The following is a 44604-nucleotide window of genomic DNA, read 5'->3' on the forward strand; positions in this document are numbered from 1 at the left end:
GCTTGGCGAACTGCGGCATCGCCGCGTGCTCGCCCGACCGCTGGGTCATCGCCCGGCGGGTGACGCCCACGCCGGCGGAGACCGCGGCCAGGTAGTCGTCCAGGAGGGCCTGGGCATCGGGGACGGTGGCGTCCATCTGCGTGAGCAGGACGATCTCCGACCGGTCGGGGTTGGCACGCTGGTTCAGCTTCAGCAGGCCGAAGAGTGAGTTGTACTTGGAGTCCGGCGCGCTGTTCCGCTCGTGCCAGGTGCCCCAGTTCTGCAGGAGACGGGTGAAGGACGCCTCGGTCATGTCCTTCCAGGGGAAGGCCGTGGCGTGCACGAAGACCTCGGACGGAGGCTTCGGCAGAAGTTTCGAGGGGTCGGTGCCGGTGGCGCCGGGCGAGCGCAGCCAGTAGCGGGTGATCAGGCCGAAGTTGCCGCCACCGCCGCCGGTGTGGGCCCACCACAGGTCCCTGAGCGCGGCGTCGGTGGAGTCGCGGGTGGCGACGACGGCCTTGGCCGTGCCGTTCTTGTCCACCGTGACGACCTCGACGCCGTAGAGGTGGTCGACGGTCAGGCCGTGCAGGCGGGAGAGCAGGCCGTAACCGCCGCCGGATATGTGGCCGCCGGCGCCGACGGAGGCGCAGGAGCCCGCCGGGAGCGTGACGCCGTACAGCTTGTAGAGCGCCTCGTAGATCTGGAGGTTTGAGGCACCGCCCTCGACCGCGAAGGCGTTCTTGGTGCTGTCGTAGTAGACCTGCGTCATCCCGGACATGTCGATGACGACCTGGACGTCCTTGTTGAAGACGAAGTCCTCGTAGCAGTGGCCACCGCTGCGGACGGTCAGCCGCTTGCCGGCGGCGACCGCGTCCTGGACGGCCCGTACGGCCTGGGCGGTCGTGGTGACCAGGCGGACGTAGTCGGGCTTGGCGACCCAGCGCTGGTTGGTGCCGCGCACCAGGTCGGGGAAGCGGGCGTCGCCCGGGGTGACGGTGATGTAGTCGGGCGTACCGGCTGCGGCCCGCGGGCCGGTGGCGACGGTGGTCGCGGCTGCCGCGCCGGAACGTGCGGGGGCCTCGGCGGCCGCGGGCGGGGCGGTGGTCAGGGCCGCTCCGCCGGCGACCGCGGCGGCGCCGGTGAGGAGGGATCTTCGCCCCAGCCGCCTGCCCTGGTTCGCCGCGTCCGACTCGGTTGTCTCATTTGTCCTTCTCATGGTCACACTCCACCAACGGGTCTGTTCGCAAAGGAAGTTGAAGATGCATCGAACGATGATCGATCACGACAGTAGCCCAGCGAGACAGGGGTGACGCAATAGCTTCAATGAGAAAACTGTCCGAACTGCCGGTCAAACTACGGTTGATTGCAGCATGTGCAACTATGTGCGGTCGAGTGACGGCTCGACCACTCTCCGCAGGCCGCTCAATCGGCCCCGGTCGCCGCATGGCCTCGTGCCGCGCTGCCGGCCGCTCGCACGCGGGTGGCGACTTCGGTGGCTCCGAGCGTGACGAACCGATCGTCGCCGGCCGCGGCCAGGAAGGCTCGGACCACCTCGCGTTGCTGTCGTCGGGCGCCGTTCGTCGGGGCGCAGCGAGTCGAGGACCGTGAGGAGCGCGAGGCCGACGGAGTCCGCGTCGGCGTGTGATCCGAGCACGCGGTGGGCAACGTCCCGGAGGCGCTCGCGGTGGGACTCGAAGGCATCGACGATCGGGTCCGACCGCCTCAAAAACAAGGACACGGACAACACCGATGTCTGGACCGCGATCCAGCACCTCCACAAGGCGATCGTCGCCGGGGGCGTCGACCCGAGGCTGCGCGGCACTGGCGCCGGCCGAGGGCGCCACCCGGCTGCAGGACGGCGCGGAGGGAGTCACCGACGAGATCTGGGAAGAGGCGCGCAGGCGAGGACGGGCCTGCCCGGCGGGTACTTGTCGCGGGCCTCAGTAGCCGATCGTGAAGCGGCGCTGGACGAAGCGCGGCAGCTCCGCTTCGTCGATCAGGGCGACAGCGGCGTCCTCCGCCGAAATGCGGCTGCGGCCGTCGGCGTCCAGGACGGCCTGGTCACCGCCGATCCGGAAGCGACCGGTGCGCTCGCCGGGGAAGATGTCCTCGGCCGGGCTGAAGTACGTCCACAGCCGGTTGGAGGCGCGCAGAACGTTCAGGGCGTCGCGATGGCCGCGTACTGCTGCCGCGTACTCGCGGGGCAGCCCTACTTGGTCGAGGACGGCGTGCAGAAGTTCGTCGGAGTCGGCGCGCACCACCCCCGGTTCGAGTTCCAGGCTGCCGGCACCGCCGATCACGATGAGCCGGGTTCTCGGGTGGCTCTCCATCGCCTTCAGCAGGGCCCGCGCCGCGGTGGCGTAGACGGTGGGATCGGCGATCGAGCGCTGCACGGTGTCCGCGATGTCCCTTGCGGCGTTGCCGGGCTGGAACCCGCTGATCAGCACGTCGAGCCCCGGCAGGACGGCCGCGATGCCCGCCGGGTCCAGGACGTCGACGCTCGCCCAGCGGACGTCGTCCCGGCGCTCGTCGCCCTCGATCCGCGAGGCATCGCGGCTGAACGCCGTGACGAGGTGGCCGCGGCCGAGGGCCTCGGCGACCACCCGGCTGCCGATGGTCCCGGTGGCTCCGATGACTCCGATGTGCATGGCTCTCCCCTGTGTTCCGCGCTTCTTGTGGCTGTGGACACGCGTCCATCCACGACCGACCACCCGACAGGCGACGACTATACGGTGTGAAGTTTCTATACGGCTACCAATTAACATGACGCTGTAGAGTGTGCGCGTGACAAGTACAGTCGGCAGGGGTAGACGCGAGCGGCTGCGTGCCGAGACGACGGCCGAGATCAAGCGCGTGGCATTGGAACTGATGGCCTCAGGTGGACCCGACGCCATCACGCTGCGGGCGATCGCCCGCGAGATGGGCATGACCGCCAACGCCATCTACGGCTACTTCGCCACCCGCGACGACCTGGTCACCACGCTCGTCAACGACGTGTACACCGCCCTGGCCGACGCCGTGGACACCGCCTGGGAGGCGTCACCCGCCACGGACCCCGCCACTCGGATCCACGCATGGGCGTACGCCTTCCGGCACTGGGCCCTGGCCAACCCCCAGGGCTTCCGGCTCATCTACGGTGACCCCGTTCCCGGCTACCGCGCTCCCGAGCAGGGCGCCGCCCCGGATGCCGCACGGCGGGTCTGCACCGGACTCACCGCACTCGCAGCGGCCGCCTGGCCCCACGCCGAGAAGTTCTACGACGCCAGCGCGTTCGAATGGTCGGACTTCGATGCCGGGCTTCTCGACAAGGTGCGCCCGGCATTCCCGGAACTGCCACCCGCAGCCGTCGCTCTCGCCTTGCGGATCTGGGGCCACCTGCACGGTCTGGTGTCCCTGGAGGTATACGGCCACATGCGCAACCAGACCAGCAGCCCGGAAAAACTCTTCCACGAGGAACTGGCACAGCTCGTACGGACACTGGACCTCCCCCGCGAAGCGTGAACGCCCCCGCGGGAAGCCCGGCGTACCGCAGTGGCACGCGGCGCTACGATCCATCGCCGCCGGTGACTTCGCAGGCGTGCGCCGCCGTGCCGTCGGTCTTCCGCCCTCCTGTCAGGAACAGGGCAACCATTCGAGGCAGGTAGGGGTCTACCGACCGAGCACACTCACGAGGAGACCATCATCACCGCCATACGCAAGACCCTGACCGCCACCGCAGTCGTCACCGCGGTCCTCGCCGGTTCCGCCGCCTGCGGCACCGTGGAGCAGCTGTCCGCCGGCCAGAAGCTCGACCAGGCCTTCGAGAACCTGGACCAGGAGAAGTCATTCTCCTTCGAATTCTCCCTGGACACCGACGCCGCGTCACTCAAGGCACTGGACGAGTCCTCGGCCGCGGAGTCCGGCGAGGGAATGCCGGACGAGACCGCTCAGCTGCTCAGCGACGCGAAGATCAGCGTCACCGTGCAGTCGAAGAAGCCGTTCGGCGAGTCCGGTGACAAGGACTTCGACCGCATGGCCATGAAGGTCAGTGGCCCGGACGGGCGCCTGGTCGAGTACCGGATCATCGGCGACCACACCTATCTCCGCACCGACGTGGAGACGCTCGGCAAGGCCATGGGCACCCCCATGCCGAAGGCGGCGGACCTGCCCCCGCAGGCCGGCGCCCTCAAGAAGGTCTTCGAGGGCAAGTGGGTGAAGATCGACACCAAGCAGATGGAACAGCTCACCGGCGAGAACGGCGAAGAGCCGGGGGCCAAGCCCTCCCCGGAGCCCACCCTCGACGCCGCGACGCAGAAGAAGCTCATGAAGGCCGTGCGCGAGGTCGTCGCCCGTGAGGTCGACCTGAAGTCGGCCGGGGGCGAGGACGGGACCGAGCGCATCACCGCCACCGCTCCCTTCCGCACCCTGGCCACCGAACTGGTCGGCGAGCTCCGCCCGCTGGCGAAGAAGCTGCCGCCCGGTATGGAACTGCCGACGGAGAAGGATCTGAAGGACGCCCCGGACGCCAAGGTGAGGGCGGACATCACACTGAAGAACGGGGAGCTGAAGGAGGTCCGCCTCGACCTCGCCAAGCTCGCCGAGAACACCAAGGTCAAAAAGCTCGGCCTGGTCATACGGATGACCGGCGGCATCAAGCCGACCGTCCCGGCCGGCGCCACCGAGCTGGACGTCAAGGAGCTGATGGAGGGAATGTTCGCCGGGATCGGCGCGGGAGACCTGGCCGGCGCCGCCGACGGCGAGTGACCGGAGGGCGCTTCCCCAAGGACGGGCGGACCGGCCTCGGGGAAGCCGCGTAAGTGTGTGCGCGTGCGCTGTGGTCGGCTTCGCCTCGGAGGACGGACGCTGTGGCCGCCGTCGCGGTCCGGACGTCATCGGCCGGCCGCGCGGCCGGCCCGCGTCCGGCACCGGCGGCCTGCCGGACAGTGGATCATGACTACACCATTTGTTTTGCTTGCAGGGAGAACTTGATGCCGAGCATCACCGGTCCGCTCGTTCGGCGTGCCCGAAGATCGACGACAACTATTGTGGCCGTGGCTGTCGCGTTCAGCGCAGCGGCCGGGTGCGGCTCCATTGGCGACGACGCGAGGGAGAACCGCACAGCGGGCAGCCCGAAACGGCCGGCCGCCGGCGCCCCCGCGTCATCGGGCTCCGAGCCGAGCGGGGCCCGAGCCGCCAAGCTCATCGGCAAGGCGATCGACGTGACCCTCGATGAGGACTATCTCCGGTCGACCCGGCGGATGAGGACCGAGGGCACCACCGTCATACACAGCGCGGTGCGCGGTGACACGACGGAATGCGAGACACATGCCCGGAAGGGCGCCGCGAGCCTGGACTGGGTCCTCACGCCGTCGGCGCTCTACACACGAGGCAGCAAGGAAGCCATCATGCTGTCGCCCGAAGCCAAGAAGGACCCGGTACACGCGGAGGTGGTGGCTGACCGGTGGGTGAAACGTAACACCGGCATCTACGAGGTCATGCGTGACATGTGTGCGTCGAAGACCCGGCGGAGCTGGCTGGAGGAGCGACTGCCTTCCCTGGACGAGCTCGGAGAGATGACCCCGACGCTGCGGCCGGCGACGGTGCGGGGACAGCCCATGACCAGGATCACGTACAAGCGGCAGGGAGGACCCGTGGAGTTCCACATCGCTGCCGAAGGCACCCCGTTCCTCCTGCGGGTCACCAATCCGGCCAAGGACCTCGATGAGTCGTTCAGCGACTTCGGCAAGCGCTTCAAGGTGGCCGCTCCGCCGGGAGCGGTCACTGACTACGAGATGGCGGAAGAGGTTCTCGCGGCTCAGTGACCCGACGGCGCATGCCGGTTTCCGCCCCCGCCCCAGCTGGTCGGTCGCCCATGGTGGCCTCAGAGTTCGGTCAGCCAGTCGTGGGTGGCGAGTGCCGTCGTCCGGGCGTGTTCCTCCAGTACGGTGAAGTGGTCGCCCGGCACGGTGACTTCGGCGTGTGCCAGGGCCCAGGGCGGGGCGGGTTCCGCGCCGGGCAGCGGGTCCCGAGCCCGTAGGTACAGGGTCGGGGCGGCGAGCCGCGCGGGCTTCCAGTCGGCGAAGAGTTCGAAGTAGCCGGCCATGGCGGTGAGCCGGTGGGGGTCGGCCGAAGAGGACCTCGCGGCTCGTCGCAGCATGTCCGACGTCATCGCGGAGAGCGACTGCCCGACGTCGTCCGCATCGTGTGGATAGGTGTCCACCAGTACGAGGGCGGCCGGGGCGGCGCCGTCGGCCTCCAGCCGCTCGGCCACGGCCTGGGCCACCCAGCCACCGGCCGACCGGCCGAGCAGCACCGGCCGGGCCTGCCCCGCGACGGCGCGGACCGCCGCGACGTGGGCGGTGACCAGGGCGTCCAGCGCGGCCGGCAGCGCCTCGCCGGGCCCGAAGCCCGGGTGCCGCACCGCCGAGACCGGGCGGAACCCCTGGAGCACGGCGCCGAGTTGCCCGTACTCGTGGGGACCGGAGAGCGCGCTGAGGGACGGGAAGCAGATCAGCGGGGCACCCGCGCCGCCCGATGTGAGGGTGACGGGTTCGAGCGCCGCACGGGCGGCCGCGGCGACGTCGAAGACCGGTCGCAGGCGTGCCGCGATGGTGAGCAGCGCCATGCTGTCCCAGGTGCGGCCCCGGAGACAGGCGCTGCGGAAGAGCGCGCTCAGCGAATCCGGCGCGTTCCCGGCGTCCGGTACGTCTCCCGCGCGTGTCGCGGCTTCCTGGTCGCCGGGTGGACTGTCGGAAACGCCGTCCCTTGCGTACCGCTCCGCCAGTTCGACGGCGACCGCCTGTGCCGTGGGGAAGTCGAACAGCAACGTGGACGGGAGTGTCAGCCCCGTCGACCGCGAGAGCTGGTTGCGCAGTTCCACCGCGGCCAGGGAGTCGAGTCCCAGGTCCGCCAACCGGTCGCTCGCGTCGATCGCGCCAGCCCCCTCGGGGTGGCCGAGGACGGCGGCTGCCTGCGACCGCACCTCGGTGAGCAGCAGCTCTGTCCGCTCGCTCGGGGAAGCGGCCGCCCATCGCCCGGCGAACCCGACTTTCACGGCGCCCGGCACGGGTGTCCGGTGGCCGCCCGTATCCGGCGGGGCATCGCCGAAGGCGGCCCGGGTGATGCGGGCGGCGACCACTTCGGGGTCGTCACCGGCCACGGCGGCGTCGAAGAGGGCCAGGCCCTCCTCCCGGCCGAGCGGGACGAATCCGGAGCGGGCCATCCTGTGCAGATCCACTTCGGTGAGGTGCGCCGTCATGCCGTCACTCTGCTGCCACGGCCCCCAGGCGATGGAGGTACCGGGCAGGCCAAGTCCTCTCCGGTGCCGCGCGAGCGCGTCCAGGACGTGGTTGGCCGCCGCGTAGTTGGCCTGTCCCGCGGAGCCGAAGACACCCGCCACGGAGGAGAACAGCGCGAACATCGCCAGGTCGTGCCCCTGGGTCAGCTCGTGGAGAGCGAGGGCCGTGGCGGCCTTGGGCCTCAGTACGCGTTCCAGGCGGTCGGGGGTGAGCGTGGCAACGATGCCGTCGTCCAGCACGGCCGCGCTGTGGACGACACCGGTCAGCGGATGGGCCGCCGGTACGGAGCCGAGCAGGGCGGCGAGCTGCGCCCGGTCCGTGAGGTCGCACGCCCGCACCCTCACTTCGGCCCCGGTCGCGGTGAGTTCGGCGACGAGTTCCTCCACGCCCGGCGCCCGCGGTCCGCGTCGGCCTGCGAGAAGCAGATGCCGTACGCCATGGGCGGTGACCAGGTGCCGAGCGACCAGCATGCCGAGCGAACCGGTGCCGCCGGTGACCAGTACGGTGCCCTCGGGATCGAGTCGCCGCCGCGGATGTTCCTCGCGGTGGTCCAGGCGTACCAGCTCGGGTACGAACGCTTTCCCGTTCCGTACGGCCGTCTCCGGTGCCGGTGCGGCCAGGAGGGTGGGCAGGAGCTGCCAGGAGTCGGGGTGATCGTCCACGTCGAGCAGGGCCAGACGGCCCGGATGCTCGCGGAGGGCCGAGCGGACCAGACCCCACACCGCGGCGCCGTCGACCGAGGAGCCGACCGCGTCGCCGTCGACCGGGGAGACGGCGCCGGAGGTGACGAGGACGAGGCAGGAGTTGGCCGGCCGTGGCTCGGCGAGCCAGTCCTGGATGAGCCGCAGGGCCCGGCTCGCCGTCTCCAGCATCTGTGCCGCCGGGTCCAGCGCGCCGAGCGGCGTCTGCGACGGCGACGGCGACGGACATGAGGCGACGATGACAGCCGGTGAACCGTCGCCGGCCGATGCCGGATCGGGGTGGACCGGAACGCCGGAGCCGCGGGGAGCGAGGACATCGACCAGTCGTGTGCCGACCGATCCCAGTACGCCCCATGAGGGCACGGTCGCGGATACGGGCGGCTGGGGCAGGGGCACCCAGTCCATCCGGTGGAGAAGCCCGGTGTCCGGGTCCGCCGTACTCCGCCCGGTTTCCGGTAGCGGCCGCAGCGTCAGCGCACGCACCGTCGCCACCAGAGCCTCTCCCCCGTCGGTCAGCTCCACCCGGGCCCGGCCGTTCGGCCCGGGAGAGATCCGCACCCGCAGCCGTTGCCCGCCGACGGGGGCCGCGTGCAGCGTCACTCCTTCGAAGGCGAACGGCAGGCACACCCCGTTGCCGCCGGTCCCGCCCGCCCCGGCACCATCCGGCAAGCGGCCGTCGAGAGCGAGGACGTGCAGGGCCGCGTCCAGCAGCGCGGGGTGCAGCAGGAAGTCCGAACCACTTTCCCGTGTGAGCGGGACCTGCGCGCCTTCGGTCAACGCGCCGTCGGGCAGTGCGACTTCGGCGTAAAGCTCCTCCCCGTGCCGCCAGGCGCCACGCAGGCCCCGGAAGCAGGGGCCGTAGTCCAACCCGGTCCCGGCCAACGCCTCGTACGGGTCACTGACCGCCCCGTCGGCGTGCAGCGGGACGGCGCCCGACGGCGGCCAGGCACCGGTGCCGACCGCGGCGCGGTGCTCCGACTGCTGTTCCGGTACGAGTGTCCCGGAGGCGTGCAGGCTCCAGGGATGGTGGTCGTCCGACGTATGCGGCCGGCCGTGGAAGAGGATGGTTCGGCGTCCCGCGGCGTCCGGGCCCGACACCGTCACCTGGAGGTCGACGGTGCCGTCCGGGGGCAGCACCAGCGGCGTGGTCAGGGTGAGTTCGTCCAGGCCGGGCGTGCCGACCGACGCGCCGGCATGCAAGGCCATCTCCACGAAGGCCGTTCCCGGCAGCAGCACCGCCCCTGCCACCGTGTGGTCGGCCAGCCAGGGGTGGTCATGCGTGGAGAGCGGCCCGGCCAGCAGCAGCCCGCCGTCGGCCGTGGCGGTGCGGTGGGTCAGGAACGGATGGGCCGGCTTGTCGGGTGCGGGCGCGGGCCGGTGCCGTACTGAGGCGTCGAGCCAGTACCGGCGGCGCTCGAAGGCGTACGTGGGCAGGGGGACGCGCCGAGGGTGGTGACCGGCGAAGACGGCTTTCCAGTCGACGGGCACCCCATGGCTGTGCAGGGCCGCCACGGTCTCGGTCAGTGCGTCCGCTTCCGGCCGGGCTCTGCGCAGTGTCGGCAGGATCAGCGTCGCCGGAGGCCGCTCGGGCTCGGGGTTGGACTCGGTTCCAGGCCGGAGTCCGGCGAGGCAATCCCGTACCAGGCCGGACAGCACCCCGTCAGGACCCACCTCTACGAAGTGCGCCGCGCCACGGTCCCGCAGGTGGGTCACCGTATCGGCGAAGAGGACCGGGCGGCGGACGTGTTCCACCCAGAACTCCGGTGAGCACAGCTCCTCCTCGGTGGCCGCTCGTCCCGAAACGGCGGTGACCAGGGGAAGCCGCGGCGCGGCGAAGGCCAGGGGGCGCACCGCCTCCGCGAAGTCGGCCAGCATGGATTCCATCCGTACGGAGTGGAAGGCGTGGCTCACCCGCAGAGGTGTCGCGGACCGGCCCTGCTCACGGAATTCCGTGACGATCTGCGACACGGCCGCCTCGTCCCCGGAGACGACCACCGAGGAGGGCCCGTTGACGGCGGCGATCTCCACGGCGTGCCTCTTCCCGGCGAAATCCGTCCCGGTGAAGTCCGTCCCGGCGAAATCCGTGCGGGCGAGGTGGCTCATCACGTCCTGCTCACTCGCGTCCAGGGATGCCATCGCACCGCCCGGAGGCAGCGCGTCCATGAGCCGGCCCCGGGCCGCGACCAGCGCGCAGGCGTCCTTGAGGGACAGCACTCCGGCGACGTGCGCCGCGGTCACCTCGCCGAGCGAGTGCCCGGCCACCAGATCGGGGCGCACACCCCACTCCGCCAACAGCCGGAACAGGGCCGTCTCCAGGGCGAAGAGCGCGGGCTGCGCGAACCGGGCCGTCGCGAGGAGCGCGCCCGTCTCCGTGCCGGGAGCGGCGAACACGACGTCCCGCAGGGGCACCGGCAGCCAAGGATCGAGCAGGGAGCACGTCTCGTCGAAGGACCGGGCGAAGCCCGGGTACAGCTCCCGTGACGCGTACAACTCCCGTCCCGTTCCGAGGTGTTGGCTGCCCTGGCCGGTGAAGAGAAAGGCCAGTGGGCCTCGGCTGCGGGACGTGCCCGTCCGCACTCCGGGTGGGCTTGCCCCTTCGGCCACCCCCTGGAGGGAGGTCAGCAGTTGGTCGCGGTCGCGGGCCACCACCACGGCCCGGTGCTCGAAGGCGGTCCGGGTGGTGGCGAGCGCGTACCCGATGTCCAGTGGGGTGGCGTCCGGGTCGGCGGCCACCCGCGCGTACAGCCGCCGTGCCTGGGCCCGCAGCTCGGACATGCTCCTCGCCGACACGGGGACGGCGAAGGGCGCCGCTACCGTCACGGGGATCGACAAGGGTGCGTCCGCGTCCGCCGGTGCCTCCTCGATCACCACATGGGCGTTGGTCCCGCTGATGCCGAAGGAGGACACTCCGGCCCGGCGCGGGCGGTCCGTCCTCGGCCACGGCACCGAACGGGTCAGGAGCGCCACCCGCCCCGACGACCAGTCGACCCGGTCGGTCGGTACGTCGGCGTGCAGCGTGCGCGGCAGCAGACCGTGCGCCATGGCCTGCACCGTCTTGATCACTCCCGCCACTCCCGCGGCGGCCTGGGTGTGACCGATGTTCGACTTCACCGAGCCCAGCCGGAGCGGACGTTCCCGCGGCTCGCGCCCGTACGTCGCCAGGAACGCCTCTGCCTCGATGACGTCACCGAGCCGGGTGCCGGTGCCGTGCGCCTCCACCGCGTCGATGTCTGCGGGCGTCAGCCGCGCCTGCGCGAGGGCCTGCCGGATCACCCGCTGCTGCGCCGGTCCGTGGGGTGCCGTCAGTCCGTTGCTCGCTCCGTCCTGGTTGACCGCCGAGCCGCGCACCACGGCCAGCACGGGAAGCCCGGCGCGGCGCGCCCCGGACAGCCGGGTCAGCAGCAGCATGCCGGCGCCCTCGGCCCACCCGGTGCCGTCGGCGTCGGCCCCGAACGCCTTGCAGCGGCCGTCCGGGGCCAGCGCCCGCTGCCGGCTGAACTCCACGAACGACGACGGTCCGGACATCACCGTGACACCGCCGGCCAGCGCGAACGAGCACTCCCCGCGGTCCAGCGCCTGGGCCGCCAGGTGCAGGGCCACCAGGGACGACGAGCATGCCGTGTCCACGGTGAGAGCCGGCCCCTCCAGACCGAGGGTGTAGGCGATACGGCCCGAGGCGACGCTGCCCGCGTTGCCCAGGCTGAGGTAGCCCTCGATGTGCTCGGGCGTCTCGGCGAGACGGTTCGCGTAGTCGCTGTACATCATCCCGACGTACACCCCGGTCGACGAGCCGCGCAGGGCGCGGGGTACGAGCCCGGCGTGCTCGAAGGCCTCCCAGGCCACTTCGAGCAGCAGCCGGTGCTGCGGGTCCATGGCGACGGCCTCGCGGGGCGATATGCCGAAGAAGCCGGGATCGAAGCGGTCGACGCCGGCGAGGAAACCGCCCTCACGCACGTACGTCCGGCCGGGCCGCCCGGGGTCCGGGTCGTACAGGGCCCGCGTGTCCCAGCCGCGGTCGGTGGGGAACGGGCCGATGGCGTCCCTTCCCTCGGCCACCAGCTTCCACAGCTCTTCGGGGGAGGTCACGCCTCCGGGGTAGCGGCAGGCCATCCCTACGATCACCACGGGGTCGTCGTCCGGCCGGGCCGCGCCCACGCCCACGCCCGAGTGCGCGGTGCCGGTGGCGCGCTGAGCGGCGGCGCCGCGCGAGCGGAGGTGGGCGGCCAGCGCCGCGGCCGTGGGGAAGTCGAAGGCGACGGCCTCGGAGAGGGGAAGACCGGTGGCCGTCGACAGGCGCTCCCTGAGTGCCGTTGCCGTCAGCGAGTCCATGCCCAGGTCCCGGAGGGCGGTCTCGGGCTCCACCTCCTCCACCGCACAGCCGACCAGAGCCGCCGTCTCGCTGCGCACCAGGGCCAGCAGGTCATCCGTGGGGCCGGTCTCCGTCCCGGCACGCAGCGCCCGCGCGCTCAGGCCCGCCAGGGCGTACCGCTGGACCTTCCCGGAGGCGGTACGGGGGATGTGGTCCACCTCGTACAGATCGGCGGGCACCTTGTGGGCGGACAGTTCCGCGCGACACGCGGTCAGCAGAGCGCCTGCGTCCAGAGCGCCTCCATCCAGAGCACCACCGTCGGCCTCGGGAACCACGTAACCGACCGGCACCTCGCCGAAGACGGGGTGCGGGCGTCCGCCCACGGCGGCGTCCGCGACGCCCGGCAGCCGCCGCAGCACCGCCTCCACCTCCGAGGGATGGATGTTCGTACCGCCCCGGATGATCAGGTCGCTCGCCCGGCCGGTGATCACGAGCTCGCCGGACTGCTCGATCCGCGCCAGGTCGCCGGTACGGAACCAGCCGTCGCGCAGCACCTCGGCGGTGGCCTCCGGCGCGCCGTGATAGCCGGCCATGACACCGGGCCCGCTCACCCACAACTCGCCCTCACCGGCGTCCTGTCCGTCCACGCCGCCACCGACCCGGATGCGGGTGCCCGGCAGCGCACGGCCGCAGGACTCGCCCGCCGACGCCTCGCCGGGTGCCGTCATGGTGACCGGGCCGGCCTCGGTGCTGCCGTAGTGCTCCAGGTAGGGGACGCGGCAGACCGCCTCGAAGGACCTGCGGAACTCGGGTCCGGCGGAGGCGCCCCCGCTGACGCAGCCGCGCAGCGCGGGTGCGCCGAGAGCGCTGTCGCCGCGCTCGCCGTCCCTCCCCTGTACGTCGTCGAGGCCCCGTACGTCGCCGAGGCCCCGCATCTCGTCGAGCAAGGCCGAGTACGTGGTCGGTACCCCGCCGAGGAGTGTGCAGGGAGCGTCCTCGCGGCGCAGTTCACCGAGGACCTCCCGTACCGAGAACCGGGGCAGCAGCATGGCGCTCGCCCCGGTCACGGTCACCCCGAGGACGCAGACCACCTGGCTCATGGCGTGGTGCAGCGGCAGCGGCCACAGCAGCCGGTCCCGTTCCGACAGGCCGAGCACACCGACGAGGCCCGTCTCGACGGGCGCCAGGCGGTTGCGCTGCGTGGACAGCACGCCCTTGGGGGCACCGGAGGAGCCGGAGGTGTACAGCATCCACGCCACCTCATCCAGCCCCAGATCGTCCCGGGCGGGCGTCACCGCCTCCTTGCCCGCCAGATCCTCGTACCGCAGGACGCCGCCCCGCGCACCGCCGCCCTCGGCCACCACCAGAGTCAGCCCGGGGCGGGAGCGCAGCCCCGGCTGACGGTTCAGCCGTGCCTCATCGGTGACGAGCACACGCGCACCGCAGTCGTCCAAGAGACGGTCGAGTTCCGCTTCCGGGACACCTGGGTCCAGCGGTACGCCCACCGCGCTCGCCCGGACCGCGGCCAGCAGGCTCTCGACCGCCTCGACGCGGTTGCCGAGCAGGACGGCGACCCGCTCGCCCCGCGCGAGGCCGAGCCCGGCCAGGTGACCGGCCAGCCGTCCGGTCCGCCGCTCCAGGTCCCGGTAGGTCCTGCGCACTCGGCGGTCCTGGAAGGCGACCTTCTCCCCACGGCGCGAGACATGGTCCCGAAGGATCTCCGCGATCGGCCTGATGACGTCCTCGCCTGTACTCACTGGATCGAACTCTTCTCTCTCTACGCCTCGTTGAGGGCGGTGGCGCGGCGCGCGGTACGTCCAGTATCAACAACCTGTCCCCGCGGCCTTCAGCCGCCACCGGCACTGATCTCGGCGCCGACCGCGGCCAGTGCCGTGGTGACGGGCTGGAAGAATGTCTCGCCGCCCGCGGTGCAGTCGCCGCTGCCGCCCGAAGTGAGGCCGATCGCGCTCCCGTCGCGGGTGAACAGCGAACCCCCGCTGTCTCCCGGTTCGGCACAGACATCGGTCTGGATGAGCCCGGTGACCGTGCCCTCCGGGTAGTTCACTGTGGCGTCGAGCCCGGTGACGACTCCGTCCCGGAGCCCAGTGGTACTGCCCATGCGGGACACTTCAAGGCCGACCGCCGCGTCGGCGGCGCGAACGATCTGTGTGGCCTGGCCGTTGCCCGTATCGACCTCGCCCGGCGCGGCCACTGCCGGATCGTCGTACGCCACCAGCGCGAAGTCACCGTCTCCCGGGAACGTCGCCGCCTGGACGGTACCGATCGGCGCGCCGTTCGGGTCCTGCGACCACTGCTGGGCGGCGACCCCGCAGTGCCCCGCGGTGAGGAATCCGGGGCGCCCGTCCTGGGCCGTCACATTGAACCCGAGCGAACAGCGCGCGCCGCCCCCGAAGATCGCGTCACCGCCCGAGGCGAAGAGCTTGAACTCCCCCGCGGACTTCTGGATCCGGGCCATTCCCGTGCCGAGCGACGCGACGGCCGCCTCCAGCCTGTCCCATCGTTTCCCGGTGACCGTGCGGTCGGCCGTGACCAGGATCTGATTGGTCCTCGGGTCCGTGGCCCACGCGGTTCCGGACATGTCGGCCCGATGGGACAGCGTCCGCGCGGCGGTCCCCAGTGCGCCCGCACTGTTACGGACGCTGCGCGCCACCGCCCCGGCCTTCTTCACCCGCACGTTCACGTTCTTGTCGTTGCCCACGACGTTGACGACGAGCTGCTGTTCGTCCTCGTCGTAGAACGCTCCGCCGTAGGCATCGCCGAGCTGCGCGGCCAGCCGCTCGGCGACCCTCGTCGCCGATGCCGCGCCGACCTGTCGGGCCTCGGGCCCCGACCCGGGCTGCGCCCCGGACCGCCCGGACTGCGCGGCACCGGCATGCTGCAACAGGACACCCGCTGTGGCTATGCCCATCGCCGCGGCTCCGGCCAGAACGGCCTTCCGCTTGGGGATTCGTTTGTGCCTCAACTCGTCGCCTCCTGTGGGATACCGAGTTCGATCACCGGCTGGGCCGGGAACACGTTCGGCTCCTGGATACGGACGGGACGAGAGTTGTGTTCAGCCGGCACTCGCCTTACCAGATGTTGATGGCGGCGGCAACGGCAGGCGTGGGTGCGGTTGTGCATGCCTCGGGGACGGCGGATTCTGTAGGGAATGAACGGGGCTGGTGTGGCGTCATGACTGCATGGAACGCGGAGCGGAGTGCTGACTTTCGTGGTCCCCTCGACATCGCCAGGGCGGCCACCGCGGTCGTCGACGCGCAGGACATGGTCATCGGGTGGAGCCCCGGGGCGGAGCGGCTCCTCGGGTATCAGCCGCGGGAGATCGTCGGCCGCCCCCTCGCCACGTTTCTGTTGTCACCCGGTCCCGGCCCCGGTCCGGAGCGCTCTGCTCCTCCGCTCTCTCCTGAGTTCCGGGGGAACGAGATCCGTGTCGCCCGGCACCGGGACGGGCGTGAGCTGGTCGTCGCCACCGCGGTGTGTCCCCTGGCCGGCGCCGGGCCCGGGGCCGGGGCCGCGGCGCGCGTCCTCGTCGCCACGGAGCTGCGGGACCTGCGGCTGTGGGAGTCCCGGCTGGCCCTGTTGCACGGACTGGCCACCCAGTCACCCGTCGGCCTCGCCATCTACGACACCGACCTGCGCCTGATCTGGTGCAACGCGGCGTACGAAGGGGAGATGGGACGCCCGTTCGCCGAGTTCCGCGGCTCTCGGGCCGACGAGCTGTACTCCGAGGGAAGATTCGTGAGCAAAGGGCACCCGCCCACTCTCGACGCGGTCATGCGTCACGTACTGGATACCGGAGAACCCTTCCTCGACCTGCACTTTCAAGGTCGGCCTCCCACCGACCCGGAGACCGACCACCTCTGGTCCTGTGCCTACTACCGGCTCCAGGACGCCGTCGGACACGTGTTCGGGGTGTGCGAGGACGCGTTCGACATCTCCGATCGCCACAAGGCCCAGCGACGGCTGGCCCTGCTCGTCGAGGCGGGCCGCGGGATCGGGACCGCCCTCGATGTGACGGCCACCGCCGAGAAGATCACCGAGGTGGCGGTACCGGAGTTCGCCACCACGGTGACGGTCGACCTCGCGAGGGCGGTGCTGGAAGGCGAGGTGCCTGCCACCAGCGGCTCGGCGGCGATGTCTCTGGTACGGGTCGCCCGATGCTCGGCGGAGGAGGGCGGGGACGCCGACCGGAAGAAGCCGGAGCAGCAGCCTCCGCCCGTGAGGTACCCGCCCGGTTCGCCGCAGGATCGCAGCCTCTCCTCGGGCGGCCTCGTGTTCGACGACATGGCGCTGGTCGTGCCGTTGCGGGCCGGGAACAGCATCCTGGGGCTCGTCACCTTCATGCGCGACATCGGTTCGGCCACCTTCGACAGCGGTGAGGTGGCGCTGGCCGACGAGTTGGTCGCCCGTACGGCCGTGTCCATCGACAACGCCCGCCGGTTCACCCGTGAGCGCACCGCCTCCCTCGCCCTCCAACGCCAGTTGCTGCCGCGCCAGGTGCCGGAGCAGTCAGCGGTCGACCTGGCCTACCGCTATCTGCCCACGGACGATGTGACAGGGGTCGGCGGTGACTGGTTCGACGTCATCCCGCTGTCCGGGACCCGGGTCGGCCTCGTGGTCGGGGACGTGGTCGGCCACGGTCTGCAGGCGGCCGCCACCATGGGGCGGCTGCGTACGACCGTACGCGCGTTCGCCCAGATGGACATGGATCCCGTCGAGCTGCTGTCGCGGCTCGACGATCTGGTGGCGCAGTCGGCGGACGAGCAGTGGGGCGAGCCGGGGACGTCCGGCGGCGCCTACGCCGACGTGACCACCGGGGCGACCTGTCTCTACGCGGTCTACGACCCGGTCTCGCGGCGCTGCGTCATGGCCAGAGCCGGGCACCTGCCGCCCGCGGTCGTCGACCCGGACGGCCGGCTGTCCTTCCCGGAGCTGCCCGCCGGCCCGCCCCTGGGCCTCGGCGGCCTGCCGTTCGAGTCCCTGGAGATCGAGCTGCCGGTGGGCAGCCTGCTGGCTCTCTTCACCGACGGCCTGGTAGAGGCACGCGACCGCGACATCGATCACGGACTCGACGCCCTGGGACGGGTACTCAGCGACCAGCACGCCTCGCTCGAAGAACTGTGCGACCGCGCCGTGGCGGAACTTCTGCCGGACGGCTCGACGGCCGACGACACGGCCCTGCTGCTCGTCCGTACGCGCGAACTCGACACCGCGCAGGTCACCGAGTGGGAGCTGCCCGCGGAACCGGTCGCTCCCGGCCGCGCCCGGGACCTGACCACCCAACAGCTGCACCACTGGGGCCTCGGGGAGCTGTCCTTCGCGACCGAACTCGTCGTCAGCGAGCTGGTGACCAACGCGGTCAGATACGCCGAAGGGCCGATCCAAGTACGCCTCATCCGTGACCGCACCCTCCTGTGCGAAGTCGCCGACAGGGGCCACACCTCACCCCACCTGCGCCACAGCGGCGAGGACGACGAAGGCGGGCGGGGCCTGTTCATCGTCGCGCAACTCGTGCAGAGGTGGGGGACGCGCTATACCCACTCCGGCAAAACCATCTGGACCGAGCAGGCCTTTCCCCAGGTTCCTTGAGGTCAGGAGTCCTTGCCGCGTCCCGAGAGGGCGTCCCTGACGCGGTCCACCATGCCCGCGCCGGGAGCCAGCAGCTTGTTGCCCGGCGGGGTGTCGGGGGCCGAGGGGTGCGGGCGGGTCGGCGCCGTCTTCTTCGCCCGGCGGACCTTGTCACCCAGCTCCGACAGGGTGTCGCCGGTGGCGGCCTCCCGTAGCCGGGGGAAGAGGTTGCTCTCCTCGTCGCGGATGTGCGAGCGGATCTCCGTCATCAACTCGCCCATGAGCCGGTCGAACTCAGGATCGTCGGCTTCGACGCTCTCCAGGCCCTTCATGGTCTGTTCGGCCTCGGCGTGGTCCTTGAGCTCCTTGTCGGCGGTGGCGTCACCGCCGGGCACCAGTTCGCGCACGGCCGGGTAGAGGTACTCCTCCTCGGCGACCGAGTGCCGCACCAGCTCGATGACGGCCTGTTCGGCGTAGACCTTGCGCTGCTTGTCGCCCGGGGGCAACGCCTCGATCTTCCCGAAGAGCTCCTCGACCTCCCGGTGGTCGGTGGTCAGTTCCGCGATGACGTCTCCGCCGTGACCCATGATGTGTCCTGCCCCTTCCATGGTCCGGTTCGGTCCTGTCCGGTCCTGTCCGGTCCGGTCCGATGCGCCTCTCGTGCCAAGTGCCATGACCGTGTATCCCTGGCCGCTCACGCGCAAACGGGACGCCTCGGCATTCGGCGCAACATGCCAGGGGACTTCTCTTGACGCGGCGGGGTGAAGGGACCGCGCCACCCGAGGTATGACGTCGATTCACGGGAAGGTGGACCGCATGCGTGCTCTCGTGATCAATTGCACCCTCAAACCGTCTCCGCGGCCGTCGAACACCGAGGCCTTGGCCGACACGGTCGTCGCGGCACTGAAAGGCCACGGTGTCGAGGTGGACACCGTGCGCGCCGTCGACCTGGACCTGAAGCCGGGCGTACAGACCGACATGGGCGAAGGCGACGACTGGCCGCAGGTCCACGACAAGGTTCTGTCGGCCCAGATCCTGGTGATCGCCTCGCCGACCTGGCTGGGCCGCCCGTCCTCGGTCGCTCAGCGCGTGCTGGAGCGGATGGACGCCATGCTCAGCGAGACCGACGATCAGAAGCGCCCCGTCGCCTACAACCGCGTGGCCGGTGTGATCGTGACCGGCAACGAGGACGGCGCCCACCATGTCATCAGCGAGATCAACGGCGCGCTCGGCGACATCGGGTTCACCGTTCCCGGGCAGGCGTGGACGTACTGGCATCTCGGCCCGGGCCCCGGGCCCGACTACCTCGACGACAGCCGGGGCCACGAATGGTCGACCTCGACCGGCCGGGCGATGGCCTCCAATCTCGTCCACACGGCGCGTGCGCTGGCCCAGTCGCCACTGCCGGCCCCGCCTTCCTGAACACCGATCTTTTCCGTCTCCCGAGAACTCCTTCCTGAGCGGGCCGCTCCACAGGTTGCGGCCTGTGGACCGGCCCCCTCAGGCCTGGCCGTGGGCCAACAGAGCCGCGTGGGGCAGCGCGATCGCGCCGTCCGCGTCGGCGAACTCCGCGCACAGCGACTCGAAGCGGTCCTTGATCTCCGCGATGACCGCCGGAGGCTGACTCGTCACGATCCGGCCGATCGTCGCCACTCCGGCGGCCGGCCCGCTCCACCACTCCTCGGGAGTGGTCCGATGGTCCCAGGCGAGGGCGGCGCAGCCGGCATTCCTCAAGCCCGCCCGGCCCAGCAACGCGGCGAGGCCCTCCTCATCGCGCGGGAAGTCCTCCTCGGGATCGAGAGCCGGCAGGTCAGCGGGGCGGGTCACGCCCGCCGCCTGGACGGCCCTGCCCAGCACGGCCTGCCCGGGGGCGGAGGGCGCCGCCCAGATGGTGACGGCTGTCCGCCCGCCCGGACGCGTCACCCGCCGAAGCTCCGTGAGGGCCTTTCGGGGCTGTCCGACGTGGTTGAGGACGAAGTTGGCGACCACGGCGTCGAACTCGTCGTCGGCGAACGGGAGATGAGGCAGGGCGGCCGACCGCACGTCGGCTTCCGGGGCCGTCCGTGCCGCTCGGGCCAGCATGCCTGGTTCGGCGTCCACCGCGGTCACCTTCGCTCCGCGTTCACACGCGCCGGCGGCAGCGGTGCCCGTGCCCGTCCCCACATCGAGGAGCCGTACTCCCTCGCGGACCTCGGCGGCGTCGAGGAGCCAGGGCACCGGATACGCGCAGAGTCCGGCGAAACCGCCGGCATAGGCGTCGGCCTGCCCCGCCCACGCCCGAAGCGTGACCTCCACCGAGCCGTCGTCGTACTAGATGTCGAGGAAGCGGACGTCTTTGGCGTTGCGCTGGATGAAGTGGCGGCGGGCTTCGACGTCCTCGCCCATCAGGACGGAGAACAGGTCGTCGGCGACGGCTGCGTCGTCGAGGGTGACCTCGCCAAGGACCCGGTGGTCGGGGTCCATGGTGGTCACGACGGTTTCCAGAATACCGAAGGCGCCTCCCGGCTTCGGGCGAGAAGACGCCTGTGCGCCGCTGTGACCCTCTTTCACCCTGCCAAACGATCCCCCTGCGCCACACTCATCAAAAGGCGCCGCAGAGGCGCATAGCGGCGTTCCTGGCGCGTTGCCGCGCGGAGTCGCAGACACTTTCCTCGGAGTGACTCTGCCGTCCGAGTGGGCAAAGACGAGGAGGTGAGCGTGTGACCGCCGCGGGTTCCGCGAGCAGTGGGGTGCCGGCGCCGCCGCCCGCTGAGATCAAGTACTCCGGTGAGTACAGCGTCAATCCGTTGGGCGAGGCGTCGTTCGGCGCGCTCTGTCTGCGGTTGCCCGCCGTACTGCGGCGGATCGCGCGCATGGCGTGGGCCGCCGACCGCGCGGCCGTCTTGCTGCTGCTGGGCTGCCAGGCCGTCACCGGTGTGTCCGCCGCCGTGCTGCTGACGGCGACCGCCCGCGCCATGCACCGGCTGCTGGGTGCGGGGTCCGTGTCCGGTCGTCTGCACGAGGCCCTGCCCGCCCTCCTCGTCGTCGCGGCGGCGGCCGGACTCGGGCGGCTGTGCACCGGGGTGGCCACCTACGCCGAGCGGCGCCTGACCCCGCCGGTCATCACCAAGGCCGACACGGGACTCGTCGAAGCCGTCTGCCGGGTCGAGGCCGCCGCCCATGCCGCGGAGGGCTTCGCCGACCGGCAGGAGGCCGCCGAGATGGGGGTGACCCGCACGCATGTGATGATCACCGACTCCCAGCGGTTCATGTCCGCGCTGATCAAGATGGTCACCGCGTGCGGGGTACTGTCCTGCCTCCACCCGCTGATGCTGCCCCTGCTGGTGCTCGCGGTCCTGCCGGCCGGCGTCGGTGCGGTCATGACGGCCCGTGTCGACTACGAGGTCCACTACGCCAACGTCAGCGACCGCAACGTCCGGCACATGACGCGCTGGTGGGCCACCACGCCCAAGTACGCCGACGAGGTCCGCGCCAACGGCATGACCTCCTACCTGCTGTTCTGGTACCGCTCCCTGTCCGAACGGATCGACCGGCGCACCCTGGCCGCCGCTCCCCGCAACCTGCGCATCGCGCTCACCAGCGCGCTCCTCGGCGGCGTCTTCCTCGCCGGTACCTGGGCGGGTCTCGCGTGGCTGGCGGTGACCGGCCGCGTCCCGCTCGCCATCGCCGCCACCGCCATCGTCGCCGTACAGACCGCGCTCGCCGCCCTCTCCCAGGTCGTCATCAACGGAGCCGCGGTCTTCCACACCAGTCTGTACCTCACCGACATGCAGACCTTCCTGGACGATGCCGCCGCACGCGCCCCCAAGCGCGGCGGACGGGAAGTCGCCGCGCCGGTCGAGGAGATCCGCCTCGACGAGGTGACCTACCGGTACCCCGGCAAGGACCGCCCGGCGGTCGACGGCGTCTCCCTGACCCTGCGGCGCGGAGAGGTGCTCGCCGTCGTCGGGGAGAACGGCTCCGGGAAGTCGACCCTCACGCGGCTGATCACCGGCATCTACCTGGCGGACAAGGGACGTGTCCTGTGGAACGGCATGGACCTCGCCTCGGTCGATCCGGATTCCGTGTGGAGCTGCACCGGCCTCGTCCCGCAGATCTTCGCCCAGTGGCCGCTGCGCGTCCGGGAGAACGTCACTCTCGGGCAGCCCCGTACCGTCGACGACGGACCTGTCTGGGACGCCGTCGACGCCGTCGGGATGCGCGACGCGGTGGAGGAACTGCCGGGCGGCCTCGACACGCTGCTCGCCCGTGAGGTGTGGGGCGGTGCCGAGCTGTCCGGCGGGCAGTGGCAGCGTCTGGCGTGCTCACGGGCGCTCTACCGTCGCCCGCCGCTGCTGATCCTGGACGAGCCGACTTCACAGATGGACGCCCGGGGCGAGCGCGACATCTTCACCCGGATCAAGAGCATCGCCGCGGACCGGATCACCATCGTGGTCACCCACCAGCTGGAGAACACGAGGGTGGCGGACCGCATCCTCGTCATGGAGCACGGGCGCATCACCGAGCAGGGCCGTTACGACGAACTCGCCCAGGGCGGCGGGCTCTTCGCGGAACTTCTCGCTCTGTCCAGGGACAGGTAGCCCGGTAGCCCGCCGCCCTGTCAGCGGCGGGTCCGGGTCTCCCCCGGCCTAGGACACCCCGTCGAGCGGCCGCAGGAAGCGGCGTTCATACCGCTTGACGCAGCGCGTGCGACGAGCCAGTTCGAACGCGTCCTGGCACTCCGGATCGGACACGCTGTCCGTGCGGTACTGCTCGTACGCGGCGAGACTGGGGAACGAGAAGAGGGCGTAGGCGATATCGCTGTCGCCCTCGCTCGGCAGGAAGTAGCCGTGGTGCGTCCCGCCGAAACGGTTGACGAGTCCGACCCAGCGGCGGCCGTACTCCTCGAAGTCCTCGAGCTTGTCGGTGTCGATCTCGTACTTCAGATGAATGGTGATCATGCCTACATGATGCCGTCGCGGCGCGGATCGGGCAGGTGGTGTGTCGCGAAGGGCCTGCTGGTGGTGAACTCCCGGAACTTCAGGGCCGCTTCCGACAGGTAGGTGTCGCGGTTCCACACCAGGGTGAGTACGCGGTGGCAGTCGGGCGCGTCCACATGCACCCAGGCGACCGGGACGCGCATGTGCGAACGGACCTGGCGGGACACCGCCGGGATGAGGCCGATGCCGAGGCCCGCGCTGATCATGTCCTGGCTGGCGGCCGGTTCGTCGCCCTCGCAGGTCAGCAGCGGGGTCAGCCCTTCGGACGCGAACAGGCGGTCCAAAAGGGCGCGTTGCCAGTGGCCGGTCCGCGTGGTGACGAAGGGCTCGTCGGCGATCTCCGGGATCGTCACGCGCTCCCGCCCGTCGAGCCAGTGCCCCAGCGGGACCGCGAGCAGCACCTCCTCCCGGCTCAGCTCGACCGATTCGAGGTTCGCCCCGGTCAACGGCTGTGACGCCACGCAGAAGTCGACCTCCCTGGCGCGCAGCCGGCGGTCCATGTCCTCCGCGTTCGACTGGAAGAGCCGCACGTCGGCGCGGGGGTATGCGGCCCGGAAGCTGGCCAGGAGCGGCGTGATCGTCAGGAGCGTCTCGGAGGCGACGCTGACCCTGCCGAGCCCCGTGTCGCGCCCCTCACGCACGGCCCTGCGGCCGTCGTCCAGCTCGCTCAGGGCGCGGTCGACATGGCGCAGGAAGATCGCTCCGTACTGGTTGAGCCGGATACGGCGGCCCTGCCGGTCGAAGAGCGTGGAGCCCAGATCGGCCTCCAGGCGCGCGATGGCACGGCTGAGCGAGGGCTGGGCGACCCGCAGCTCCTCGGCGGCGCGGCTGATGTGCTCGTAACGGGCCACGGCCTGGAAGTAGCGCAGCTGGAGAAGATCCATGGTCCACCTTCACTTATGCCTTCTGGGTCATCTGCACATGACGAAACCGGTCTTGGAACGCATAAGCGATTCTCCCTACGGTCGTTTCCAGCGGGGCCACCGGCCCCGGCCCCGACCGCCCGCCCGTCCCTCCCTCCCTCACCGAAGAAGGTCGCATCATGAGCGCTGCGGATCTGGCCCGACTCCAGTTCGCGGCCACGACCGGCATCCACTGGCTGTTCGTGATCCTCACCATGGGGCTCGTCCCTCTCGTGGCGATCATGCACACCCGGGCCGCGTACACCCGTGACCCCGTCAAGAGAGCCGTCCGGGAGCGCATGACCCGCTTCTGGGGGCAGCTGTACGTCATCAACTACGCGGTCGGCATCGTCACCGGCCTGGTCATGGAGTTCCAGTTCGGGCTCAGCTGGAGCGGCCTGAGCAAGTTCGCGGGCAACGTCTTCGGCGCCCCGCTGGCGCTCGAAACCCTCATCGCCTTCTTCGCGGAGTCCACCTTCCTCGGCATGTGGATCTTCGGCTGGGGTCGTCTGCGCAGAGGTGTGCACATCACGCTCATCTGGCTGGTGGCCCTGACCGCGTACGCCTCCGGGTACTGGATCATGGTCGCCAACGGCTTCATGCAGCACCCCGTCGGCTACGAAGTGCGCGACGGCGTCGCCTACTTGACCGACTTCGGGGCGCTGCTCACCAACTCCAGCGCCCTGGTCGCGCTCGGCCACATCGCGCTGGCCGCGCTGACGACGGGCGGGGTCTTCGTCGCCGGGATCAGCGCCTGGCACTTCGCCCGGGGCACCAAGGAGACCGAGCTGTTCCGCGGCTCCCTGCGCCTCGGGGTGTGGGTGAGCATGGTCGCCTCCTTCTTCGTCGTCGTCGTCGGCGAAATGCAGCGGCCGGTGATCGAGCGGACCCAGCCCATGAAGCACGCGGTCCTGGAGAACAGCGGCGTCGCCGAGGTGCAGGCCCAGCTCGTCAAGGAGCACGGACCGGGTAACTACGTGCCCTGGCAGGACGCGATCCGGATTTCGATGGACGTGATGACGATCATCGGCAACACGGTGTCCACCATCATGTTCATCGCCGTCATCCTGCTGTGGAAGGACTGGCTGATCCGTTGGCGTCCCCTCGCCTACGTCCTGGTGGCGACGGTGCCGTTCCCCTTCATCGCCGCCGCGGGCGGCTGGGTCGTCCGCGAGGTCGGGCGCCAGCCTTGGCTCATCCACGGTGAGTTGCAGGTCGAGGACGCGCTGTCGAACGTCAGCACCGCCTCCTTGGCCGTGTCCTGCACCGTGTTCATCGCCGTCTTCCTGGCGCTGGCGGTGACGAACTGGACCCTGATCACGAAATTCGCCCGCCGCGGCCCGGGGGCCACCCAACTCGGCACCACCGAGCCGCTCCCCGACGAGCTGCCCGACAGCGCCTATATGGAGAAGAGCGGAGTGAAATGAGTCTGGAGATCCTCTGGCTGGCCCTCCTGGGCCTGCTGCTCGCCGGGTACTTCGTGCTCGGCGGGTACGACTACGGCGTACAGATGCTGCACCCCTCGCTCGGCGGCCGGGAGCAAACCTCCCCCCTCGACGGACGGGAGCAGACCTCCCCCCTCGACGGCCGCGAGCAGAACGCCGCCCTCGACGCCATCGCGCCGTTCTTCCTCGGCAACGAGGTCTGGCTGGTCGCCTTCGCCGGCGTCATGTTCGGCGCCTTCCCGCACCTGGAAGGCACCCTCCTGTCGGGCCTGTACCCGCTGATCGTGGCGATCCTCGTCGGCCTGGTCCTCGGCAACGCCGCGATCCAGCTGCGGCGCCGCTCCCGCGGCGCCCTCGGCCGCCGGTGGTGGGGCGCCCTGATCGTGTTCGGCGGCGGGCTTCCCGCCGTGTGCTGGGGACTCGTCGTGGGGCTGCTGCTGCACGGCGTGCCCCGTCGGGCCGACGGGAGCTTCCACATCGGGTTCGGTGACGTCTTCACACCGTTCGTGCTGGCCTGCGGTGTCACCACCGCGCTGCTCTTCGCGGCGCACGGCGCGGCCTTCGTCGCCCTGCGGTCCGAGCCGGACCTTGCCGCGAGAGCAAGGGAGTTGGGCGCCGGGCTGGTGTGCGGGGCCGCCGCCGTGGGCTCCCTCGCGCTGCTCCTCACACTCTTCGGAGCGGGCGCCTCGATGACGAACCGCGCGACCGCGGCGATCATCACCGTCCTGTTCACGGCGGCGCTCGCGGGCGCCTGGTGGTGGCTCTCCCACGGGCACGACGTCCTCGCGTTCGTCGCCACCTGCTGTGCGACGGCGCTGCCCGTGCTGCTCGTGGGCGCCGGCCACTATCCGTATCTGCTGATCAGCTCGGCGGGCGAGGGCCTGGACATCGACCATGCCATGACGGACGGCGCCACCCTGAAGATCCTGAGCGCGTTCGGGGTCCTGGTGGTGCCGGTGATCCTCGCGTACCAGGCGTGGAGCTGGTGGGCCTTCCGGGGCCGGACGGGCCGCCGTCACCCCAGCTACTTCTGACGTCACCAGCTACTTCCGAGCCGCGTATGCGACTGAGCCGCGCACGCGACGAGAGAGGCCCCACCATGAAGCCCGTCGAACGCCGGCTCATGCGCGAACTTCCCGCACTGCGGCGCCACATGAGCATCTCCACGGCGCTGGCACTGCTCGGCGCCGGGCTCGTCGTCGCCCAGGCGGCCCTGCTGGCCACGGTCCTCGCGGACGGCTTCGCCGGGCGCGAGTTCCAAGCCGTGCCGCTGGTCACGCTGGGCACCGTGATGGCGCTGCGCGCGCTGCTGATCTGGGCCCGCGGAGTGCTCGCGCAGCGCGCCGCGGCCGATGCCAAGTGTGCGCTGCGGGACCGGATCACCGGCGGGCTGCGGCAGACCGGCCCCCTGCGGCTCGCGGCCCACCGCCACGGTGAGACGGCCACGCTGCTCAGCCGCGGCCTCGACGCCCTGGACCCGTACGTCGTCGGTTACCTGCCCACGATGACGGCCACCGCCGTGGTACCTCTCACCGTCGTCGCCTGGCTGGCGTGGACCGACTGGACCTCGGCGCTGATCATCGTCGTGACGCTGCCGCTGATCCCGGTGTTCGGCGCGCTGGTCGGCATGCACACCGCCAGGCGCACGGCCCGGCAGTGGACGCTGCTCGCGCGCCTCGGCGGTCACTTCCTGGACGTGGTGGCCGGGCTGCCGACGCTGCGCGCGTTCGGCCGGGAGCGGCATCAGGCCCAGGTCGTCGGCGAGATGGCGGACGCCCACCGGCGGGCCACCATGCGGACGCTGCGCGTGGCGTTCCTGTCCTCCTTCGTCCTGGAGACGGTCGCCACCCTCTCCGTGGCGCTGGTGGCCGTCCCGGTCGGGCTGCGGCTGCTCGGGGGCGATCTGGACCTGCGTACGGCCCTGACCGTGCTGTTCCTCGCCCCGGAGGCGTACCTGCCGCTGCGCGCCGCGGGCGCCGCCTTCCACGACGGCGCCGAGGGCATCGCGGTGGCCGAGCGGGTCTTCGCGCTCCTCGACGACGAGGAGGCGCCCGCCGTCGGCCACGCCCGCACCCCCGACGCCCGCGCGGCGTCCCTGTGCTTCGACGAGGTCACCGTCCAGTACCCGGGCCGCGCCGCGCCCGCCCTCCGGCAGGTCTCCCTCGCCGTGCGCCCCGGCGAACACGTGGCTCTGATCGGCCCGAGCGGGGCGGGCAAGTCGACGCTCCTGGCGCTGCTGCTCGGCTTCGTGGCCCCCGCGTCGGGCCGGGTCGCGGTCGGCGGCACCGACCTCGCGGACCTCGACCCCGACGAGTGGCGTGCCCAGGTGGCGTGGGTGCCGCAGCGCCCGCATCTGTTCGCGGCGTCCGTCGCGGACAACATCCGGCTCGGGCGCCCCGACGCGAGCGACGCCGAGGTGCGGGCGGCGGCGCGGGCGGCCTCGGCGGACCTCTTCGTCGCACAGTTGCCGCAGGCGTACGACACGGTGCTCGGTGAGCACGGCGCGGGGCTCTCCGCTGGGCAGCGCCAACGCGTCGCCCTGGCACGGGCGTTCCTCAAGGACGCGCCCGTGCTGCTCCTGGACGAACCGACCGCGCACCTGGACCCCGAGAGCGAGGCCGCGGTCACGCGCGCCACGGTCGACCTCATGCGCGGCCGGACCTCGGTCGTGGTCGCACACCGCACGAGTCTGCTGCCCCACGCCGACCGGATCGTCACGGTGCGTGCGGGCAGCCTCGCCCTCCCCCGAACCCCGCTCACGGAAGGGCTGGTGGCCTCGTGACCGCCCTCGCCAAGGCCCCCGCCCCGGCGCGCGAGCCGCGCGCCACCTTCCGCCTCCTGCGTCAGCTCCTGCCGTACTGGCGCAGACTGTTGCCCGCCGCGCTCGCATCGGCCGGCAGCGAACTCGCCGCCGCCGCGCTGATGGCCACCGCCGCCTGGCTGATCACCCGCGCCGCACAGCAGCCGCCGCTCGCCTCGGTGGCCCTGGCGATCGTCGCCGTGCGCGCGCTGGCCCTGGGGCGCGGAGCGCTGCGCTACGGCGATCGGCTCCTCGGCCACGACGGCGTGCTGCGGGCCGTCGCGGGCTTCCGCACCCGGGTGTACGAGGCTCTGGTGCCGCTCGCCCCGGCGGGCACGCCCGCTTTCCGCAGCGGCGATCTGCTGACCCGCCTCGTCGACGACGTGGACGCCGCCCAGGACCTGCTGCTGCGGGTCCTGCTCCCGGCCGCCGCCGCCTGGACGGTGGCCGTCGCCGCCACCGGGACGGCAGCCGTACTGCTGCCGCAGGCGGGCGTCCTGCTCGGGCTGCTCCTTGCCGTGGCGGGGCTCCTGGTGCCCGCCCTGGTGCTCGCGCTGTCCCGGCGCGCGGGCCGCGCGGAGAAGGCGGCGCGCGCCGAACTCACCGCCTTCACCCTGGACTTGACCCAGGGGGCGGCGGACCTCGCCGCGTACGGCGCCCGGGGCCGGGCCCACCGGCGGGTCTGCCGGGCCGCCGCCCGGATCGCCGCACTGGAGCGCCACAAGGCCCTGACCACCTCGCTGGCCTCGGCCGCGGTGCTGCTGCTCCAGGGCGGGGCGACGGTCGGCGTCACCTGGACGGCGCTGCGCGCGCACGCGGCCGGTGCGCTGCCCGCCGTACATCTCACCGTCCTCGCGGTCCTCGCCCTGGTCTCCTTCGAGGCCCTCACGTCGCTGCCCGCCGCCGCCCGGCGCCTCGCCGAAGTGCGGGCCTCCGCCCGTAGGCTGGCGGACCTCTTCGGCACACCGCCCCCCGTCGTCGACCCGCCCGCCCCGGTCCCGCTCCCCCGCGACGAGCCGCTCGGCGTCGACATCACCGGCCTGCGGGTGCGCCACCGCCCCGGCGGGCCTCCGGCACTGGACGGGGTGAGCCTGCGGCTGCCGCCCGGCCGCCGGGTCGTGCTCCTCGGCGCCAGCGGCTCCGGCAAGTCGACGCTGATCGCGGCGCTGATGCGGTTCGTCCCGTACGAATCCGGGAGCATTCGCGTCGGCGGCCGCGAACTGCGCGACATCGCGGGCGCCGACGCCCGCCGCGCGATCACCGGCATGACCCAGGACGCGCACGTCTTCCACACCACGATCCGCGCCAACCTCCTCCTGGCCCGCCCCGACGCCACGGACGCCGACCTGCGCGAAGCGGTCCGCGGGGCCCGGCTCCTCGACTGGGTCGAGTCGCTGCCCGACCGCTGGGACACCCTGCTCGGCGGGGACGGCTCCGCGATGTCGGGCGGCCAGCGCAGCCGCCTGCTGCTGGCCCGCGCGCTGCTCGCCGACCCGCCCGTGCTCGTCCTGGACGAACCCACCGAGGGGCTCGACCCGGACACCGCGGCCGCTGTGCTCGCCGACATCCTCGACGCCACCCGCGGCCGCACCACGCTCCTTGTCACCCACGAGCGGGCGGGCATCGCCGCCGCCGACCGCGTCGTGACCCTGCCGGACGGCGGCCCCTGCCCGGCCCGCGACACCGAGCCGATTTGCCAGTAATCCAAAGGATGTACCGGAATGTCGTCCTCGGCGGCGATTCACCGCCGGGGACGGCCTCCCAGCATGGAAGGAGACCCCAAGGAGATCCAAGGAGATCCCGGACGAAGGCGGTGCCACCATGCTGCACGACGGACATCAGCGCACGCACGACGGGCTACACCCCGCCCACCACACACTCGACCCTCTGCTCGACGAACTGGCGCGCCTCTCCGAGCTGCCCCTTGAGCGCGGCGAGACCCTGCCCGCCCGCGCCTACACCGACGAGGACTTCCACCGGCTGGAGCACGAACGTGTCTTCCGCGGCGACTGGCTGTGCGTCGGCCACGTCGCTCAGGTCGCCCGGCCCGGTGACTACCTGCGCACCGACGCGGCCGGTGAGCCGCTGGTCATCACGCGCGACGAGGACGGCGGGCTGCACGCGCTGTCCCGGGTGTGCAGGCACCGCTTCATGGACGTCCTGCCGCCCGAGACGACCCCCGAGCAGGGCTCCTTGCGGCGCCTCACATGTCCGTACCACACCTGGACGTACCGGCTGAACGGCGAGTACGTAGGACAGTTGGCCGGTGCCCCGATGATGGGCAAGGTCGACTTCGACCGCGCGGCGTGCCGACTGCCCCAACGCCGCCTGGAGGTCTGGAACGGGCTGCTCATGGTCTGCGCCGACCCCGATGTGCCGCCGTTGGCGCCGCAGTTGACGGAGCTGGGCGACCGGCTCGCGCCGTACGGCGTCGCGGACCTGGTGGTCGCGTACACGGACCGGTGGGACGGTGTGCCCGCGAACTGGAAGGTGGCCTTCGAGAACGGCTCGGAGAACTACCACCACATGGGAACGCACGCCGGCACGCTCGACACCCTCGTCCCCGGCAAGGACACCGTCGTCGACGAGAGCGACGGACGCTGGTTCAGCATGTACACCCCGTTCGCGGCCGAAGCGGGGGCCGCGCGGGCGGAAGGGGACGCGCCCGTGGTCGGCACGCTCATTCCCGGGCTCGGCGCGCGGCAGCTGTCCGGCATGACGGTCGCGGGGGTCTTCCCGAATCTGGTGATGGCCCTGCTGCCCGACAGCGTCACGTTCGTGCGCTGGGTGCCGACGGGCCCGGTCACGCACGACGCGCTCGTGACGGTGCTGGTCCCGGCGCAGGCCGAGCGGCGGCCGGACTTCGACGCGTACGTGGCGGCGTCGCGGCGGCAGTTCGAGGTGATCCAGAACGAGGACCTGGTCGCCGTGCGGGGTGTCCAGCGCGGCCTGGCCACCGGTCCCGCCCCGTCGGGCGGGCGCTTCTCCCACCTGGAGCGTCCCCTGTGGCAGTTCCAGCGGTATCTGGCCGACCGCCTCACCGTACGGAGCGAGGTCGCTGACACGGCCTAGAACCACGGGGTACGTGGTACTCGTGCGATACGCCATCGAGGAGGCCAGCACCGTATGAACGACCGTACCCCCTCCGCCTGCGGCCGGCCCGGCCCCGCCGATCGGCCCACCGTGGCCGACCGGGCCTGGCTGGCCGTCGCCTGCCGGCTCGCCGAGCAGTGCCCGCCCTCGGACAGCGCGTTCAGCGTGGGAGCGGTCGTCATCGCCGATGACGGCACCGAGCTGGCCCGCGCCCACTCCCGCGAGACGGGCGCGGACGACCATGCCGAGGAGAGCGCCCTCGCCAAGATCGACGCCGACGATCCGCGCCTCTCCGAGGCGACGCTGTACAGCTCCCTGGAACCGTGCGGGAAGCGCGCTTCGCGGGCCCGCCCCTGCGCCCAGTTGATCAGCGAGGCCGGGCTCCGGCGCGTGGTCACGGCCTGGCGCGAGCCCGGCACCTTCGTGAGCGACGCGCGGAGCACGGAGCATCTGGAGGCGGCCGGCGTCACCGTCCTCGAACTGCCCGAGTACGCCGACGCGGCGAAGTCGCCCAACGCCCACCTGCTGTAGCCCGCGCGGGCACGGTCACGTCCGCGGGCCGCGCCTCACGCCTGGTACTCGGTGAGATCGATGGCGTGCACGTGCAGCGCGTGTCCGTACACCGGGTGCACCGTCTCGCGCTCCAGCACCATGCCGAGCTTGCGGATGACGTTCTCGGAGGCGCTGTCGCCCAGCCGGCTGAAGCTGACGACCCGGTCGAGCCCCCGGTCCTGGAGCGCGAACTCCAGCGTGGCCTGGGCGGCTTCGGACGCGTACCCCTGACCCCAGAACTGGGAGCCGAACCGCCAGCTGATGGCCGCGTCGGAGCCGGCGTCCGGCAGGAAGTCGGGGTAGGACAGCCCGGTGAAACCGGCCAGTTCGCCGGAGGCCAGGAGCTCGACGGCGAAGAGGCCGAGCCCCTCGTCGTCCCACTCCTCCTCCCACCGCTCGATGGCCTCCGCGGTCTCCTCCAGATCGCGCACCCGGCCGTCGTCGACCCACTCCATGACCCGCGGGTCCGCGTTGATGTCCGCCATCGGCGCGAGGTCGTCGTCGTGCCAGCGGCGGAGGAGGAGGCGGGGCGTGCGGATCTCGGTCATGGCCCCATCCTGCCCAAGGGGAGGGCGTCACCGTTAATCGGTGCTTCTCCCGACCCCGCCTCCGGTGACGTCCTCAGCGTCGCGGACGCCCCGCCGGTGTGCCGACGTACGCCGCGAGGTGCTCGCCGGTGACGGTGGAGCGGGCCGCGATGAGGTCGGCGGGGGTGCCTTCGAAGACGATGCGGCCGCCGTCGTGGCCGGCGCCGGGGCCGAGGTCGATGATCCAGTCGGCGTGTGCCATGACCGCCTGGTGGTGCTCGACGACGATGACCGACTTGCCGGAGTCCACGAGCCGGTCGAGGAGGCCGAGCAGCTGCTCGACGTCGGCGAGGTGGAGGCCGGTGGTCGGCTCGTCGAGGAGGTAGACGCCGCCCTTCTCCCCCATGTGCGTCGCCAGCTTGAGCCGCTGCCGCTCACCGCCGGACAGCGTGGTGAGCGGCTGGCCCAGGGTGAGGTAGCCGAGCCCGACGTCGGCCAGCCGTTCGAGGATCTTGTGCGCCGCGGGCGTACGCGCCTCGCCCGCGCCGAAGAACTCCTCGGCCTCGGTCACGGACATCGCGAGCACCTCGCTGATGTCGCGCCCGCCGAGGTGGTACTCCAGGACGGAGGGCTGGAACCGCTTGCCCTCGCAGTCCTCGCACAGGGTGGCGACTCCGGCCATCATCGCCAGGTCCATGTAGATGACACCGGCGCCGTTGCAGGTGGGGCAGGCGCCCTCGGAGTTGGCGCTGAACAGCGCCGGCTTGACGCCGTTGGCCTTCGCGAACGCCTTGCGGATCGGATCGAGCAGTCCGGTGTACGTCGCCGGGTTGCTGCGCCTGGAGCCCTTGATGGCGGTCTGGTCGACCGACACCACGCCCGCGTCGGCCGGGATCGAGCCGTGCAGGAGGGAGCTCTTGCCGGAACCGGCGACGCCGGTGACGACGCAGAGCACGCCGAGCGGGACGTCGACCGCGACGTCGCGCAGGTTGTTCGCCGTGGCCCCGCGGATCTCCAGCTTGCCGGTGGGTGTCCGCACCGCCTCCTTGAGCGCGGCCCGGTCGTCGAGGTGGCGGCCGGTGACGGTGTCACTGGCCCGCAGCGCCTCCACGGTGCCCTCGAAGCAGACGGTGCCGCCCGCCGTACCGGCGCCGGGGCCGAGGTCGACGATGTGGTCGGCGATCGCGATCGTCTCCGGCTTGTGCTCCACGACGAGCACCGTGTTGCCCTTGTCCCGCAGCCGCAGCAGCAGGTTGTTCATCCGCTCGATGTCATGGGGGTGCAGGCCGATGGTGGGCTCGTCGAAGACGTACGTGACGTCGGTGAGCGAGGAGCCGAGGTGGCGGATCATCTTGACGCGCTGCGCCTCACCGCCGGAGAGCGTGCCTGCCGGTCGGTCGAGCGCGAGGTAGCCGAGGCCGATCTCGACGAACGAGTCGAGGGTCTGCTGCAACGCGGTGAGCAGCGGTGCCACCGACGGCTCGGCGAGGCCGCGGACCCACTTGGCGAGGTCCCTGATCTCCATGGCGCAGGCGTCGGCGATGGAGATCTTGTCGATCTTCGAGGACCGGGCGCCCTCGCTGAGCCGGGTGCCGTCGCACTCGGGGCAGACGGTGAAGGTGACCGCGCGCTCCACGAACGCCCTGATGTGCGGCTGCATCGCCTCCTTGTCCTTGGACAGGAACGATTTCTGGATCTTGGGGATCAGTCCCTCATAGGTGAGGTTGACGCCGTTGACCTTGACCTTGGTCGGCTCGCCGTAGAGGAAGTCCCGCATCTCCTTCTTGGTGAAGCGGGAGATCGGCTTGTCGGGGTCGAGGAAGCCGGACTGGGCGTAGACCCCGACGGTCCAGACGTTGTCCGACTTCCAGCCCGGGATGGTGAAGGCGCCTTCGGAGAGCGACTTGGAGTCGTCGTAGAGCTGGGTGAGGTCGATGTCGGAGACCCTGCCCCGGCCCTCGCAGCGCGTGCACATGCCGCCGACGCGGTTGAAGGTCGCCTTGACGGTCTTCGTCTTGGCGTCGCCGCGCTCCACGGTGATGCCGCCGCTCGCCCGGACCGACGCGGTGTTGAAGGAGTACGCGCCGGGCGGGCCGATGTGCGGCTCGCCGAGCCGGCTGAAGAGGATGCGGAGCATCGCGTTGGCGTCGGTGGCGGTGCCGACCGTGGAGCGCGGGTCGGCGCCCATCCGCTGCTGGTCGACGGTGATCACGGTGGTCAGCCCGTCGAGTACGTCGACGTCGGGCCGCGCCGGCGTCGGCATGAAGCCCTGCACGAAGGCGCTGTACGTCTCGTTGATCATCCGCTGCGACTCGGCGGCGATCGTGTTGAACACCAGGGAGCTCTTGCCCGAGCCGGAGACGCCGGTGAACACCGTCAGGCGGCGCTTCGGGATCTCGATGCTGATGTCCTTGAGGTTGTTCTCGCGCGCGCCGTGCACGCGGATCAGGTCGTGGCTGTCGGCGGGGTGCGACGCGGGCGGCTGTGGGTCCGTACTCGGGGCCTTGCTCATCGTGTCGTGTCTCCATGTTCGGGGCGGGGCCGTCTTCGCGGGCTCCGTCGGCGCCGCCCGGCTCGATCATCCGGTCGGCTTCGAGCGTCCGGAGCGTCAGACTAACCAGTGGCCGCCGCACGTCAGTTCGCGTTCGGACATCTCGTTCACCGATCGATGAGCGCGAGGACGTCGCCGTCGCCGTCGGCGTCGGCGTCGAGCTGGTGCATGGCGGTCACGCTAGCCGTGGCTCGCCGACCGCGCTTCTCCATTTCTGCTCTCTGTTTCTGCTCCCTGTTTCTGCTCTCTGTGCGAAGACGCCTCACCTCTGCGGGGACGCCGCAGGGCCCGGGCGGCAACTCGCCCGGGCCCTGGCGGTCTTCCGCACGTCCGGCCTATCCGAACTGGCCGACCTGGTAGTCGCCGGCGGGCTGCTGGACCATGACGTTCAGGCGGTTGAAGGCGTTGATGAGGGCGATCAGCGAGACCAGCGCGGTGAGCTGCTCCTCGTCGTGGTGCTTGGCCGCGTCGGCCCAGGCCTGGTCCGTGACGCCACCGGCCGCGTCCGCGATGCGGGTGCCCTGCTCCGCCAGTTCCAGGGCGGCCCGCTCGGCCTCGGTGAAGACCTTCGCCTCCCGCCATGCCGCGATCATGTTGAGACGGAGCGAGGACTCGCCCTCGGCGGCCGCTTCCTTGGTGTGCATGTCGAGGCAGAATCCGCAGCCGTTGATCTGGCTGGCGCGGATCTTCACCAGCTCCTGCGTGGCGGTCGGCAGCGTCGAGTCCGAGAGCGCCTTTGAGGCCGAGGTGAGGTGCTTCAGGGCCTTGCCGGCGATCGGGCTGGTGAAGAAGTTCAAGCGTGCGTCCATGGTGTGCGCTCCTCTGCCGTTGTCGATGGCTACACACCACTGACGGACCGACCGGCCAAGGATGTGACAACCGCCGATGTGACGCATGTCTCCCTGTCCGTCCTCGCGACCACACCCTCAAGGCCGTCCCCTCGCCGCTACTCTGCGCGCCATGATCGACACACCCACCGGCCTTGACGACACCGAGGTGGCGACAGCCGCGGCCCGCGCCGGCGCGGCCGTGGTGCGCGACCTGTACGGCCGCCGACTGGCCCGTATCGACAAGGGCGCCGGGGACTTCGCCACGGCCGCCGACGTGGCGGCCGAGAAGGCGATCCTCGGCGTCCTCCGTGCCGCGCGCCCCGCGGACGGGGTGCTCGGTGAGGAGGGCGGGCAGCGGGGCGCGGCGGACGTCGCACGCCAGTGGCTGATCGACCCCCTGTGCGGCACGCTGAACTACGCCGTCGGCACCATGCTGGTGGCCGTCAATGTGGCGCTGCGCGACGGCGCGGCGGCGGTGGCGGACCCCTTCAGCGGCGAGGTCTTCTGCACCGACGGCGAGTCCGCCTACGTACGAGGTGAAGAGGGCGCCGCACGGCTGACGCCCTCGTCCGCCGGCCGGCTGGTGGACGTCAACCTGGACCCGCCGTTTCCGAGCGCGCCAGGGTTCCGGGCAGTGGACCTGCTCGCCCACCCGGGGTTCGTCGAGCGCTACCGCCCGCGGGTCGTGTCCTCGACGCTGGCGCTGGCCTGGGTCGCGTCCGGCAAGCGCGCCGCGTACGTCACCGACGGCGGAGACCTGTCGCGGAGCGTGCACTTCGCCGCGGGCATCGCGCTCTGCCGGGCAGCGGGATGCGTGGTCACCGGGGTCGACGGCGTCCCCATCGGCCGGGGAAGCCGGGGAAGCCGGGGAGGCCAGGGAGGTCGCGGGCTTGTGGCGGCCGCGGACGCCGAGACCCACGAGCTGCTGATGTCGATGATCCGCGATCGGCCCCGGAACAGGGACAGCGCGGCCACAGGGGAGTCGGACGACGAGGCAGAATGCTCCCGGGGCTAGTTCTGTTGGGGGATGTGGTACGCAGCACGCACCGCAGGAGGCGGACCACGACCGGCACGGCCAGCACAGCCGACGCGCCCCGGTACCGAGATCGCGCCGCGTCCCCCGGACGGCGTCGAGGAGGTGCCGACCACCGGCTGGCGGAGCTCGGCGACGACGGCAGCAACGACCTGATCGTCTCGGAGGTGATCCGCGGTCACTCGCTGGTGAGCAGACCCGTGCGCAGCTCGGCCAGGGTCCGGGAGAGCAGCCGTGACACGTGCATCTGCGAGATGCCGAGGGCGGCGCCGATCTCGGACTGCGTCATCTCCTGGCCGAAGCGCATCTCGATGATGCGCCGCTCGCGCTCGCCGAGTTCCGCCAGGAGCGGTGCCAGGGCGTGGAGGTGCTCGAAGACGTCCATGGCGGGGTCCGGGGCGCCCATGACGTCGGCGAGCGAGCGGCCGCTCTTGTACGTCTCTCCCTCGTCGGCCGGACCGTGCGGGGCGTCCAGGGACCCGGCCGCGTAGCCGTTGGCGGCCATGACCGCCTCCAGCGCCTGCTCCTCGGTCACCTCCAGGTCGGCCGCCAGCTCCTTGACGGTGGGCTCGCGGCCGAGCGCGCAGGACAGCCGCTCCTGGGACCGGGACAGCTCGGAGCGCAGCTCCTGCAGTCTGCGCGGGACGTGCACGGCCCAGCTGGTGTCGCGGAAGTAGCGCTTGATCTCGCCGAGGATGCAGGGCACCGCGAACGAGACGAACTCGAACCCGCGGCTCGCGTCGAACCGGTCGATCGCCTTGATGAGGCCCACGGTCCCGACCTGCACGATGTCCTCCAGCTGGCCGTTGCCGCGGTTGCGGAACCGGCCCGCCACGTAGTGCACCAGCGAGAGGTTCATCTCGATGAGGGTGTTGCGCGTGTACGCGTGGTCGGGCGACCCCTCCTCCAGCGTCGCGAGCCGGTCGAAGAAGAGCCTCGACAGCTCCCGCGCGTCCTCCGGCGCCACCTGGTGGGCTTCCTCGATCAGCGGGAGCGGGGCGGCTGCTCCCTCTCCGCCCTTTATCTCCTCGGTCGGATCGGTGGTCTGTTCCGGGTCGATCGTTCGTACGAGCATGGTCGGTTTCCCTGTGAGTCGTGACGTGTGCGGTTCGGCTGACGTGTGCGTTCAGCTCGCGAGGACCGCGAAGGGGACGCCCTCGCGGTCCCCCAGCACGGCCTCCCGCCGGGTGCCGGTCCCGTGGGGTGGTGCGATGACGCGTCCGCCCCGGCGCACGGCCTCGGCGGCGGCCGCGTCGACGTCCGCCACGCGGAACGACGTGTGCCAGCGGTACCGGCCCTTGGTGCCGGGCGCCGCTCCCTGCGTGAGCGCGGCGATCGCGCGCGTTCCGTCCCGCACCACGATCCGGTCGTGGACGTACTCCACGGTGCTGCTTTCGGCGGGCCTGCCCGCCCAGTCGAGTACGCCGCCGTAGAAGAGGGCCGCTGCGAAGATGTCCTGGGTGTGCAGTTCGAGGCGGGCGACGGGGCCGTCCCCGACCGTCCAGCGGCTGTCGGGGGCCTGGCGGCGCAGTCCGAACACGGCCCCCTCGGGCCCCGCCGCCACCGCGGCGCGCCCGGCGGGGGTGGACAGCGGTCCGACGGCCACGGTGGCGCCCTGGTCGCGGAGCCGGCCCACCGCGCCGTCCACGTCGTCGACGGCGAAGTACGGCGTCCAGCCGGCGTGGGCTCCCGGTTCGCAGGAGGTCCGGCAGATGGTCCCCACCGGCGCCCCGGCCTTCAGCATGAGGGAGCGCGGCCTGCCCGGCGGGCCGAGCAGCGGCACGCGGCACCAGCCGAGGACGCGGCCGTAGAACTCCTCGGCGGCCCGGACGTCCCGCGCGGCCAGGCTCAGCCAGCAGGGCGCGCCGCGCGCCTCCCGCGGGACGTCCGACGGCAACCTCCCGCCGGGCGCACCGGAGCGCCGCTCGCCGGGCCCCGGCACGTCGGGCCGCCACTCGTCGTGCTCGGCGGGAGCCGGCCACTGCCCGCCCGGCCTGACGAGGCGGAGCCGCCTGGGCGCCCGCGACGGCCCGGCACCGGCCCACGCGGGCGGCCGCGTCTCCCGGTCGTCCCGGTCCGCCGCGTACCGGGTCGACCCGTCTCCGTCGGCCTTCCACCCGCTCCCCTTGTTCACCCCGATGTCCCTTCGCACAGCCTTCTCCTCAGCCGCCGGTTCCTGCGGTCTGTCGTGTGATTCCGCAATCGGAACGCCGCATACCGGGACCTTCCTCACTCGCCCGGGGGACCAAGGTCACGGGGGCGGGCTCTCCGTTCGTCCTCTCAACGCGGGCGGGATCCGGGGCCCGATGTGAGACTGCCTGTGAGGTGGTGATCACAGATGACGAGCCAGCCCAGGGCGCCCGGTCCCGGTGAGCAGCTGCTCGAACAGCTGCTCGCCGCGGCGCATGCGGCGACCCCGGTGGAGCTTCCCGGCCTGGTGCAGCGGTTCGCCGACGCCGCCGGGCTCGACCGGATCGACGTATATCTGGTGGACCTCCAGCAGCGGTATCTGGTGCCGCTGACCGAGGGGCCGCCCGCCCTCGGCGTGGACAGCTCCGTGGCCGGTTCGGCCTACCGGGCCCACGCGCTGCGCGTCGAGGAGCTGCCCCAGGGCCGGATCACCACCTGGCTGCCGCTGATCGACGGTGTCGAGCGGCTCGGCGTCATCGGTGCCACGTCCGCGGTCATCGACGGGGCGCTGCTGCGGCGCTGCCGAACGCTCGCCTCGATCCTGGCCATGGTGATCACCTCGAAGCGCGCCTACAGCGACACCTTCGCCCGCCGGACGCGGACCCAGACCATGCATCTGCCCGCCGAGATGCTCCGGGCCTTCATGCCGCCCAGGACGATCGGCAACTCCGATGTCATCTCGACCGCTGTCCTCGAACCGGCGTACGACATCGGCGGTGATGTCTTCGACCACTCCCTGACGCACTCCACCCTGCACGTGACGATCCTCGACGCCATGGGCCACAATCTCGCGTCCGGCCTGACGACCGCCGTGGCCATGGCGGGCTGCCGCAACGCCCGCCGGGCGGAGATCGACCTGCCCGAGCTCGTCGACACGGTCCAGGACGCGCTCGCCCGGTGGCTGCCCGAGCAGTTCTGCACGGGGATCCTCGCCCAGCTGGACCTGGCGGGAGGGGTCCTGCGGTGGTGCAACTGCGGTCACCCACCGCCCCTGCTGATCCGGGACCACCGCGTGCTCGACCGTGCGCTCGAGCGGCCGGCCCAGGCTCCCCTGGGGACGCCCGCTCTGCTCGCGCGCGAACCGTGGGAGGTGCACGAGGAGGCGCTCCAGCCGGGTGACCGCGTCCTGATGTACACCGACGGCGTCACCGAGCTGCGGACCGGGAGCGGCCAGTTCGGCCTTGAGCGGTTCACCGACAGCATCATCCGGGCCACGGCCGCGGGCGAATCCGCTCCGGAGGCGCTGCGTCAGCTCATCCACTCCATCATCGACCGGCAGGACAACCAGCTGCAGGACGACGCGACGCTGCTGCTCCTCGAATGGCGGCCGCCGGGGACGCGGTGACCCGGCGATGGGCCGACAGGGTGGATCGGCCTCGGCCGAGGCCGATCCCCTCGCATGTCATTCCACACACATTGGGATTATTTGCCTTAATTACTGCGGTCCCCGTACCTCTGGCTCCCCTGGAGATCGCATGAACCCTGCCCTGACGCGTGCCGTCACCCTCAGCGCCGGCCTGCTGCTGTGCGCCGCCCCGCTCACCGTCGCCAACGCGCTCGCCTCCGACGACCCGGACTCGCGCCGCCAGGCGGCACAGCGGCCCACGCTCACCGCGAAGGCAACGGTGAAGTCCGCCAAGGCCTGGCACCAGTTCCGCGTCCAAGGGGCCTCCAAGCGGCTGCCCGCCGGGACCCCCGTGACGTTGCAGCAGCTTCAGCACAAGCGGTGGGTCTCCCTGCCGATCCGCATGAACACCAACCGCAACCACACGTACAACGTCCGCGTCAAGCTCGGCTTCACGGGCCCCAACAAGATTCGCATCGTCGGCGGCGGCGCCGTCTCCAAGCCCGTCGACGTCACGATCCGCTGACATACGCGCGCGGATCAGGACGACGTCCGCCTGCCGTCACTCCGGGCGCAGCCAGACCGTGGCCATCGGCGGCAGGGTGACGCGCAGGCGGGCCGGGCGGCCGTGGGCCGGCTCGGGCTCGGGCTTCAGCGGGTCCGGGTTGCCGACGTCCCCGCCGCCGTAGCGTGCCGCGTCGGTGTTGAGGACCTCCACCCAGGCGGGGGGCTCCTCCGGGACGCCGAGCGGGTAGTCGTGGCGGATCACCGGCGAGAAGTTGCAGACCGCCAGGAGCGGGGTGCCGTCCGCGGCGTGGCGGAGGAACGCCAGGACGTTGTCCTGGGCCGCGTCCGTCACGATCCAGGAGAAGCCGGCCGGTTCGGTGTCCCGCTCCCAGAGGGCGGGAGCGGCTCGGTACTGGTGGTTGAGGTCCCGCACGAGGCGCAGTACGCCCTCGTGGTCCGGCCGCGCCGGGTAGGCCGGGTCCAGGAGCCCCCAGTCCAGGCCGCTCTCCTGCGACCATTCGGCGCCCTGCGCGAACTCCTGCCCCATGAAGAGGAGTTGCTTGCCGGGGTGGGCCCACATGAAGCCCAGATAGGCGCGGTGGTTGGCGCGCCGCTGCCACCAGTCGCCGGGCATCTTGGAGACCAGCGACTGCTTCCCGTGGACGACCTCGTCGTGCGAGAGAGGCAGGACGTAGTTCTCGCTGTACGCGTACACCATCGCGAACGTCATCTCGTTGTGGTGGTACTCGCGGTGCACCGGGTCGCGGCTGATGTACTCCAGGGAGTCGTGCGACCAGCCCATGTTCCACTTCAGCCCGAAGCCGAGACCACCGAAGCCGCCGGGTCCGGTGTGGTGGGTGGGCCGCGTCACGCCGTCCCAGGCCGTGGACTCCTCGGCGATGGTGACGACGCCGGGACTGCGGCGGTAGACGGTCGCGTTCATCTCCTGGAGGAACGTCACCGCGTCGAGGTTCTCGCGGCCGCCGGACTCGTTGGACGCCCACTGTCCGTCCTCGCGCGAGTAGTCGAGGTAGAGCATCGAGGCCACGGCGTCGACGCGCAGCCCGTCGACGTGGAACTCCTCACACCAGTAATTCGCGTTGGCGACAAGGAAGTTACGCACTTCCTTGCGGCCGTAGTCGAAGGTGAGGGTGCCCCAGTCGGGGTGTTCGGCGCGCCGCGGGTCCCCCGGTTCGTACAGGTGCTCTCCGTCGAACGCCGCCAGCGCCCAGTCGTCCTTGGGGAAGTGGGCGGGCACCCAGTCCAGGATCACGCCGATACCCGCCTGGTGCAGCGTGTCGACCAGGTGGCGGAAGTCGTCGGGCGTGCCCATGCGGGATGTCGGGGCGTAGAACCCGGTGACCTGGTAGCCCCACGAACCGCTGAAGGGGTACTCGGCCACCGGCATGAACTCCACATGGGTGAAGCCCGCTTCCGTGACGTAGGCCGTGAGCCGGTCCGCGAGCTGACGGTAGGTCAGACCGGGTCGCCAGGACGCCAGATGGACTTCGTACACCGAGAACGGGGACTGGCACACGGGGCGGTCGGCGCGGTGCGCCATCCACGCGTCGTCCCCCCACACGTACGACGACTGCGTGACGACGGAGGCGGTGGCCGGCGGCACCTCGGCGCGGCGCGCCATCGGATCAGCGCGCACGGTGTGCGTGCCGTCGGGGCGGGTGATGTCGAATTTGTAGAGGGCCCCCACGTCCATCCCGGGCAGGAACAGCTCCCACACGCCGGTCGAGCCGAGCGAGCGCATCGGATGGGCGGCTCCGTTCCAGTGGCAGAAGTCGCCGCAGACCCGCACTCCCCTCGCGTTGGGCGCCCACACCGTGAAGCGGGTGCCTCGCACACCCTGGTGGGTCATCGGGTGCGCCCCCAGCGCCTTCCACAACTCCTCGTGCCGGCCCTCACCGATCAGATGCAGGTCGAGTTCGCCGAGGGCGGGCAGGAAGCGGTACGGGTCCTCGTACTCGATGTCGTGACCGTCGTACGTCACGCGCAGCCGGTACTCGGGGATCGCGTCGAGCCCCAGCACCGCGGAGAACAGGCCGTCGCCCGTGTCGTTCAGCCGCACCGTCCGCTCTTCGGTGACGAGCGTCACCGCCTCGGCGTACGGGCGCAGGACCCGGAAGGCGATGCCGCCGGGCACCGGGTGCGCGCCGAGCACGGCGTGCGGGTCGTGGTGGGTGCCCGCCAGGAGCCGCTGCCGGTCCTGCGCGTCGAGGGACGCCTCGGGGACGGGGGCGCGGCCGGTTTCCGCGGCGCGCGGGGGAGCCTGCGTTGCGGTGGCTGTTGTTTCCACGGTCTCAGCTCTCCTCTGCGAGGCGGGCGATCGCCGCCATGGGGACAGGTAGCCAGTCCGGACGGTGCCTGGCCTCGTACAGCGCTTCGTACACCGCCCGGTCCGTCTCGTAGGCCCGCAGCAGCTCGGCCTCCGCGCGCGGATCCCAGGTCGACTCGGCGGCGTACCCGGCGCAGTAGGCCTCCCGGCACCGCCGCACCCACCGGGGCCGCCAGGGGCGCCGGGTGTGGGCCGCGTAGTCGAAGGAGCGCAGCATGCCCGCGATATCGCGTATGGGCGCCTGGGCCCGTCGGCGTTCGTCGAGCGGCCGGGCCGGTTCGCCCTCGAAGTCGATGATGAACCACCGGTCCCCCGCCCGGAGCACCTGACCGAGGTGCAGGTCGCCGTGGACACGCTGGGCCTCGCGGCCCGGACCGCGCCCCGCGACGGCGCCGTACGCGGTCTTCAGCCGGGACACGTAAGGGACGAGCGCCGTCATCTGAAGGGCCGCGGATTCCAGCCGCCCGGTCATGGCGGCGGCCAGCGGGCTGCCGCCGTACGGGTCGGGGGGCTCGGACCCGAAGGCCTGGGCCAGCGCCAGGTGCACCTCGGCGGTGGCGCGCCCCAGTTCGTAGGACTCGTCGGTGAAGTCCTCGCCCAGGGCGAGGGAGCGCAGCGCCAGGGTCCAGCCGTCGGTCGCCTCGGGCAGGAACGGCTGGAGCACGCCGAGCGTCGCCTTGCGCGGCTCGGTGGTCCAGAACCAGGCCACGGGGGCGGGCACCCGGGCGCAGCCCCGGCCGGCCAGGGCCCACGGCACCTCCAGGTCCGGGTTGATGCCGTACTGGACGCGTCGGAACAGCTTCAGGATGAAGGAATCTCCGTACACCAGCGAAGTATTGGACTGCTCCCCGCCGAGCAGCCGGGGTGGGAGGCCCGCGGGCACCACGGTCCGCGCGTCCCGTTCGAAGCGCAGGGGGCCCGTCTCGCCGGGGACCCGCAGGCGTTCGAGGAGGAGCCCCGCCGACCAGGGGTCCAGGAGGGCGTCGTACACGGTGAGGCCCTCCAGGGGGCCCGCGTCGGGCCGGCCGACGATCGCGTGGTGGAGCCGGAGAGGTACGTGTTCGCGGACGCCGAGGAGGAGTTGGTAGCAGTCCTCGGGCGGCCCGACGGGTCCCGTACGGATCAGCAGGTGCAGGCACCCGGGGTGCAGTTCGGTCATGGACAGCACGGCCAGATCAGTGACGGGGCGGCCCTTGCCCGCGAACCAGCGCTGCTCGGGCAGCCATCCACGGAGTATCCCGGCCAACGAGGTCAGCAGCTGTGGAGGGCTGAGGCTGCCGGGCGACTGCGATGCGGTCTTCAGCATGCGACACACGTCCCTTCAAAAGTGCACCGCGGGTGCGGGCGGACGTCGTGGCTGTTCGGTCAGCCGGAACCAGTAGAAGCCGTGGCCCGCCAGTGTGAGGAGGTAGGGCAGTTCACCGATGGCCGGGAAGCGGACCCCGCCGATCAGCTCCACCGGGTGGCGGCCGTCGAAAGCCCGCAGACGCAGCTCGGTCGGCTGGGCGAAGCGGGAGAAGTTGTGCACGCACAGGACCAGGTCGTCCCCGCGCTCGCGGAGGAAGGCGAGGACGGCGGGGTTGGAGGAGGGGAGTTCGGTGTAGGTGCCGAGGCCGAAGGCGGGGTTCTGTTTGCGGATCTCGATCATCCT

General features: G+C 71.6%; 30 protein-coding genes and 2 pseudogenes (1 of these 32 running past the window's edge). 15 read left to right on the forward strand and 17 right to left on the reverse strand.

Annotation, left to right across the window (positions count from 1 at the left end):
- Window positions 1-1195, reverse strand: the 5' portion of a protein-coding gene (locus ACWDZ7_RS22455) for an FAD-binding oxidoreductase (RefSeq protein ID WP_451799182.1). Its footprint begins 551 nt before the window's first position; the window shows 1195 of its 1746 coding nt (coding positions 1-1195); the start codon lies at window positions 1193-1195; its stop codon lies beyond the left edge, outside the window.
- Between the two features lie 724 nt (window positions 1196-1919).
- Complete coding sequence (locus ACWDZ7_RS22460) at window positions 1920-2627, reverse strand: NAD(P)-dependent oxidoreductase (RefSeq protein WP_451799183.1); 708 nt, start codon at window positions 2625-2627, stop codon at window positions 1920-1922.
- 136 nt (window positions 2628-2763) lie between these two features.
- Between ACWDZ7_RS22460 and ACWDZ7_RS22465 the strand changes: the two genes are divergently transcribed.
- From ACWDZ7_RS22465 to ACWDZ7_RS22475, 3 genes are all read left to right on the forward strand, one after another.
- On the forward strand, window positions 2764-3480 hold the full coding sequence (locus tag ACWDZ7_RS22465) for a TetR/AcrR family transcriptional regulator (protein ID WP_451799185.1): 717 nt from the start codon (window positions 2764-2766) through the stop codon (window positions 3478-3480).
- A 258-nt stretch (window positions 3481-3738) separates the two neighbouring features.
- Window positions 3739-4722 carry a hypothetical protein gene (locus tag ACWDZ7_RS22470; RefSeq protein WP_451799186.1) on the forward strand — a complete coding sequence of 328 codons (984 nt, stop codon included), beginning with the start codon at window positions 3739-3741 and terminating at the stop codon, window positions 4720-4722.
- A gap of 101 nt (window positions 4723-4823) precedes the next feature.
- Window positions 4824-5780 (forward strand): hypothetical protein, encoded by a 957-nt coding sequence (locus tag ACWDZ7_RS22475; RefSeq protein WP_451799188.1) that lies wholly within the window; start codon window positions 4824-4826, stop codon window positions 5778-5780.
- 59 nt (window positions 5781-5839) lie between these two features.
- Here the strand turns inward: ACWDZ7_RS22475 and ACWDZ7_RS22480 are convergent, their stop codons facing one another.
- Window positions 5840-14023: a type I polyketide synthase gene (locus ACWDZ7_RS22480; RefSeq protein ID WP_451799189.1), complete on the reverse strand. Its 8184-nt coding sequence runs from the start codon at window positions 14021-14023 to the stop codon at window positions 5840-5842.
- 89 nt (window positions 14024-14112) lie between these two features.
- Entirely contained in the window at window positions 14113-15249 is a 1137-nt protein-coding gene (locus tag ACWDZ7_RS22485; RefSeq protein WP_451799190.1) for a S1 family peptidase, read from the reverse strand.
- Window positions 15250-15458: 209 nt separating this feature from the next.
- Between ACWDZ7_RS22485 and ACWDZ7_RS22490 the strand changes: the two genes are divergently transcribed.
- The gene (locus ACWDZ7_RS22490) at window positions 15459-17873 is read left to right on the forward strand and encodes a SpoIIE family protein phosphatase (protein WP_451799192.1); all 2415 of its coding nucleotides are present in this window, start codon (window positions 15459-15461) and stop codon (window positions 17871-17873) included.
- A gap of 2 nt (window positions 17874-17875) precedes the next feature.
- Here the strand turns inward: ACWDZ7_RS22490 and ACWDZ7_RS22495 are convergent, their stop codons facing one another.
- Window positions 17876-18439, reverse strand: a complete 564-nt coding sequence (locus tag ACWDZ7_RS22495; protein ID WP_451799193.1) for a hemerythrin domain-containing protein — start codon at window positions 18437-18439, stop codon at window positions 17876-17878.
- Between the two features lie 229 nt (window positions 18440-18668).
- On the opposite strand from ACWDZ7_RS22495, the gene ACWDZ7_RS22500 reads away from it, so the two are divergent.
- Window positions 18669-19274, forward strand: coding sequence for a flavodoxin family protein (locus ACWDZ7_RS22500; protein ID WP_451799194.1), 606 nt, complete (start codon window positions 18669-18671; stop codon window positions 19272-19274).
- A gap of 78 nt (window positions 19275-19352) precedes the next feature.
- On the opposite strand, the gene ACWDZ7_RS22505 is transcribed toward ACWDZ7_RS22500, so the two are convergent.
- On the reverse strand, window positions 19353-20147 hold the full coding sequence (locus ACWDZ7_RS22505) for a class I SAM-dependent methyltransferase (protein WP_451799196.1): 795 nt from the start codon (window positions 20145-20147) through the stop codon (window positions 19353-19355).
- A 15-nt stretch (window positions 20148-20162) separates the two neighbouring features.
- A pseudogene (locus ACWDZ7_RS22510) lies at window positions 20163-20333 on the reverse strand (hypothetical protein); the annotation flags it as partial.
- A 371-nt stretch (window positions 20334-20704) separates the two neighbouring features.
- On the opposite strand from ACWDZ7_RS22510, the gene ACWDZ7_RS22515 reads away from it, so the two are divergent.
- Window positions 20705-22432 carry an ATP-binding cassette domain-containing protein gene (locus tag ACWDZ7_RS22515; protein ID WP_451799239.1) on the forward strand — a complete coding sequence of 576 codons (1728 nt, stop codon included), beginning with the start codon at window positions 20705-20707 and terminating at the stop codon, window positions 22430-22432.
- Between the two features lie 48 nt (window positions 22433-22480).
- Here the strand turns inward: ACWDZ7_RS22515 and ACWDZ7_RS22520 are convergent, their stop codons facing one another.
- Complete coding sequence (locus ACWDZ7_RS22520; protein WP_451799197.1) at window positions 22481-22792, reverse strand: NIPSNAP family protein; 312 nt, start codon at window positions 22790-22792, stop codon at window positions 22481-22483.
- Window positions 22793-22794: 2 nt separating this feature from the next.
- Complete coding sequence (locus ACWDZ7_RS22525) at window positions 22795-23715, reverse strand: LysR family transcriptional regulator (RefSeq protein ID WP_451799198.1); 921 nt, start codon at window positions 23713-23715, stop codon at window positions 22795-22797.
- 158 nt (window positions 23716-23873) lie between these two features.
- Here ACWDZ7_RS22525 and ACWDZ7_RS22530 point away from each other — a divergent pair, with 158 nt between their 5' ends.
- The 6 genes and pseudogenes from ACWDZ7_RS22530 to ACWDZ7_RS22555 all read left to right on the forward strand — a co-directional run.
- Window positions 23874-25160, forward strand: a complete 1287-nt coding sequence (locus ACWDZ7_RS22530) for a cytochrome ubiquinol oxidase subunit I (RefSeq protein ID WP_451799200.1) — start codon at window positions 23874-23876, stop codon at window positions 25158-25160.
- Window positions 25157-26212 (forward strand): cytochrome d ubiquinol oxidase subunit II, encoded by a 1056-nt coding sequence (locus tag ACWDZ7_RS22535; protein ID WP_451799202.1) that lies wholly within the window; start codon window positions 25157-25159, stop codon window positions 26210-26212. Before ACWDZ7_RS22530 ends, ACWDZ7_RS22535 begins: the two co-directional genes overlap by 4 nt.
- A gap of 65 nt (window positions 26213-26277) precedes the next feature.
- Window positions 26278-27960 (forward strand): thiol reductant ABC exporter subunit CydD, encoded by a 1683-nt coding sequence (cydD, locus tag ACWDZ7_RS22540; RefSeq protein WP_451799204.1) that lies wholly within the window; start codon window positions 26278-26280, stop codon window positions 27958-27960.
- The gene (gene cydC / locus ACWDZ7_RS22545) at window positions 27957-29681 is read left to right on the forward strand and encodes a thiol reductant ABC exporter subunit CydC (RefSeq protein WP_451799206.1); all 1725 of its coding nucleotides are present in this window, start codon (window positions 27957-27959) and stop codon (window positions 29679-29681) included. Before cydD ends, cydC begins: the two co-directional genes overlap by 4 nt.
- A 118-nt stretch (window positions 29682-29799) precedes the next feature.
- Window positions 29800-31050, forward strand: coding sequence for an aromatic ring-hydroxylating oxygenase subunit alpha (locus ACWDZ7_RS22550; RefSeq protein WP_451799208.1), 1251 nt, complete (start codon window positions 29800-29802; stop codon window positions 31048-31050).
- 87 nt (window positions 31051-31137) lie between these two features.
- Window positions 31138-31602, forward strand: a pseudogene (locus tag ACWDZ7_RS22555) (deaminase); the annotation flags it as partial.
- A 35-nt stretch (window positions 31603-31637) separates the two neighbouring features.
- Here the strand turns inward: ACWDZ7_RS22555 and ACWDZ7_RS22560 are convergent.
- From ACWDZ7_RS22560 to ACWDZ7_RS22570, 3 genes are all read right to left on the reverse strand, one after another.
- A complete protein-coding gene (locus ACWDZ7_RS22560) occupies window positions 31638-32171 on the reverse strand; it encodes a GNAT family N-acetyltransferase (RefSeq protein WP_451799210.1) in 534 nt (177 codons plus the stop codon).
- Window positions 32172-32244: 73 nt separating this feature from the next.
- Window positions 32245-34662: an ATP-binding cassette domain-containing protein gene (locus tag ACWDZ7_RS22565; RefSeq protein WP_451799212.1), complete on the reverse strand. Its 2418-nt coding sequence runs from the start codon at window positions 34660-34662 to the stop codon at window positions 32245-32247.
- Between the two features lie 374 nt (window positions 34663-35036).
- Window positions 35037-35510 (reverse strand): carboxymuconolactone decarboxylase family protein, encoded by a 474-nt coding sequence (locus ACWDZ7_RS22570; RefSeq protein WP_451799214.1) that lies wholly within the window; start codon window positions 35508-35510, stop codon window positions 35037-35039.
- 151 nt (window positions 35511-35661) lie between these two features.
- On the opposite strand from ACWDZ7_RS22570, the gene ACWDZ7_RS22575 reads away from it, so the two are divergent.
- The gene (locus ACWDZ7_RS22575) at window positions 35662-36546 is read left to right on the forward strand and encodes an inositol monophosphatase family protein (protein WP_451799216.1); all 885 of its coding nucleotides are present in this window, start codon (window positions 35662-35664) and stop codon (window positions 36544-36546) included.
- Between the two features lie 196 nt (window positions 36547-36742).
- On the opposite strand, the gene ACWDZ7_RS22580 is transcribed toward ACWDZ7_RS22575, so the two are convergent.
- A complete protein-coding gene (locus ACWDZ7_RS22580; protein ID WP_451799217.1) occupies window positions 36743-37639 on the reverse strand; it encodes a SigB/SigF/SigG family RNA polymerase sigma factor in 897 nt (298 codons plus the stop codon).
- A gap of 51 nt (window positions 37640-37690) precedes the next feature.
- Window positions 37691-38716, reverse strand: coding sequence for a VOC family protein (locus ACWDZ7_RS22585; protein WP_451799219.1), 1026 nt, complete (start codon window positions 38714-38716; stop codon window positions 37691-37693).
- 186 nt (window positions 38717-38902) lie between these two features.
- On the opposite strand from ACWDZ7_RS22585, the gene ACWDZ7_RS22590 reads away from it, so the two are divergent.
- Complete coding sequence (locus tag ACWDZ7_RS22590; RefSeq protein WP_451799221.1) at window positions 38903-40099, forward strand: PP2C family protein-serine/threonine phosphatase; 1197 nt, start codon at window positions 38903-38905, stop codon at window positions 40097-40099.
- Between the two features lie 130 nt (window positions 40100-40229).
- Window positions 40230-40625 (forward strand): hypothetical protein, encoded by a 396-nt coding sequence (locus tag ACWDZ7_RS22595; RefSeq protein ID WP_451799223.1) that lies wholly within the window; start codon window positions 40230-40232, stop codon window positions 40623-40625.
- Window positions 40626-40661: 36 nt separating this feature from the next.
- Here ACWDZ7_RS22595 and glgB read toward each other — a convergent pair whose 3' ends face one another.
- From glgB to ACWDZ7_RS22610, 3 genes are all read right to left on the reverse strand, one after another.
- Window positions 40662-42914 (reverse strand): 1,4-alpha-glucan branching enzyme, encoded by a 2253-nt coding sequence (gene glgB, locus ACWDZ7_RS22600; protein WP_451799224.1) that lies wholly within the window; start codon window positions 42912-42914, stop codon window positions 40662-40664.
- Window positions 42915-42918: 4 nt separating this feature from the next.
- On the reverse strand, window positions 42919-44259 hold the full coding sequence (locus tag ACWDZ7_RS22605; protein WP_451799225.1) for a maltokinase N-terminal cap-like domain-containing protein: 1341 nt from the start codon (window positions 44257-44259) through the stop codon (window positions 42919-42921).
- A 15-nt stretch (window positions 44260-44274) separates the two neighbouring features.
- The coding region (locus ACWDZ7_RS22610; protein ID WP_451799227.1) for an alpha-glucosidase C-terminal domain-containing protein at window positions 44275-44604 on the reverse strand (330 nt) is incomplete at its 5' end.

The organism is Streptomyces sp. NPDC003032 (assembly GCF_053591415.1).

What these genes read in the sequence shown, in the direction of transcription:
- ACWDZ7_RS22560 (WP_451799210.1), bottom strand. Translation starts at nt 32,171, where the DNA reads ATGACCGAGATCCGCACGCCCCGCCTCCTCCTCCGCCGCTGGCACGAC.
- ACWDZ7_RS22500 (WP_451799194.1), top strand. Translation starts at nt 18,669, where the DNA reads ATGCGTGCTCTCGTGATCAATTGCACCCTCAAACCGTCTCCGCGGCCG.
- ACWDZ7_RS22580 (WP_451799217.1), bottom strand. Translation starts at nt 37,639, where the DNA reads ATGCTCGTACGAACGATCGACCCGGAACAGACCACCGATCCGACCGAG.
- ACWDZ7_RS22595 (WP_451799223.1), top strand. Translation starts at nt 40,230, where the DNA reads ATGAACCCTGCCCTGACGCGTGCCGTCACCCTCAGCGCCGGCCTGCTG.
- ACWDZ7_RS22565 (WP_451799212.1), bottom strand. Translation starts at nt 34,662, where the DNA reads ATGAGCAAGGCCCCGAGTACGGACCCACAGCCGCCCGCGTCGCACCCC.
- ACWDZ7_RS22525 (WP_451799198.1), bottom strand. Translation starts at nt 23,715, where the DNA reads ATGGATCTTCTCCAGCTGCGCTACTTCCAGGCCGTGGCCCGTTACGAG.
- ACWDZ7_RS22570 (WP_451799214.1), bottom strand. Translation starts at nt 35,510, where the DNA reads ATGGACGCACGCTTGAACTTCTTCACCAGCCCGATCGCCGGCAAGGCC.
- cydD (WP_451799204.1), top strand. Translation starts at nt 26,278, where the DNA reads ATGAAGCCCGTCGAACGCCGGCTCATGCGCGAACTTCCCGCACTGCGG.
- ACWDZ7_RS22550 (WP_451799208.1), top strand. Translation starts at nt 29,800, where the DNA reads ATGCTGCACGACGGACATCAGCGCACGCACGACGGGCTACACCCCGCC.
- ACWDZ7_RS22575 (WP_451799216.1), top strand. Translation starts at nt 35,662, where the DNA reads ATGATCGACACACCCACCGGCCTTGACGACACCGAGGTGGCGACAGCC.
- ACWDZ7_RS22495 (WP_451799193.1), bottom strand. Translation starts at nt 18,439, where the DNA reads ATGGGTCACGGCGGAGACGTCATCGCGGAACTGACCACCGACCACCGG.
- ACWDZ7_RS22460 (WP_451799183.1), bottom strand. Translation starts at nt 2,627, where the DNA reads ATGCACATCGGAGTCATCGGAGCCACCGGGACCATCGGCAGCCGGGTG.
- ACWDZ7_RS22605 (WP_451799225.1), bottom strand. Translation starts at nt 44,259, where the DNA reads ATGCTGAAGACCGCATCGCAGTCGCCCGGCAGCCTCAGCCCTCCACAG.
- ACWDZ7_RS22490 (WP_451799192.1), top strand. Translation starts at nt 15,459, where the DNA reads ATGACTGCATGGAACGCGGAGCGGAGTGCTGACTTTCGTGGTCCCCTC.
- ACWDZ7_RS22535 (WP_451799202.1), top strand. Translation starts at nt 25,157, where the DNA reads ATGAGTCTGGAGATCCTCTGGCTGGCCCTCCTGGGCCTGCTGCTCGCC.
- ACWDZ7_RS22590 (WP_451799221.1), top strand. Translation starts at nt 38,903, where the DNA reads ATGACGAGCCAGCCCAGGGCGCCCGGTCCCGGTGAGCAGCTGCTCGAA.
- ACWDZ7_RS22515 (WP_451799239.1), top strand. Translation starts at nt 20,705, where the DNA reads ATGGCGTGGGCCGCCGACCGCGCGGCCGTCTTGCTGCTGCTGGGCTGC.
- ACWDZ7_RS22520 (WP_451799197.1), bottom strand. Translation starts at nt 22,792, where the DNA reads ATGATCACCATTCATCTGAAGTACGAGATCGACACCGACAAGCTCGAG.
- ACWDZ7_RS22530 (WP_451799200.1), top strand. Translation starts at nt 23,874, where the DNA reads ATGAGCGCTGCGGATCTGGCCCGACTCCAGTTCGCGGCCACGACCGGC.